General features: G+C 63.0%; 44 protein-coding genes, 1 tRNA gene and 2 rRNA genes (1 of these 47 only partly in view). 30 read left to right on the top strand and 17 right to left on the bottom strand.

What is annotated here, in order from left to right; all coding sequences use genetic code 11:
* From ACF3NP_RS04605 to istA, 5 genes are all read right to left on the bottom strand, one after another.
* Window positions 1–81: the 5' end (the start) of an MFS transporter gene (locus ACF3NP_RS04605; protein ID WP_202032078.1), read on the bottom strand. The gene continues 1089 nt to the left of window position 1, outside the view; 81 of the gene's 1170 nt are visible here — the first part of the coding sequence; the start codon lies at window positions 79–81; the stop codon falls past the left edge of the window.
* Between the two features lie 35 nt (window positions 82–116).
* A complete protein-coding gene (locus tag ACF3NP_RS04600; RefSeq protein ID WP_181888335.1) occupies window positions 117–572 on the bottom strand; it encodes a MarR family winged helix-turn-helix transcriptional regulator in 456 nt (151 codons plus the stop codon).
* 84 nt (window positions 573–656) lie between these two features.
* Complete coding sequence (locus ACF3NP_RS04595; protein ID WP_181888336.1) at window positions 657–929, bottom strand: hypothetical protein; 273 nt, start codon at window positions 927–929, stop codon at window positions 657–659.
* Window positions 930–1550: 621 nt separating this feature from the next.
* Window positions 1551–2318, bottom strand: a complete 768-nt coding sequence (locus ACF3NP_RS04590; RefSeq protein ID WP_392399007.1) for an ATP-binding protein — start codon at window positions 2316–2318, stop codon at window positions 1551–1553.
* A 3-nt stretch (window positions 2319–2321) separates the two neighbouring features.
* Window positions 2322–3962: an IS21 family transposase gene (istA, locus tag ACF3NP_RS04585; protein WP_392399006.1), complete on the bottom strand. Its 1641-nt coding sequence runs from the start codon at window positions 3960–3962 to the stop codon at window positions 2322–2324.
* A gap of 319 nt (window positions 3963–4281) precedes the next feature.
* On the opposite strand from istA, the gene ACF3NP_RS04580 reads away from it, so the two are divergent.
* Window positions 4282–4767, top strand: a complete 486-nt coding sequence (locus ACF3NP_RS04580; RefSeq protein ID WP_181888338.1) for a DUF4352 domain-containing protein — start codon at window positions 4282–4284, stop codon at window positions 4765–4767.
* A 118-nt stretch (window positions 4768–4885) separates the two neighbouring features.
* Here ACF3NP_RS04580 and ACF3NP_RS04575 read toward each other — a convergent pair whose 3' ends face one another.
* From ACF3NP_RS04575 to ACF3NP_RS04560, 4 genes are all read right to left on the bottom strand, one after another.
* Complete coding sequence (locus ACF3NP_RS04575) at window positions 4886–6127, bottom strand: hypothetical protein (protein WP_181888339.1); 1242 nt, start codon at window positions 6125–6127, stop codon at window positions 4886–4888.
* Between the two features lie 104 nt (window positions 6128–6231).
* Window positions 6232–8820: a DEAD/DEAH box helicase gene (locus ACF3NP_RS04570; RefSeq protein ID WP_392399005.1), complete on the bottom strand. Its 2589-nt coding sequence runs from the start codon at window positions 8818–8820 to the stop codon at window positions 6232–6234.
* A 2-nt stretch (window positions 8821–8822) separates the two neighbouring features.
* Window positions 8823–10838 (bottom strand): DNA methyltransferase, encoded by a 2016-nt coding sequence (locus ACF3NP_RS04565; RefSeq protein WP_181888341.1) that lies wholly within the window; start codon window positions 10836–10838, stop codon window positions 8823–8825.
* Between the two features lie 251 nt (window positions 10839–11089).
* Window positions 11090–11163: transfer RNA gene (locus ACF3NP_RS04560), tRNA-Leu, on the bottom strand.
* 152 nt (window positions 11164–11315) lie between these two features.
* Between ACF3NP_RS04560 and polA the strand changes: the two genes are divergently transcribed.
* The gene (gene polA / locus ACF3NP_RS04555; protein ID WP_392399131.1) at window positions 11316–13919 is read left to right on the top strand and encodes a DNA polymerase I; all 2604 of its coding nucleotides are present in this window, start codon (window positions 11316–11318) and stop codon (window positions 13917–13919) included.
* Window positions 13920–14331: 412 nt separating this feature from the next.
* Here polA and ACF3NP_RS04550 read toward each other — a convergent pair whose 3' ends face one another.
* On the bottom strand, window positions 14332–15564 hold the full coding sequence (locus ACF3NP_RS04550) for a YkvI family membrane protein (RefSeq protein ID WP_239357264.1): 1233 nt from the start codon (window positions 15562–15564) through the stop codon (window positions 14332–14334).
* A 304-nt stretch (window positions 15565–15868) separates the two neighbouring features.
* Between ACF3NP_RS04550 and rpsA the strand changes: the two genes are divergently transcribed.
* The 6 genes from rpsA (at window position 15869) to ACF3NP_RS04520 (ending at window position 21593) form a co-directional block, all read left to right on the top strand.
* Window positions 15869–17332 carry a 30S ribosomal protein S1 gene (gene rpsA / locus ACF3NP_RS04545; RefSeq protein WP_181888344.1) on the top strand — a complete coding sequence of 488 codons (1464 nt, stop codon included), beginning with the start codon at window positions 15869–15871 and terminating at the stop codon, window positions 17330–17332.
* Window positions 17333–17441: 109 nt separating this feature from the next.
* Entirely contained in the window at window positions 17442–18035 is a 594-nt protein-coding gene (gene coaE / locus ACF3NP_RS04540; RefSeq protein ID WP_392399004.1) for a dephospho-CoA kinase, read from the top strand.
* A gap of 68 nt (window positions 18036–18103) precedes the next feature.
* A complete protein-coding gene (locus tag ACF3NP_RS04535) occupies window positions 18104–18454 on the top strand; it encodes a DUF4259 domain-containing protein (protein WP_269511731.1) in 351 nt (116 codons plus the stop codon).
* A gap of 66 nt (window positions 18455–18520) precedes the next feature.
* Window positions 18521–20620 (top strand): excinuclease ABC subunit UvrB, encoded by a 2100-nt coding sequence (uvrB, locus tag ACF3NP_RS04530; protein WP_311390483.1) that lies wholly within the window; start codon window positions 18521–18523, stop codon window positions 20618–20620.
* A 15-nt stretch (window positions 20621–20635) separates the two neighbouring features.
* Window positions 20636–21094, top strand: coding sequence for a universal stress protein (locus ACF3NP_RS04525; protein WP_181888348.1), 459 nt, complete (start codon window positions 20636–20638; stop codon window positions 21092–21094).
* A gap of 52 nt (window positions 21095–21146) precedes the next feature.
* On the top strand, window positions 21147–21593 hold the full coding sequence (locus tag ACF3NP_RS04520; protein WP_194990092.1) for a universal stress protein: 447 nt from the start codon (window positions 21147–21149) through the stop codon (window positions 21591–21593).
* Between the two features lie 9 nt (window positions 21594–21602).
* Here the strand turns inward: ACF3NP_RS04520 and ACF3NP_RS04515 are convergent, their stop codons facing one another.
* The 3 genes from ACF3NP_RS04515 to ACF3NP_RS04505 form a co-directional block, all read right to left on the bottom strand.
* Window positions 21603–23756 carry a HelD family protein gene (locus ACF3NP_RS04515; RefSeq protein WP_392399003.1) on the bottom strand — a complete coding sequence of 718 codons (2154 nt, stop codon included), beginning with the start codon at window positions 23754–23756 and terminating at the stop codon, window positions 21603–21605.
* Between the two features lie 67 nt (window positions 23757–23823).
* Window positions 23824–24864 (bottom strand): DoxX family protein, encoded by a 1041-nt coding sequence (locus tag ACF3NP_RS04510; protein WP_239357269.1) that lies wholly within the window; start codon window positions 24862–24864, stop codon window positions 23824–23826.
* Window positions 24865–24952: 88 nt separating this feature from the next.
* Window positions 24953–25546, bottom strand: a complete 594-nt coding sequence (locus tag ACF3NP_RS04505; RefSeq protein ID WP_392399002.1) for an MBL fold metallo-hydrolase — start codon at window positions 25544–25546, stop codon at window positions 24953–24955.
* An 85-nt stretch (window positions 25547–25631) separates the two neighbouring features.
* Between ACF3NP_RS04505 and uvrA the strand changes: the two genes are divergently transcribed.
* The 4 genes from uvrA (at window position 25632) to rplT (ending at window position 29978) form a co-directional block, all read left to right on the top strand.
* Entirely contained in the window at window positions 25632–28490 is a 2859-nt protein-coding gene (uvrA, locus tag ACF3NP_RS04500; RefSeq protein ID WP_392399001.1) for an excinuclease ABC subunit UvrA, read from the top strand.
* A gap of 250 nt (window positions 28491–28740) precedes the next feature.
* On the top strand, window positions 28741–29313 hold the full coding sequence (gene infC / locus ACF3NP_RS04495; RefSeq protein WP_239357276.1) for a translation initiation factor IF-3: 573 nt from the start codon (window positions 28741–28743) through the stop codon (window positions 29311–29313).
* Window positions 29314–29346: 33 nt separating this feature from the next.
* Entirely contained in the window at window positions 29347–29541 is a 195-nt protein-coding gene (rpmI, locus tag ACF3NP_RS04490; protein WP_034999913.1) for a 50S ribosomal protein L35, read from the top strand.
* 53 nt (window positions 29542–29594) lie between these two features.
* Window positions 29595–29978, top strand: a complete 384-nt coding sequence (rplT, locus tag ACF3NP_RS04485) for a 50S ribosomal protein L20 (protein ID WP_070473163.1) — start codon at window positions 29595–29597, stop codon at window positions 29976–29978.
* A gap of 139 nt (window positions 29979–30117) precedes the next feature.
* Here rplT and ACF3NP_RS04480 read toward each other — a convergent pair whose 3' ends face one another.
* The 4 genes from ACF3NP_RS04480 to ACF3NP_RS04465 all read right to left on the bottom strand — a co-directional run bounded on the left by ACF3NP_RS04480 (window position 30118) and on the right by ACF3NP_RS04465 (window position 33876).
* Window positions 30118–31560: a hypothetical protein gene (locus ACF3NP_RS04480; protein WP_392399000.1), complete on the bottom strand. Its 1443-nt coding sequence runs from the start codon at window positions 31558–31560 to the stop codon at window positions 30118–30120.
* 162 nt (window positions 31561–31722) lie between these two features.
* On the bottom strand, window positions 31723–32418 hold the full coding sequence (locus ACF3NP_RS04475; RefSeq protein WP_392398999.1) for a response regulator: 696 nt from the start codon (window positions 32416–32418) through the stop codon (window positions 31723–31725).
* Between the two features lie 10 nt (window positions 32419–32428).
* Complete coding sequence (locus ACF3NP_RS04470; protein WP_269952376.1) at window positions 32429–32596, bottom strand: hypothetical protein; 168 nt, start codon at window positions 32594–32596, stop codon at window positions 32429–32431.
* 134 nt (window positions 32597–32730) lie between these two features.
* Complete coding sequence (locus ACF3NP_RS04465) at window positions 32731–33876, bottom strand: sensor histidine kinase (protein ID WP_392398998.1); 1146 nt, start codon at window positions 33874–33876, stop codon at window positions 32731–32733.
* Window positions 33877–33913: 37 nt separating this feature from the next.
* On the opposite strand from ACF3NP_RS04465, the gene ACF3NP_RS04460 reads away from it, so the two are divergent.
* The 18 genes from ACF3NP_RS04460 (at window position 33914) to ACF3NP_RS04375 (ending at window position 57625) form a co-directional block, all read left to right on the top strand.
* Window positions 33914–34726, top strand: coding sequence for a TrmH family RNA methyltransferase (locus tag ACF3NP_RS04460; protein ID WP_392398997.1), 813 nt, complete (start codon window positions 33914–33916; stop codon window positions 34724–34726).
* 167 nt (window positions 34727–34893) lie between these two features.
* On the top strand, window positions 34894–35931 hold the full coding sequence (gene pheS / locus ACF3NP_RS04455; RefSeq protein ID WP_392399130.1) for a phenylalanine--tRNA ligase subunit alpha: 1038 nt from the start codon (window positions 34894–34896) through the stop codon (window positions 35929–35931).
* 15 nt (window positions 35932–35946) lie between these two features.
* The gene (pheT, locus tag ACF3NP_RS04450) at window positions 35947–38454 is read left to right on the top strand and encodes a phenylalanine--tRNA ligase subunit beta (protein ID WP_392398996.1); all 2508 of its coding nucleotides are present in this window, start codon (window positions 35947–35949) and stop codon (window positions 38452–38454) included.
* Window positions 38455–38508: 54 nt separating this feature from the next.
* Complete coding sequence (gene argC / locus ACF3NP_RS04445) at window positions 38509–39564, top strand: N-acetyl-gamma-glutamyl-phosphate reductase (RefSeq protein WP_392398995.1); 1056 nt, start codon at window positions 38509–38511, stop codon at window positions 39562–39564.
* Between the two features lie 51 nt (window positions 39565–39615).
* On the top strand, window positions 39616–40776 hold the full coding sequence (gene argJ / locus ACF3NP_RS04440; RefSeq protein ID WP_392398994.1) for a bifunctional glutamate N-acetyltransferase/amino-acid acetyltransferase ArgJ: 1161 nt from the start codon (window positions 39616–39618) through the stop codon (window positions 40774–40776).
* Window positions 40777–40789: 13 nt separating this feature from the next.
* Window positions 40790–41725, top strand: coding sequence for an acetylglutamate kinase (argB, locus tag ACF3NP_RS04435; protein WP_392398993.1), 936 nt, complete (start codon window positions 40790–40792; stop codon window positions 41723–41725).
* Complete coding sequence (locus tag ACF3NP_RS04430; RefSeq protein WP_392398992.1) at window positions 41722–42900, top strand: acetylornithine transaminase; 1179 nt, start codon at window positions 41722–41724, stop codon at window positions 42898–42900. The genes argB and ACF3NP_RS04430 overlap by 4 nt, the downstream gene beginning before the upstream one ends.
* Window positions 42901–42904: 4 nt before the next feature.
* On the top strand, window positions 42905–43846 hold the full coding sequence (gene argF / locus ACF3NP_RS04425) for an ornithine carbamoyltransferase (protein ID WP_392398991.1): 942 nt from the start codon (window positions 42905–42907) through the stop codon (window positions 43844–43846).
* Window positions 43843–44340, top strand: a complete 498-nt coding sequence (locus ACF3NP_RS04420; RefSeq protein ID WP_181888364.1) for an arginine repressor — start codon at window positions 43843–43845, stop codon at window positions 44338–44340. Before argF ends, ACF3NP_RS04420 begins: the two co-directional genes overlap by 4 nt.
* Window positions 44341–44420: 80 nt before the next feature.
* The gene (locus ACF3NP_RS04415) at window positions 44421–45635 is read left to right on the top strand and encodes an argininosuccinate synthase (RefSeq protein ID WP_239306820.1); all 1215 of its coding nucleotides are present in this window, start codon (window positions 44421–44423) and stop codon (window positions 45633–45635) included.
* Between the two features lie 2 nt (window positions 45636–45637).
* On the top strand, window positions 45638–47074 hold the full coding sequence (gene argH, locus ACF3NP_RS04410) for an argininosuccinate lyase (protein ID WP_392398990.1): 1437 nt from the start codon (window positions 45638–45640) through the stop codon (window positions 47072–47074).
* Between the two features lie 49 nt (window positions 47075–47123).
* Complete coding sequence (locus ACF3NP_RS04405) at window positions 47124–48320, top strand: hypothetical protein (RefSeq protein ID WP_392398989.1); 1197 nt, start codon at window positions 47124–47126, stop codon at window positions 48318–48320.
* Window positions 48317–49912, top strand: coding sequence for a vWA domain-containing protein (locus tag ACF3NP_RS04400; protein ID WP_338026571.1), 1596 nt, complete (start codon window positions 48317–48319; stop codon window positions 49910–49912). The genes ACF3NP_RS04405 and ACF3NP_RS04400 overlap by 4 nt, the downstream gene beginning before the upstream one ends.
* Window positions 49899–50549, top strand: coding sequence for a hypothetical protein (locus tag ACF3NP_RS04395; protein ID WP_181888368.1), 651 nt, complete (start codon window positions 49899–49901; stop codon window positions 50547–50549). The genes ACF3NP_RS04400 and ACF3NP_RS04395 overlap by 14 nt, the downstream gene beginning before the upstream one ends.
* Complete coding sequence (locus ACF3NP_RS04390) at window positions 50546–50725, top strand: Trm112 family protein (RefSeq protein ID WP_181888369.1); 180 nt, start codon at window positions 50546–50548, stop codon at window positions 50723–50725. Before ACF3NP_RS04395 ends, ACF3NP_RS04390 begins: the two co-directional genes overlap by 4 nt.
* Before the next feature lie 12 nt (window positions 50726–50737).
* Entirely contained in the window at window positions 50738–52000 is a 1263-nt protein-coding gene (gene tyrS, locus ACF3NP_RS04385) for a tyrosine--tRNA ligase (RefSeq protein ID WP_181888370.1), read from the top strand.
* A 619-nt stretch (window positions 52001–52619) separates the two neighbouring features.
* A 16S ribosomal RNA gene (locus tag ACF3NP_RS04380) occupies window positions 52620–54136 on the top strand.
* A 400-nt stretch (window positions 54137–54536) separates the two neighbouring features.
* Window positions 54537–57625 (top strand): 23S ribosomal RNA (locus tag ACF3NP_RS04375).
* Together the 16S and 23S rRNA genes form the textbook arrangement of a ribosomal RNA operon.
* The last annotated feature ends 46 nt before the right edge of the window (window positions 57626–57671 follow it).

Here is a 57671-nt window from a genome sequence, read left to right as displayed (position 1 = left end):
GATCGGGTCCACCAGCCCGATGCCCATGAACGAGACGGCGCAAGCGAAGGCTAGGGCCCATACCGCTACGGGCTGTTTCAAAATGGAATGGTTTTCCGGTGTGTGCGGCGAGTCTGTCACTCGCGACCTCCTTTACGTTGTTTCAACTCTGCGGTCAGCTCCGGCAGAAGCTCCGCCGCGCGCTTGAGCGTCGCGACGTCCTCCGGCTTCAACGGCTCGAACACAGGGGCCACCGCCTCGGCTGCTGCTGCCCTGTAGCTGCGTAGCACCTCGCGGCCGGCATCGGTGATGGTCAGCGCTGTTGCGCGGGCATCGTCGTCGGCGGTGTGTCTGGCGGCGTAACCGTCGTTCACAAGCCGCTTCATGGCCTGGCTCATGGAGGGCTGGCGGATGCCTTCCCGTGCTGCAAGCTCTCCAATCCGGAGCCCCGGCTCGCGCTCGAGTGCTGCAAGCGCGCGCATGGAGACGTTTGAAAGCTCCATGCCGGATGCCTGGTACGCGGCGCGTGTGAAATGGCTTCCGGCCGCGATGAGTTCTACAGCGAGCGCGGGGAGGTCCTCGTTGGAGTGCATAGGAGAACTATATAGGTTGCCTATGTATAGCAAAACCCCGCAGGTCAACAAGGCGTGCGGGGTGTGCTCGTGGCGGGGGAGGGGCTAGTCCTCGGCCTCTGCGTCGAGGCGGGCCTGGTCGCGCTGGCGGCGCTTCTTGCTGAATTCATGGCTGGTCACTCCGGCCACCACAGCGCCCACGACGGCACCGACGATTGCGCCGGTAGCGCCCGCGCTGTCAAAGCTGCCCGAGGGGTCGAAGCCGCCAGTGGCGATGAGTCCCACCAGCCAGACTGCACACAATGCGAAGTAGGTGATGAGTACGCCACGGGGAGTATCACGCAGGCGGATGACTGGTGTGGCGACGTAGTTGCGCATCTACTGCGAGCTCGCCGCACTGCTAATGAGCGGGATTAAAAGCACGATGGCCGACCACAGTGCCTGACGGCTAGGCAGCACCCACGCGAGGATCGCGCCGACAAGATGAGGCACCGGTTTTATTACCAAGTCGATTTCATGATCTGGCGCAGGACAGTCGTGTGGGGCTGCCACCGCAGCATTCGTGGAATAAGAGGTTGCCCTGGTGGTGATGAGAAAACGAGGCAACGCGCGCGACGGTGCCTCGTGAAAATCTAGTGGGACTCAGAGGGGCTTCGAAATTGAAAACTCGCTGTCACCGCGGGAACCAGTCGCGCCACCAAAATGCCCCGCCAACAGCATTTATGTCGGTCACGGGGTGTTACAGGGGGTTTCGGAAAACTCCTTGACCACCACTGATGTGGCCCGGTTCCATCCTTAGTTCCACGGGCTTGCGTATTCAGTTCCAAATTCATCCTAGCCAGCGCCCGAAAGTAGCCTATACGCAGCGGGAACCGAAGCGGCTCCCGCTTTGAAAAACCGCCCTGTTTAGACCACGTGTTTAGTAACGGTGTGGTGAGTATCGGGTAACGCCCGGGTGAGTATCGAGTAACACCCGGGCGTTTTGGGGTTTCGGCGGGGTTATGGGGCCAGTCGCATGTTGGTGCCTTCGAGTGTGATGATTTCGGCGCCGGCGACGAGTCGGTTGAGGATGGATTCGGCGATGACGGCATCGGGGATGGATTTGTACCACTCGTCGGGTGTGAACTGGGATGTCACGATGGTGGATCCGCGGGGTTCGCGCTCTGCGAGGATGTTGAGCAGTTGGTGTGCGGTGACGGCATCGATTGGGGTGGTCAGGAAGTCGTCGAGGACTAACACGTCTGTGTGGTGGAGGTCTTCGAGGAATGTGATGCGGGCTGGGTCGTCGTGTTTGAGCACGGCGAGGTGGTTGGCAAGTGTGTCGGTGCGGAAAAAGCGCGCGGAGTAGTCGTTTCGGCACGCCGCGGTAAGCAGTGCTTGGGCGAGGTAGGTTTTGCCGACGGAGGATTTGCCCAGGATGACAATGTTTTGTGCGCTTTGGCACCATTGGCAGTGAGCGAGTCGGGTGATTTGCTCTTTGTTGATGGTGCGGCCGGGCGTGTAGGTGATGTCTTCGATACAAGCATCGGGATTTGGCGATCGGGATGCTTTGAGCAGTTTGTTGACTCGCCTCTCACGCTTGGCCGCTACCTCTTTGTCGAGTGCGTAGAGCACCTTGTCGGAAAAGCTCCAATCGTCGAAGGCGGGATCGGCGGCGATGTCGATGACGCTTTGTCCGAAGGCGGTCATGCGCAGGTCGGTAAAGATCGGCAGGACTGATTCGTCGAGGAAGCGGGCAGATGCTGATGCTGGTTGTGGGTGGGGCATGGGTTATGCAGATCCCTTCTTGGTGAGGTTTTCGAGGCTGAACTGGGCAGCACCACCGAGGTAGGCGCCGCGGGTGTCACGCGCTGTCGGCGCAGGCGCACCGCCAGCGGGTCTGCCGGTTGGTTGATCGGTTGGCAGGTCAGTGCCTGTAGGCCGTGTGGAGGTGTCTTTGCGCACGGCGGCCATCATGTTTTTCACCGCGGTATACGACACAGCACGCCTGGCGCCGTCGGTGGACACCAACCGCCTGCAGGCTTCTTCGAGGATTGGCTTGTTGGTGTGTTTGCCCATGCTGAGCACGTTGCGGCACGCTTGGTACGCCTGGGCAGGGATCGCTTTGGCTTCGATGATCTCGGCAATCACCTGGCGGGTGGCCGGCCCGATCTTGGCGGCTTCGCGCAGGAAGTACTCGCTTGTCCATAACCCACGGGTGTCACCTATGTTCGCCGGGATGTGGTCGGTGTCGGTGACATACACCCCGCGGGCACGCGCGAGTTGGTGTCTGGCCACACGCTGCCCGGCGTCGAAGACGGCGAGACTGTCACCGGTGATACGCACATCCACGGTGCGGCCCACCAGCTGGTTGGGCACCGAGTAATGCGCGTTGTGCACTCTGATGTGGAAATTAGGCGCGACTTTGGCGCGTTTCCATTCGGTACGCTGCCACGGTGTTTCAGGCAGCGCGGTGAGCACGTCGCGTTCGAACTGATCAAACAATGCGCGCCTGCTCGTCGCATTGCCGCGAAACGGCGTGGCAGCGTTGATCCCATCGACTAGGACGGTAATTTTTGCGTTGAGCTCGTCTATTCCGGCGCACTGGTGGCCATCGAGTGCGTGGATAACGTTCTGGGTGACAATCTTGACTGCAGCTTCAACGCTGGCCTTATCCTTGGGACGTTTCGCCCGAGCCGGCAACGCGGCGGTGTTGTAGTGCTCCAAAAACTCCTCGTAGGTGGAGTTGACCCGGCGATTCCTGTCCGCGGCACTGATCACATTCGAAGCCGTTGAGGCATTATCCGGCACGATGACCTCGGCAACCCCGCCGAAGTACTCGAACGCGCGGATATGGGCTGCAAGCCACGCGTCCTGGCGCTCATCCGCGCACGCGCAGGCGAACACCATGCCCGAATACGGCAGCGAGGCGACAAAGATGCTGACCTTCGAGCCTTGCCCGCCGGTGGGGTCAAACAACCGCATCTTCGTGCCTGCCCAGTCCACCTGCATCGTATGGCCTGGGGCATGGGTGATCCTGGCGGTCAGCCCGGCTGCATCAACGTGTTGAGCCACAAGTTGGCGAAACCGCTCGTAGCTGTAGTACCGCTGGCCTGTGCCCGCAGGCTGTGCGGTGTAGCGGCCCCACAGCACCTGCAGGGTCACTTTGTTGCGCCCGGTGCGCGCTTTGGCGACAGCGTCGAAATCGATCGGGACGAAACCCCCCTGAGCATGGCTGCGCCCGTCGACGAACCAGTCCGCCAGCTCATGATCCGCAACCCCACGAAGTTGCTCACGGGTTGTGATGTTGTGTTCCACCAGCGCATCGCGAGCCTTTTGCACGGTGGTGTGCGAGCACCGCGAACTCGAACAGATTTGACGGACAGACCAGCCTTTGAGCACTTGATCCATTACCGCCCGGTAGTCAGTCACAATCAGACTCCTCTGGTAACGCCGCGTGCCCTGAAGTCACGCGGTCACCAGAATCCTCCCCCGGACTGTTACTGGATGCTCACCAATGCGTTACTCGATACTCACCACGGTGTTACTAGATACGACCGCGCAACAAACCGCCCCTCCCACTGTTGCGAAAACCAGAGTGAGACACTGCGCCGGAGCGATTTAGCGAACCGTCTTGCGACCCGCTTGCTCTGACGGAGCAACACGCCTAGTCGCAGACCTCGATCCGCCCACCCCCTGCCACTCAACCCAGAGCTTTGACCCGCTTTCTGAGTGGGTAACGTTTGTTGGCATGAAGAAGACTATTTCCGCTCTCGCCGCGGTCTCCGCAATGTTTCTCGCGTCGTGCTCCGGTACGGAAACAGACTCGTCCCAGTCACAGGAGACAGCGCAAGCCGGTTACGAGGTCGGCGACTTTTTGCTTAACGTCGTAGACGTCGCCGACCCGTCAAGCGTCACGGAAGTCGAAATGCCGGACTACGAAGGTCGCAAGCAGGTTTCCGTTACGGCAGACGTGACGAACAACTCCGAGGAAGGGGTTGACCTGGCATGCAGTACAGACCTTGAGGTCCAGATCGCGTCCAACGGCTCCGCGTGGGGCAACGTCGGCTACCTGGAGCGCGTACCCGACAACCCGCAGTGCGGTGACTTAATCGCCCCCGGCGAGACGAAGCAGATGACTTGGGTGTCGCTCATGCCTGAAGAAGCTCAGCCGACGGACTTGTTTGTCCAACTCGCTTCCGACCCAAATTTCTTCGAGGAAGTTCCGCTTCGGTAGCCGGGTCAGCGGGCGCTGCGGGGTTCCGAGTAATTCTGGACCTAGCTCACAATCAGCCAATTCCTGGCCAGATCTCGTGATCCTTACTTTCTAGTTCAACCGGATCTTTGTCTAGTAGTCACCTGGTCCGTTTGGCGAGCGCGCGCTGTGTGTCAGCAAGGTAGACGAGTTGATTGTTTTGTACCATCTCGTGGCGACTTTTTGAAGCGTTCTTCCACCCTGCATAAGCGCCAGTTATCGCCGCCACCGAGGCGGTAACTGCTGCTGCGAGGGGATTCGATAAGTCAGGCAAGCCCGCTTTTACCGCTAGATTGACAACTCTCTCGACATCTTCCGGCTGGACACCAGGAACGTAATCACCGGTTTGAGTCGCGACAAAGGTGACTCCGGGAATCGAGCCCCTTAACAGCCCGGACTTTGTTGCACGCCACGCACCTGAGAGCGAAGTGTCATCTAGCGCCTCGATAACCGTGCTTACGCGGGGTTCCACGTAGTCGTGCCAAAGATCGTCAAGTGCTTCATCGTCAACGTCTGAGCCACATCTCGGATGAAGCATCGCTTCCAATTCGACTACCGCAAGCCTGTATTCCTCCAGAGGAGCTCGAATAATCTTGCGGGCATCCAAAACATTTTCGATACTTGCGTTAGGAAATGCAGGCAGGAAAGAAATCATGGCGGTTCCGGTTTTCGTCCTTCGGATTCCCACCTGCTGGCGATTCGCTATCGGAAGGAACCGCTCTCTTTCAGCCGCAGATACTAGATTCCCCATGAGCGAGTCGAACATGATCGCACCGCCAGTCGCAACGAGTTGGCCTTGGACAACGCCAAGCATTTTGTCCACGTCGACTTCGTCTGGCCTAGTGATGACATCGGTCGCCCAGTCAGAATGAATCGTCAACGCACCGGCCGAGACGGCTTGTTCAAGTTGGTCACCACCGTGGTCCTTCCACATCTTTTCTTGCTGTTTTAAGAGCCTGTGGGCGTCCTCTCGGATGAACTTGTGGTGCCTCTCCGCTTCTCGCCTCTGTTTCCGATTCCCATTCTTACTCGCGTTTACGAAGTTTCTGAGCCAGTCGCGCTTTGCAACTCCCGTTTCGTCTAGCGTCATCTCCCGGTTATTACGCTCTGTCCAGAGAATGAACTCAGCGAGCTCGACTGGCGGCAAGCGTGTGGCATTGGCGTACCACTGAAGTTCACCTGCCGTCATCGAGTAGAGGTGAACATGGTCGCTGTATAGCAGTGCGCTTGAGGTGAGAGACACGTCTTCGGTTACGCCACCCGGTTCAAGCAAGTAGGCTTCCTGCGGGCCGGAAAGGATTGTGAGCTCGCTTCTCTTCGAATTGGTTCGACTCCCTCTCATTAATTCGTTTCCCTTCGTCGTGGCTATTCAGATTCACCTGATGTGGATAGGCAGATGCAATCTCGGCAATCTCACCCAGTTACCGACCCGAACCCCGCGCTGTCTCACGCCCCGGGATTCGACTTCCGCTTCAGGTCTTCCCACGACTCAGACGCTCGAATATCGGACTCGTAGGCAATGACGTAGCCCCACTTCTGACCGACGAAGTCCTCTTCGCCGAGCAGTTCCCGGACGAGCACTCGGGCCGCGGCTCGTTTCGCTTGTACCGTTTCGTCGTCTCGGCCCTTGTCGGACTTGCCCTCGATAATCCACATCGTGCCGTCGGAGTCCTGGGCGACGAAGTCGGGGTAGTAGGTGTCTCGAGTGGTGTACATGATCGACGCACCGTCAGTGGAGTAAAGGCGTTTCCACCATACGATGTCCGAGGTGTAGTTCAGTAGCAGCGCGAGCAGGTACTCTCCGCCCCACGAGTCGAAACTCGCTGCGGGGAACAGTCCGCGGTTCCAGCCGTCGTAGAACTCGCGGGGCTTGAACTTCGCCTGCTGGTCTTTAGAGAGTTGCTGGAGCACCTCTTTGCCAAACGGCAAGGTCACGACCTCGTCAATTGGCAGTTCGACCGGAACGATGGTCGTTTCGGTTTGCAGGCTGCTGGCGTGCTGTCGTGCCTTGTCGTTTACAAGTGCGACGAGCTCGTCTACTGCGGACTGCTTCGCTTTCTCCGTCCAGTGGTCGATACCGGCGTTCGCCATGAAGGTCGGAAGGACGTATTGCACAAGTGTGATCGCGTTCTTTTTGTCCTGGGTAACAACCCCAAGACCGAATACTCGGCGGGTAAGTTCGCCAATGACGGCGTCTTCCGCTACGGGAGCCGATTCGACTTCCGCGTCGGTGGTGCGTTTCGTGTCGAGCTTGGACTTTCGCACCACGATTTCTTCGCGCGTGAGTGCTTCTTTGGAGTCGGCGACGCGGCGGGCTGCCCGGATAATGTTCTCCTCGTCGATGTGGGTGAGAAGGAACGGCGTGGTTGATTTCGCCATGACCGTGGACGGAAACAGGAAGGTCTTTCCTGCGAAGTGTTCGTTGACCCTGATTTCCGTTGCCGGGATGTAGCCGGCGCGCTGCATGGTCTCGTTGTCACCGACTCGTCGGAATGAGACCCCTCCGGCATTACCACCAGTGACCTGGGTAGTTTCGCCGGTCTTGGTGCCGATGTCGCTCGGGCCGTCCGTCGCTTCGGCTGTCGGAGTGTCAGGCCACGCGGTTGAGCCTGAGCCCGAACTCGTTTCAGCCTCGGATGAAAGACCGTTCGGGTTTGGCTGTACCTGTCCTTCGCCCTGGCGGAAGCTTTCTTCAACGTCCATGCCGGAGATAGCGCCCTGGGCGGCATCTCCGAGACCGAAAGAACGGAGCACGTCCTCGTCCTTGAGGAGGGACTTGAACGACTTGTGGCTCAAAATGTCGAGTTGGTCCAGCTCGGCTACGCCAGTACGCGCCCCGAAGGGAAGGCGCAGGCCGCGGCCCATGGTCTGCTGGGTGAGAATGTCCGACGACATAGCGCGCAGCGCACACATCACCGCGACTCGTTTGGTGTCCCAGCCTTCTTTGAGACGGTCAACGGAAACAATGGCTCGCACCGTCGAGGCAGGGCTATCGAGTTCGTCTAATCGGCGCAGCGTGACCGCGTCATTGTGTTTGTTGTCGAACTGGAGCACCGCGTCAGGGTCGCCGAAATAGCCTGGCCCCTGGAGGATCTTGGTGACTTCTCCGGCATGCGCGACGCTTTCGCAAACGACGAACAGCAGAGGCTTCGTCCGCTTTTTCTCGCCTGCTTCTCCGGGGAAGTTCGCTTGGCCGTACGCCTCGTAGGCAGCCTCTTTGTTCCGCAACAGTGAGACCGCGTCGAGCAGTTGCCTTTCCTCGGCTGAGTCCTTGGGGTAGCCGTTCTCGCGGTAGATCAGCATCGGCGACTTCACGTAGCCGTCTTCAATCGCGCTATACAGCGGGTAGTGGAAGATGACGTGGTCCGTATCGGATGCCGAAGCGGTAAGCCCAATCGTGGCAGCGGGACGGAGATCCTTCAGCGCCTGGTTAAACGCCTTAGCCGAGGTGCCAAACAGGTGAGACTCGTCTGCGATAACCACGAGGTCGTCGAGGTTGACCAGGTAATCGTAGAGCGAGCCGGACTCTTCCTGGTGGTCGCGAATCTTGCGGCGCATACCGTCTTTGGTGTCTGCGCCTGCGTTTGCGATTTTCGGCTCGATAAGTTGCGACACGTTAAAGACGTAGACCATCGGACCGTCTGCGGCATTGCGGAAAAGCTCAGACTGGCCGGCACGCCACGCGCCGTAATTGCCAGGCGAAACCACCTGGGGAGCAGAGGAGAAGCCGTCAACGTAGCGACGCGACCCCTGGGTGAAGTTTTGGACAGTCTTGTTTTCCAATACCGTCGAGGGTGGGACGACCACCATGACGTTTTTCACCCCGAAGCGCGAGAGGTACTCAATGAGCGCGGCCATGAGGTAGGTCTTGCCCGCACCTGTGGCCATGTGCAAGACCATCGGCTCTAGCGGGTTAAAGTCGCCCCTGAGGTGGTAGATGAGCTTGCGCAGCGCACGCTTATTGGGGTCTCGTAGCTGGAACTCTGTCGCAATGCTGTCGATGAGTCCTTGGTCAAGTGCGATTGGAAGTGCCATGTCTACTTGCCCTCCTGCGTTGCCGTTGCCGAGTAGGTGAAGATGTCGTTCGGAATGTGGACAATCTGGCACGGCTTGCCCGTTGTCCTCGCGAACTGCCTGATTCCCGGTTCGAGCTCCGTTGCGGCGAGCGTGACACCTTCGCCCTCATTCAGATGGGCGAGAAGATCTTCGGCCTTGTCTTGATCGAGTCGGCCTTCGACTACTTTGAGAAACATCGAGCCTCGTTTGCCGTTGAAATGACGGTTGTCCGGGGTGAGCGAGAAGTTGAGGTTCGCTGCGACAGAGTTGACGAGCGCCGCACCGGTTGCCGCTTCGGTAAGCGTGACGAGACCCAATTCGGGGACGTAGTCGAAACACTGCGGTGCAAGGTGGGCGACAGCAAAACCGCCACCGCCGCGCCAGTTGACGACGCCTTTCTGGTTTTTAGTCTTCGTTGCAGTTTTGAGCGCCTTGACTACCGATTCGGTTTTCAATTCGGGATTCGCTGCGAGCACCTTGTTAAGAGCACTGTTGAACTTCTGGGCGTCTTCTGGCGAAAGACCGTCGGGAAGGCCTTCCTCGGTCGCGTCGACGCGCTCTGGCTTCTGAATGCTGATTCCGCCCTGGTCTTCGTTATTGATGACCTTCTCAAGGCGGGGGCGAGTGAAGCGGTTGAAGGTGTCCTCCACGAGTTCGCATGTCACCCAGCGGCGACCCATCTTCTGGGCTACCGCAGCGGTGGTTCCCGAACCGGCGAACACGTCGAGGACGACGTCTCCGGGATCGGTTGCGATGTGGATGATGCGCTCTAGGAGCCGCTCTGGTTTGGGGGTGGAGAACGCCGAAGTTCCCGGGAAGAGTGCTCGAATTTCCTTAGCCGCGGTGTCTGTATGCCCGACTTCACTGTAGGGCAGTAAGTTCGTAGCAAGCCGTCCTGAGTCTACGTCGGTTAGGTAGGTCTTCCGGCCAAACCCACCAGTACCACCTCTGGTTGGGTAAAACTGGGGCCAGTTCCCCTCCTCGTAACGTTTCTGAGCATGAACTTTGTTTCTGCTCCAATCTCGCATAACTAGTGGTGGGACGTCGGTTCTCGCCTCGACGCTAGAACCTGCGACGCGTTGCTGATTTTCGAGTTCTTTGTCAGTGATTTCTCCGCGTTCGTAGGGACCCCAACCAGAGAAGATTTCAAGCATTTTCTCTTGCGAGAATGGCCAGCATCGACCTGTGGAGGGGTAGGTCATTTCGCCTGTGATGGGGTGCTGGATGCCGTAAATCATTCCGAGATGGGTTACCGCACCCGGAGCCGATGAGTCCGCGTTCTTCCATGCCCCTCGGGTATCATTGTCCGGGTTCTTATATCGGGCGTCCATCTCCTCCGTCCGCGGCAAACGGTTCGGAAAAAACCCACCCGACTTGGAATAAACCAGGATGGTGTCAGTGACTGCGGGAATGCCCTTCGAATCGTTTCTGGGCGAGTAGGTCTTTTCCCAAACCACCTCTGCCACAAAGTTTCCACTTCCAAACACTTCGTCCATAAGCACCCGCATCCGGTGGTTTTCCACGTCATCGAGGTGGACCCAAATCGACCCGTCATCGCTAAGAAGCTTGCGTAGGTGAACCAGACGGTCACGCATCATGGTGAGCCAGACAGAGTGTTCGAGGTTGTCCTCGTAATTGGCGAAGGTTTGTGCGGTGTTAAAAGGAGGGTCGATGTAAATGCACTTCACCTTGCCGAGGTACTTCTCTCGCAACTCCGGCACGTGAGCAAGAGCTTCAAGCACGTCGCCGGACTCACCGAGGACCAGCAAATTGTCCTCGGTCGGCTCTAGGTCTGCCCGCTCCGAGTATCGAGTGTCCTCGTCCTTCGGCGACTGCTTGCCGGTGACCACTTCGTCAACAACGAGTGCCCGAGTCTCGCAGTACCGCGGGTCTTTCGGGTCAACCCACTCGTATGCGTAGCGTCCCTCTTCGCTGGGGATGAGCGCCTTGTCCTTGTTGAACCAGGTCAATTCGAGTAATTGCTTCGCGCCGGCCACCGTTTCGCTGCCTCGTTTCGTTTGTCGGGGCGTTCAAATAATTCGCACTTTATGGTAGCCGGGGCGGCGACAGGCACGGAAGAAAATACGTCCCGAGACGAACATATTTTTGGATCGCGAGTGGGGTGGGTGCGTCACCGATCGAAACGGTGTACCGGATTATTTCGGCTAAGCGGTCCAAGGCGACTCGTCGCCCCGTTAATTTTGAGCGAGGGCTCCGGAAAAAGTTTCCGAAACCCTCGAGAAAAGCGTGCCCCAGGTGAGACTCGAACTCACACTGGACGGGTTTTGAATCCGTTGCCTCTGCCAATTGGGCTACTGGGGCATCGGGCGAAAGTTTATCCCAGTGCAGCCTCCGCCACGAAATCACCTCGCTAGTGGGCGAGCCGGGCCATGTCGGGCTGCCCGCTAGACTGGCCAACCGTGAGCGATACACCCGAGAACACGAAGCGACTGTTGCTTATTGACGGCCACTCGATGGCCTTCCGCGCTTTCTACGCGCTGCCCGCGGAGAACTTCTCCACGTCGGGTGGCCAGCACACGAATGCGGTCTACGGGTTTTTATCCATGTTCGCCAACATCCTGGCGGACGAGAAGCCGACGCACGCCGCCGTCGCCTTCGACGTGGGCCGGAAGACCTTCCGCACGGAGCGTTTCCCGGAGTACAAGGCGCAGCGTGAGGCCGCGCCGCCGGAGTTCAAAGGCCAGGTGCCGATCATCGAGGACGTGCTGGGCGACCTCGGCATCACCACCTTGAGTAAGGAGAACTTCGAAGCGGACGACATCGTCGCCACGCTGGTCACCCAGGCGCGCGCTGAAGGCGACTTCGAGGTTGTGCTGGTCAGCGGCGACCGCGACTACATCCAGCTTGTGGACGGCACAACGACCCTGATGTATCCCACCCGCGGAGTGTCCACCATGACCCGGTTTACGCCCGAGGAAGTGGAGAACAAGTACGGGCTCACCCCTGCGCAGTACCCGGACTTCGCGGCGCTGCGCGGCGACCCGTCGGACAACCTGCCCAGCGTGCCGAAAGTGGGGGAGAAGACCGCCACGAAGTGGATCTCGCAGTACGGCAGTCTCGAGGGACTCATCGACAACGCCGACGAGCTCAAGGGCGTGGCCGCGAACAACTTCCGCGAGCGCATCGACCAGGTCCGGCTCAACCGCGAGCTCACGCAGATGGTCACCGACGTCGAGCTGCCGGTCGCCCCGAACGATCTGGAGCTCAAGCCGGCGGACGTCACCCAGGTTGCGGCGCGCTTCGACGACCTCGAGTTCGGCGTGAACCTGCGCGAGCGCGTCCTCGCTGCCGTGCCTACCGACGGCGCGGCGCCCGTACAAGAAACCGTCGAACTCGAAGACGTCACCATCGACGACGAGCCGCTGGACACCTGGCTTAAGCCTCGTCACGCCGACGGCCTTGCCGTCTACGTCTCGGGCAACGCTACTCCCGGGCAGGGTGATGTGGTGGCGCTGGCGATCGTCGATAAGCAAAGGCATGGCATATCCAAGCTCGCCGCTGATTTGAGCGCCGAGGAGGACGCTGCGCTCAAGCAGTGGTTGGAGTCGGACGCGCCGAAGTTCATGCACGAGGCGAAGGCGGCGTACCACATGCTGCGCGGCCGGGGCATCGAACTTGCCGGCATCGCGCACGACACCGCGATTGCCGCGTACCTGCTGCGCCCGGGCCAGCGCACGTATGCGTTGGAGGATATTTACCAGCGCCATCTGCAGCGCCAGCTCAACGTCGGCTCGGACCAGATGAGTCTGCTCGGCGACACCGCGGACGTCGACGCCGCCGCGGCGATCCTGGAGCTGTCCGCGGAGCTGACCAAGGAGCTGCGCGAGATAGATTCCTACGAGCTCTACGCAGACCTGGAGTTGCCGCTGGTCACCGTGCTCGCGGAGATGGAGCACACCGGCATCGCGGTGGACCTGGACGTGCTGGAAAACCAGCGCAAGGAGCTCACGCTCAAAGTGGAGCAGGTTGAGGAGGAGGCGCGTGCGCTTGTGGACGAGCCTTCGCTGAACCTGTCTTCCCCCAAGCAGCTGTCCGCAGTGCTCTTCGACAAACTCGAGCTGCCGAAGACGAAGAAGACCAAGACCGGGTACTCGACGGCCGCGGGCGAGATCGAAGCGCTGGCGGAGAAGAACCCGCACCCGTTTTTGGACCACCTGTTGGCGCACCGCGAGCACCAGAAGCTCAAGTCCACCATCGAGGGGCTGATTAAGACGGTGCAGCCGGACGGTCGCATCCACACCACGTTCAACCAGACCGTGGCGTCGACAGGCCGCTTAAGCTCCGCGGAGCCGAACCTGCAGAATATCCCGGTGCGCACAGAGGCCGGCCGCGCGATCCGCTCCGCGTTCGTGGTGGGCGAGGGCTACGAGTGCCTGCTTACGGCCGACTACTCGCAGATTGAGATGCGCGTGATGGCGCACCTGAGCCAGGACGAGGGCCTGATCGAGGCGTACAGGGCGGGGGAGGACCTGCACAACTTTGTCGGCTCGCGCGTGTTCGACGTGCCCATCGACCAGGTCACCCCGGAACTGCGCCGCCGCGTCAAGGCCATGTCCTACGGCCTGGTCTACGGGTTGTCGGCGTATGGGTTGTCCAACCAGCTGTCCATCTCCGCCGGCGAGGCGAAGGACATCATGGCCAGCTACTTCGAGCGCTTCGGCGGCGTGAAGCGCTACCTGGATGAGGTGGTGGAGCAGGCGCGTCGCGACGGCTACACGTCCACCGTTTTCGGCCGCCGCCGCTACCTGCCGGAGCTCAACAGCGACAACCGCGTGGCGCGCGAAAACGCCGAGCGCGCTGCATTGAACGCGCCGATCCAGGGTACGGCCGCGGACATCATCAAGGTGGCCATGCTGCGTGTGGACGCCGCGCTGGAAGGCAAAAAGTCCCGCGTGCTGCTCCAAGTCCACGACGAGCTGGTCGTGGAGATTGCCCCGGACGAGTTGGACGAGGTGCGCGAAATTGTGGAGCGGGAGATGGACGGCGCCATCGAGCTGCTCGTCCCGTTGGAGGTCTCCGCCGGCACTGGCGCCAACTGGGACGCCGCCGCGCACTAAGGAAGCGGTGGCGCCAACACGAAGGCGGGTAGGAACGATATCGATTCCTACCCGCCTCGCGCACGGCACCCCACCCACGGCCGTGATCCCCCGTGGAGCCTCCCCCAGCAGCTCCGAGTGCGTATTCAGTTGTGGACCTCCCCTTGGGGGGAAGGGGCCGCCGGGGATGGCCTTGACCGGGCTGGGGCTTAGATTTCACCCCTGGCCAGGTCGTCCCCCGAAAGCCAAGTGCGACCTTACCGAGGGGTAAGGAAACGCTCAACGGTCCCACAGGATAACTTCAGGATCGAACACTGCGTTAACTGGATCACAGGATAGTTGGACGGCTGGCCAGCAATTTAAGGTGGCGGGTTACGTGCAGTTCACTTGCGCGTAACGGAGTGTTTCGCCCCCGATGTGTACCCCCGGTGTGCTAGAGCAGGTCGTTGAGGGACCGGCGCTTGTTGTCGTCCTCGGACGACTCAACTTCTTCTTGGACCGCGTCCTTGAACTCGTCCTCCTCCAGGTTGGATTCGGCGGCGAGATCCTCGACTTCCTGGCCGTCTCCGGCCTCAACTGCGTCCGCGCGGCGTTCGCCCTCGTCTTTCAGCTCGTCGCGGTGGCGCAGGTAGGTCACCGTCATCACCGCCATGACGAACAGGCCGAGGTAGCCCAGAATCGGGTACAGGCTGTTCACCAACGGCTGGAAACCCGCGAAGGAGAGCCCGAACCCGACGACACAGGCGATGGCGTAGGTGGGGTAAAAGCGCTCCGGGTGCTTGCTGGTCAGGCGCTTCGCCAACGCGTAGAACATGCCTAGGCAGGTGTTGAAGACCATGAGGAAGATGACCCAGGTCATGATGAAGCCGAGCACCGGGTCGACGTTGTCGATCACGGCGAGCAGCGGCATGTCCGCGCCGTTAACGGACTCCACCTGAATCAATAGCGACGCCACCAGCAGCGCGAGCATGACCGCGTAGATCACGCCGCCGAGGATCCCGCCATACCGCGTGCTCTTCGTGTCGAACTCGTCGCCGGCCATCACCAACGCCATCGACACGCCGCACAACGCGTTCAAGCCGGTGTGGTTAAGCGCGCCCAGCCACCAGTACGGAGTGCCGTCGGCGCGGGCAACCTCCTGCTGGGCGTAGTTGCCCACCTCGCTCCAATTCACGTCCACCTGGGTGAACGAGTAGATGCTGCCAATCAGCACGAACACCACCAGCAGCGGGGTGGCCCAGCCGATGACGGAGGAGACCTTGTCCACGTCGAACCGGCCGACGACCAGCATGAGCGCGAGCATGGCCACGGCCCCGATCCAGATGGGCCACCCGAACGACTGCTTCAGGTTCGACCCAGCGCCGGCGAACATGACGAACCCGACGGAGAACATGCACGCCACCGCGGACCAATCCATGATGAACGCCGCGGGCTTGGAAGTGACGTTGTAGAAGACCTCGTTGTGCTCGCGCGCCAAAAAGTACGAGCCGAAGGTCATGAACGCCGTCGCGGCGAACAGCATGGTCACACTGGCCAGTATCACCCCGAAGAACCCGTTGGTGCCGTAGGCGACAAAGTACTGCAGCGCCTCCATGCCGGAGGCGAAACCGGCACCGACGACAATGCCGACAAATGATGCAGCGACTGCGAGGCTGCGTTTCCACATAAACGATTGCTCCCAAAACCGTTGGTATCTATCAGACTCCGCTTATGCTAGCGGTCGGGGCCAACCGGATGGACGTCGGAAAGCACCTGCGAATCATTTGCTCTAGCTGGGCAAAGTGTCTACACTCGTGCGGGCGTGTCTACGCGCGGGCGATGGCACCCACCGTAATAGGAGGGTGAGGTGGCCGTCGCAGCGTGAGATCGGCGCACGCGAGCCTATAGCACCCAAGCTGCAGGTTTACGTGGCCGAGAGAGACGCTTCTGTCCAAACACGATCTCCTATTTTTTCGGAGCACATAGAACTTATGCGCACTTCCAACGCACCCCAGGTAGCCATCAACGACATCGGTGGCCCTGAGGAATTCCTCGCCGCAGTCGACGCGACCATCAAGTACTTCAACGATGGCGACATCGTCACCGGCACCGTGGTCAAGGTCGACCACGACGAGGTCCTGCTCGACATCGGCTACAAGACCGAGGGCATCATCCTCACCCGCGAGCTGTCCATCAAGCACGACGTCGACCCGGAAGACGTGGTCGAGGTCGGCGATGAGATCGACGCACTTGTCCTGACCAAGGAGGACAAGGAAGGCCGCCTGATGCTGTCCAAGAAGCGTGCTCAGTACGAGCGCGCTTGGGGCACCATCGAGGAGCTGCAGGCCAACGACCAGCCGGTTACCGGCACCGTCATCGAGGTCGTCAAGGGCGGCCTCATCCTCGACATCGGGCTGCGCGGCTTCCTGCCGGCATCCCTGGTCGAGATGCGTCGCGTCCGCGACCTGGATCCGTACATCGGCCAGGAGCTCGAGGCGAAGATCATTGAGCTGGACAAGCACCGCAACAACGTGGTCCTGTCCCGCCGCGCTTACCTGGAGGAGACCCAGTCCGCGGTCCGCTCTGACTTCCTGCACCAGCTGCAGAAGGGCCAGGTCCGCAAGGGCGTCGTGTCCTCCATCGTCAACTTCGGTGCGTTCGTCGATCTCGGCGGCGTCGACGGCCTGGTGCACGTCTCCGAGCTGTCCTGGAAGCACATCGACCACCCGTCCGAGGTTGTCGCAGTGGGTGACGAGGTCACCGTCGAGGTGCTCGACGTCGATCTCGACCGCGAGCGTGTCTCCCTGTCGCTGAAGGCGACCCAGGAGGATCCGTGGCGCGTCTTCGCCCGCACCCACGCTGTGGGTCAGATCGTCCCGGGCAAGGTCACCAAGCTTGTCCCGTTCGGTGCGTTCGTCCGCGTCGAGGAGGGCATCGAGGGCCTCGTCCACATCTCCGAGCTGGCTCAGCGCCACGTGGAGGTCCCGGACCAGGTTGTCAACGTCGGCGAAGAGGTCATGGTCAAGGTCATCGACATCGACCTGGACCGTCGCCGCATCTCCCTGTCCCTCAAGCAGGCTGACGAGGACTACGTCGAGGAGTTCGATCCGTCCCGCTACGGCATGGCCGACTCCTACGACGAGCAGGGCAACTACATCTTCCCGGAGGGCTTCGACCCGGAGACCAACGAGTGGATGGAAGGCTACGACGAGGCTCGTCAGGCATGGGAGGCACGCTACGCCGAGGCAGAGCGTCGCCACCAGGCCCACACCGCCCAGATCGAGCGTCACCGCGCCGCTGCCGCCGAGGCCGCGGAGCAGGAGGGCGATCAGGCCAACTACTCCTCCGAGTCTGCAGCTGCAGCTCCGGCAGCTGACCAGGCTGAGGAGAACATCGGCTCGCTGGCCTCCGACGAGCAGCTCGCGGCTCTGCGCGACAAGCTCGCTGGCAACTAAGCACTCGCAGGCTCGTGCTTAGGAAAAACTCGTAAGCACGCTGCTTAGCGACGGCGCCCCGTCCCCGACCAATCTGTCGAGGGCGGGGCGTTTTGCTATCTTCGGGCCCATGAAGAAAGTGGGCCTGACAGGCGGCATCGGCAGCGGAAAATCCACAGTGGCGCGGATGCTTGGCAGCGCCGGCTTCGCCGTGGTCGACGCCGACCAAATCGCACGCGAAATCATGGAACCCAGCTCACCGGTGTTAGACGAGGTCGCGGCAGAGTTCGGTGCGGACCTCATCGGCGATGATGGTGCGCTCAACCGGGGGGAGCTCGCGCGGCGCGCCTTCGACACCACGGAGGACACAAAGCGCCTCAACGCGATCACCCATCCAGCCATCCGCGCCGAATCCGAGCGCCGCTTCGCCGCCGCGGAAGAGGCGGGGGAGCAGGCCGTCATCTACGACATGCCGTTGCTCGTGGACCTCGGGCTGCACAAGGACATGGACCTCACCGTTGTCGTGGATGTGGACAAGGAGGAGAGGGTCCGGAGGCTCGTCGATACGCGAGGGCTCGACGAGGCCGACGCGCGGGCGCGCATGGCGCAACAGATCGACGACGCCGCGCGGCTTTCGGCGGCAGACGTCGTGATCGACAACAACGGACCGCTCGAGGCGCTGGAACCGCAGGTGGCGGCGCTTGCCGAAAGAATCAAAGGTTAGTGAACTGTACTGGCGAAATTTACCGGTGTGACACGTTTCATTTACCTTGCTGCCTTAACTTTCGGTGCATGGGAACGTGGAACACGGGGCCGTTCGACAACGACTCCGCAAATGATGCCGTGGCAGCGCTGGTCAACGGCACGTTCCGCATGGACCAGTTCCGCTTCGAATGCGGTTTGGGCTCACTGGGAACGGGGGAAGCGGAATCCGTGATCGCGCTCGCCGCAGTGATCAACGGCCATCTGCCGGAGGGGCTCGAGGGCAGGATCGACTATCCGTTCACCATGGACGACAGGCAGTGGATCCGCCGCCGCGCTCAGGCGGTGATGCGCCCGGGCGGTTCCGCGCTGTATTCCATGTGGGAGGAAGCCGGCGAGCTGCAGGAGTGGCTGGAAACCTCCCGCAAGTACGCCGCCTAGGCGCTCGCGGCATTGCTTATCGACGAGCAATGCCTCGCCGACGCTCTTGGCGATACACTGGCCGCTATGGCTTTTGCTGCTGAACATCCCGTCCTCGCGCAGTCTGAGTTTCGCCCTGTGGGCGAGATTGAGCGGCGCGAGAAACCCTTCGAGGTCGTCTCCGAGTTCGAACCCTCCGGCGACCAGCCAACGGCGATTGCGCAGCTGGACGAGCGTTTGAACCGCGGCGAGCGCGACGTCGTGCTCATGGGCGCGACCGGCACCGGTAAGTCCGCCACCGCCGCGTGGCTGATTGAGAAGCAGCAGCGTCCCACGCTGGTCATGGCGCCGAACAAGACGCTGGCCGCGCAGCTGGCCAACGAGCTGCGCCAGCTGCTGCCCAACAACGCGGTGGAGTACTTCGTGTCGTACTACGACTACTACCAACCGGAGGCCTACATCGCGCAGACCGACACCTACATTGAGAAGGACTCGTCCATCAACGACGACGTGGAGCGCTTGCGCCACTCCGCCACCTCCGCGCTTTTGAGCCGCCGCGACGTGGTCGTGGTGTCTTCGGTGTCCTGCATCTACGGCTTGGGCACCCCGCAGTCCTACCTGGACCGATCGATTGTGCTGCGCGTGGGCGAGGAAGTGGAGCGCGACCGTTTCCTGCGCCTTTTGGTGGACGTGCAGTACGAGCGCAACGACATCGACTTCAAGCGCGGCACCTTCCGCGTCAAGGGCGACACCGTGGACATCATCCCGGCCTACGAAGAGGTGGCCGTGCGTGTGGAGTTCTTCGGCGACGAGGTGGACTCGCTGTACTACATCCACCCGCTGACCGGCGACGTGATCAGCCAGGAAGACGAGGTGCGCATCTTCCCGGCCACCCACTACGTGGCCACGGACGAGCGCATGGAAAAGGCCATCGAGGCCATCAAGGAGGAGCTCGCGGACAGGCTCGAGGAGCTGGAGAATAAGGGCAAGCTGCTCGAGGCTCAGCGTCTGCGCATGCGCACCGAGTACGACCTGGAGATGATCCAGCAGGTCGGGTTCTGTTCCGGCATCGAGAACTACTCGCGGCACATGGACGGCCGCCCGGCGGGGTCTGCGCCGGCGACGTTGATCGACTACTTCCCGGAGGACTTCCTCACCATCATCGACGAGTCCCACGTCACCGTGCCCCAGATCGGCGGCATGTTCGAGGGCGACATGTCGCGCAAGCGCAACCTGGTGGAGTTCGGCTTCCGCCTGCCGTCCGCAGTGGACAACCGCCCGCTGACGTTTGACGAGTTCGAGGCCCGCGTCGGACAGACTGTGTACATGTCCGCCACCCCCGGCGACTACGAGCTCGAGGCTGCCCAGGGCGAGTTTGTGGAGCAAGTGATCCGCCCGACCGGCCTGGTGGACCCGAAGGTCACCGTCAAGCCCACCAAGGGCCAGATCGACGACCTGATCGACGAGATCCGCACCCGCACCGACAAGGACGAGCGCGTCCTGGTGACCACGCTTACCAAGCGCATGGCCGAGGACCTCACGGACTACCTGCTGGATAACGGCATCAAGGTGCGCTACCTGCACTCGGACATCGACACCCTGCAGCGCGTGGAACTGCTGCGCCAGCTGCGACTCGGCGAGTACGACGTGCTCGTGGGCATCAACCTGCTGCGCGAGGGCCTGGACCTTCCCGAGGTCTCCCTGGTTGCCATCCTGGACGCGGACAAGGAGGGCTTCTTGCGCTCGACCAAGTCGCTTATCCAGACCATCGGCCGCGCCGCACGTAACGTCTCCGGCGAGGTGATCATGTACGCCGACCAGGTCACCGAATCCATGCAGGAGGCCATCGACGAAACCGAGCGCCGCCGCGAAAAGCAGATCGCCTACAACGAAGAGCACGGCATCGACCCGCAGCCGCTGCGCAAGGCTATCGCGGACATTTTGGACCAGGTGTACGAGAACGCGGACGCGGATGCGTCGGCAAGCTTGAGCTCCGATGCGGCCGTCGCCGAGCGCCCCGATGTGTCCACCATGGCCTCGGACGAGGTGCAAAAGCTTATCGACGACCTCACGGTCCAAATGCGCGACGCCGCCGGGGAACTGAAGTTTGAGCTCGCCGGCAGACTCAGAGACGAGATTGCAGATCTCAAGCGGGAGCTGCGTGGTATTAAAGACACAGGCAATTAGCGAAAGGAACCTGCTTTGCACACCTACAAGTCGATCGCTGTCGGCACCGACGGCTCCGCCACTTCCATGGTCGCAGTGCGCGCGGCGGCCAGCCTCGCCCGCGTCTACGGTGCCGAGCTGACCATTATCTGCGCCCACTACACCGCGTCCGGCTCGATGCTGAACTCCACCAACGCGGAGCTGTCCCGCGTGGACATCGTCACCGCCACCAACGCGCGCGAGATTCTGCGCAAGGCGGACGAGATTGCCAAGGAGGAGCAGGCCGGCAAGGTCAACCTGGTGTCCAAGGGCGGCCAGCCCGCCAACGTGCTTGTGGAAGCCGTCGGCGAATACGGCGTTGACCTGCTCGTGGTGGGGAACAAGGGCATGCGCTCCATGGCCGGGCGCATCTTCGGCAACATCCCCGGCAACGTGGCCAAGAAGGCGCCCGTGGATGTCATGCTCGTGGATACCCGGGCAGAGGGACACGACTAAAACAACCGGGGGTAGACTGGCTCTGCCCCAAACGCTTTGAAAGGTGATCATCATGGCCGATACCCCGTACAAGACCATCGTCGTTGGCTCCGACGGCTCCAAGTCCTCGCTTCTCGCTGTTGAGCGTGCCGCGAAGATTGCAGCCGCGTTCGGTTCCACCCTCGTCATCGGCACCGCCTACTACGAGAACGAGGAGGAAGCCGCGAAGACCCTCCGCCAGGATTCCGTGACCATCCTCGGCGACCAGAAAGCGCTGGAGAACCTCGAGGGTGCTGCAGACCACGCTCGCGCCGCGGGTGCGCCGGATGTGCAGACCGCGACCCGCCCGGGCACCCCGGTGCAGGCGCTGATGGCCATCGTCAACGACAACAAGGCAGATCTGCTCGTGGTGGGCAACCGCGGCATCAACTCCCTGACTGGCCGCCTGCTGGGCTCCGTGCCGGCGGACGTTGCGCGTCAGTCCGACTGCGATGTCATGATCGTTCACACGGTGAACTAACGCTGTGAACTAATCGCCGACCACTGTCAGCGTCTGCGTGGCGCGGGTGACGGCGACGTAGAGGTCTTGCCACCCCTGTGGCGAGGCCTCTTTAATTTTGCTCGGCTCCACCACCACGACGTTGTCGAACTCCAGGCCCTTCATCTCCCCGACGTTGTCCGCGTCGATGACAGCGGTTAGGCCGTCGCGCTTCTCGACGAGGCTAAAGTCCTCCACGAACTGCACCGGCACGCCGGATTCGCGGATCGCCTCCGGGACGGTGGCCTCTGGGTCGATCTCAGCCAAAATCTTGGCAGCATAATCCGCGATCTCCTTCGGCGTGCGGTAGTTCACCGTCAGCTCGTGCAGGCGGAAACGGTTGCCCACAAAAGGCTCCAGCGCGTTGGTCCAGTCGTCGACGCCGGCGGGGGAGGACGTCTGGGCAGTGTCGCCCACGAGCGTCATCCACCGCGACGGGCAGCGGCGAAACACCATGCGCCACTCCATGGGGGACAGCTCCTGCGCTTCGTCGACAATGACGTGACCGTACGCCCACGTCTGGTCCGCGCGTGCGCGCTGCGCGGTGGAGCGGGTGTCCGTCTCCCGCTGGCGGCTCGCGAGCGTCTCCGCGTCGATGACGTCGGCTGCGGAGAGGATCTCTGCCTCGAACTGGTCGTCGTCGTTGTCCGTGGACTCGGACGAGGACAGCACGTCGAGCGCGCCCTCAGCTTCGGCGACGAGCTCGCGCCATTCCTCTTCTTCCTTCCGGCGCTGCTCCTCGGGGTCGACGGTGCCGATGAGCACGGCCAGCTCGTCCACAAGCGCGGTGTCCGCGTGGCTGAACGGGGAGCCGGGCGCGCGGTACAGGGCGTCGCGGGTGTAGTCGTCGTAGTCGTGGGCGACCTCGGCGATTGCGTCCTTGTCGGTCAGCAGCGCATCCAGCACCTCCACGGGGTCTAGCTCCGGAAAGTGCGCGTCGATGAGTTGCTCTACCTGGGGGTCGTCCGCGAGGTCGTCGTGAAGCTGGTCCACATCCGCGTCCGAGAGCAGGTTCGCCCCGCCGAGCGGGTCCTCGCCGATGCGCTTCGCCAGCGCCTCCGCCAGCAGCTGCGTCAAGTGCTCCGCGAAGTAGGCGCGCGCCTGGTTATGCGGGCGGCGTGAACGACGCGCCCTCGTGCGCGCGGCCTTGACCATCTGCGGGGTGGCATCTACCGGCACCGAATCGAAGGTGAGGCGCACAGGCGCATCCGGCAGCGTCTCGTAGGACTGCACGGCGCGCTTGAGGATGGTCACCATCTCTTCCGAGCCCTTCACCTCGCGCGCGGCGACGCTGTCTTGGCCTGTGGGGGTAAAACCAGGCACGAGCTGGTCGGCGGTAGACAGCACCACGCCAGTTTCACCCAGCTCCGGCAGCACGCGGGAGATGTACTCGAGGAACGTGGCGTTCGGGCCGAGCACCAGCACGCCGGTGCGGGTGAGCTGCTCGCGGCACGTGTACAGCAAGTATGCGATGCGGTGCAGCGCCACCGCCGTCTTGCCGGTGCCCGGCCCACCCTGGACCACCATGACGCCGCGGGTGGCGTCGCGGATGATTTCGTCCTGCTCGCGTTGGATGGTTTCCACGATAGAGCGCATGTGGCCGGTGCGGGCCTCGTTCATCGCGCGGCGCAGCGCCGCCTCGGATCCGACACCGGCATGTGAGGTCTCCGCACCGTCGCCGGAGAGCACCTCGTCGTCCACCGCCGTGACGGTGCGTCCGCGCATGCGGATATTCCGGCGCGTTTCCACGCCCTCCGGGTGCGCCGTGGTTGCCAGGTAGAACGGGCGGGCGAGGGGAGCGCGCCAGTCCAGCAGGAGGGTGCGGTAGTTGTCCTCCCGGTCGTCGATGCCCATGCGGCCGATGTAGCGCCGCTCCAAATCGGGCCGCCCCGGCACCGGGTTCTCCGGGTCGTCGTCGGCGACGTCGATGCGGCCGAAGACCAAACCGGTCTCCGCGACGTTGAGCGCGTCCAGCTTCGCGTTGAGCCCGTGGTACTCCGTTTCGCGGCGCACTAGGGCATCCGAGTCCGGATTGTCCGGGTCCACGTCGCGCTGCACCTCTTCCAGGCGCGCTTGAGCCCGCGCCACCTCGCTATCCAGGTGCGCGAAGAGCTGATCCACGTACGTCTGTTCTGTTTCCTGCATCCCCACAACAAACGGCCCCGGGGCTGGGAATATTCCCAGCCCCGGGGCCGCTAAGTAGTCCGAGTGGCTACGCGAACTTCTTCTGCGCCTTCTTCACCAGCTTCTGCGCCTTCTTCTCGGCCTTCTTGGCCTTGCGCTTCCACTTGAGCTTGGTGATCCAGTTCGGGTCAGTGTCCAACTTGTCCCAAGCGTCCTGCAGGGAGTCGATCGCGTTCTGCGCCTTGTCCTGGGCCTTGGCGGAAGCCTTGTTTACCTTGCGCTTCGCCTTGAACTTATCCAGGGCGGACGGCTGCAGGTCGTCCAGCTGGCCCTGCAGATCGCCGACGACGCTGTTGACCTTGCGCTTCGCCTTGAACTGCTGGATCTTGGACGGCTTGATATCGCCGTATGCGTCCTCGGCCTTGTCGGAGGCCTTCTCGGCAGCGTCGTCCAGCCAGTCGCCTGCGTCGGAGAGGAAGCTGGACGCCTGCTTCTTTGCGTCGCCCAGCCAGTCGTTCGCAGCGTCGCTGGCCTTGTTGGCCTTCTTCTTCCAGTCGCCCTTGTTGTCGTCGACGTAATCGGTGACCTGCTCGGTCGCGTCGGAGAACCAGTCGGACGCCTTGTCCCAAGCCTTCTCGGTCTCCGACTTGGTCGGCAGCGCCTGCTTGACGTTCTTCTGCGCGGCCTGGGCAGCGTGCTGTGCGCGCCACTTCAGGTCCGGCTTGCCGTTGTTGTCCACGGTGGCCAGCAGGACACCGCCGGCGAGGCCGAGGTCCGTCAGGGCGCCGGTGCGGCGGCGTGCCTTCTCGTCGTCGTCCTCTGCCTCCCAGAACGCGTGGCGGCCCACAACGGTCGGCAGCGCGGTGGCGGCCAGCAGGGTGGCGGACAGGCGCGGGAACTTGCCGATAGCGAAGGACGCGCCAGCGCCGGCCTTGGTCGCGCCGACGATCTGCGCGGCGGTCTCCGGGCTCTTCGGCAGGAAGCCGCGGTACTCGCGCGGGGTGAGCGCGCGCAGCTTCTTCAACACGCTGTCCGCGCTGTCCTTGTGGCCAGCCGGGTTCAGCAGGGTCTCGACACCGTCGATCACGTAGACCGAAGCCAGCATCGGGCGTGCGATTTTCCGGATCATACTTTTACCCAATCCTTACTTTTTTGTAGCTGAATGTGCTCCCGCCGAGTGTAGCGATTTTGCGCCACCGCGGTGGTGGGTTTTTCGGTTACCAGCGACGATCCCACCAGTCGTCCAGGTGCGGGCGCTCCTCGCCGAGCGTGGTGGGTTTGCCGTGGCCCGGCCAAACGACGGCCTCGTCCGGGTAGACGTCGAAGACCTTCTCCTTCACGTCGTTGAAGAGGCGGACAAAGTCTCCCTCGGACTGGGTTTTGCCCAAACCGCCGGGAAACAGCGAGTCGCCGACGAACAGGTTGACCGTGCCGTCAATCTCCGCAGTCAGGCAGGCGCCGCCCGGGGTGTGGCCGCGCAGGATGGTCACGGGGAGCGTGTGGCCGGCGAACTCGATCGTGTCGCCGTCATTGAGCTCCACATCGGCCAGCGCCGGGATCGCCGGGGCATCCAAGAACGGCGCGTAGTGCTTCGCGCCGGTGGCCTCGAGCACTTCCTTGAGCGCCCGGGTGTGGTCGTAGTGCCGGTGCGTGGTCAGCACCGCGGTGATCTTCACGCCGGCGTCGTCGGCCATGGCCAGGAGTTCAGGGGCGTGCGAAGCTGCGTCGATAAGCAACCCCTGCCCCTCGCTGCAGAGGAGATAGCAGTTGTTGTCCATGTCGGAAACGGAAACGTGGCGAAGTGAAAGCATGTGCCCCAGGCTAGCCAGGAATGTTTCATCCCATCGGCGCGTTGGTAGCGTCTTGGGAGTACTAATCGACGAAAGCGAGAGTGACGTGGCCGAAAAGCTGACAGTGCGCGGCGCGCGCGAGCACAACCTCAAAGGCGTGGACATTGAGCTGCCCCGCGACAACATGGCAGTGTTTACCGGCCTGTCCGGCTCTGGCAAGTCCTCGCTCGCCTTCGACACCATCTTCGCCGAAGGCCAGCGCCGCTACGTGGAATCGCTGTCCTCCTATGCCCGCATGTTCCTGGGGCAGATGGACAAGCCGGACGTGGACTACATCGACGGGTTGAGCCCGGCGGTGTCCATCGACCAGAAGTCCACCAACCGCAACCCGCGCTCCACCGTGGGCACCATCACGGAGATCTACGACTACCTGCGTCTGCTGTACTCGCGCGCAGGCACCCCGCACTGCCCGGTGTGCGACGCGGTGATTAAGCGGCAAACCCCGCAGCAGATCGTGGACCGCGTGCTCGAGCTGGAGGAGCGCACCAAGTTCCAGGTGCTCGCGCCGATCGTGCGCAAGCGTAAAGGCGAGTTCCAGGACCTCTTCGCCGACCTGTCCTCGCAGGGCTACTCGCGCGTGAACGTGGACGGGGAGACCTACCAGCTCTCGGACCCGCCGAAGCTGGAAAAGCAGGTCAAGCACAACATCGACGTGGTGGTGGACCGCCTCACCGTCAAGGCCAGCCAGAAGCAGCGCCTGACGGACTCCGTGGAGACTGCGCTCAAGCTTGCAGACGGCCTCGTCGGCTTCGACTTTGTGGACCTGGACGCCGACGACCCGGAGCGCGTGCAGATCTTCTCCGAGAAGATGGCCTGCCCGAACGGCCACAAGCTCAACGTGGAGGAGTACGAGCCGCGCGCGTTCTCCTTCAACTCGCCGTTCGGCGCCTGCCCGGCCTGCGACGGCCTGGGCGTGCGCAAAGAGATCGACGTGGACCTGGTCATCCCGGACCCGGACGCGCCCGCGGTGGATGCGTTCCAGCCGTGGAATTCCAGCCCGAACAAGAAGTACTTCACCAAACTCATTGAGGCGCTGGCGAAAGAGGAGAAATTCGACGCCAACGCGCCGCTGAGCTCGCTGACCAAGACGCAGCGCAAGCACCTGATCCACGGCTCGTCCACGAAAGTCAACGTGCGCTACAAGAACCGCTACGGGCGCCAGCGCTCCTACACGGCGGCCTACGAGGGCATCGTGGGCTACCTGGAGCGCAAGCTGGAGCAGACTGAGTCTGAAACGCAGAAGGAACGCCTGCTCGCGTACACCCGCGAGGTGCCGTGCCCGACGTGTGACGGTGCGCGCCTGAAGCCGGAGATCCTGGCTGTGCGCCTGGCGTCGACCACGCACGGGGAGCAGTCCATCGCGGGATTGACACAGCTGTCCATCGAGGAAGCCTCCGAGTACCTGGACAACCTGGTGCTGGGCTACCGCGAGGAAATGATCGCCGGCGCGGTGCTGCGCGAGATCCAGGCGCGCCTGCACTTCCTGTTGGACGTGGGGCTGAACTACCTCACCCTCGCCCGCTCCGCCGGCACCCTGTCCGGCGGCGAGGCGCAGCGCATCCGCCTGGCCACCCAGATCGGCTCCGGCCTGGCCGGCGTGCTCTACGTGCTGGACGAGCCGTCTATCGGCCTGCATCAGCGCGACAACCAGCGCCTGATCACCACTCTGAAGAAACTGCGCGACCTGGGCAACACCCTGGTCGTGGTGGAGCACGACGAGGACACCATCCGGGAGGCGGACTGGCTCATCGACATCGGCCCGCGCGCCGGCGAGTACGGCGGGGAAGTGGTCTACCAGGGCAAGCCGGAGGGCATCCTCAAGGCCAAAGACTCGATCACGGGCGACTACCTGGCTGGCCGCAAGGTGATCGAGGTGCCGGAGCACCGGAGGGACGTCGATAAGCAACGGCAACTGAAGGTCATCGGCGCGCGCGAGAACAACCTGGACAACGTCAGCGTAAACATCCCGCTCGGCGTGCTGGTGGCCGTGACCGGCGTGTCCGGCTCCGGCAAGTCCACGCTGGTGAACCAGATTCTGGCCAAGACGCTGCAGAACCAGCTCAACGGCGCGCGCCAGGTGCCCGGCCGGGTGAAGAAGGTCGAGGGGCTCGAGTACCTGGACAAGCTCGTGCAGGTGGACCAGAGCCCGATCGGGCGCACACCGCGCTCCAACCCGGCGACCTACACCGGCGTGTTCGACAAGATCCGCAACCTGTTCGCCGAGACCCAGGAGGCGAAGGTGCGCGGCTACAAGGCCGGCCGCTTCTCCTTCAACGTCAAGGGCGGGCGCTGCGAGGCCTGCCACGGCGACGGCACCATCAAGATCGAGATGAACTTCCTGCCGGACGTGTACGTGCCGTGCGAGGTGTGCGAAGGCGCGCGCTACAACCGCGAAACGCTCGAGGTGCGCTACAAGGGCAAGAACATCGCCGAGGTGCTGGAGATGCCCATCTCCGAGGCCGCCGAGTTCTTCGAGCCGATCACCTCCATCCACCGCTACCTGCAAACGCTTGTGGACGTCGGTTTGGGCTACGTTCGCCTCGGCCAGAGCGCGACCACGCTGTCCGGCGGCGAGGCGCAGCGCGTCAAGCTCGCCGCGGAGCTGCAGAAGCGCTCCAACGGCCGCACGATCTACATCCTGGACGAGCCGACGACCGGCCTGCACTTCGAGGACATCCGCAAACTCATGCTGGTGCTCAACGGCCTGGTGGAGAAGGGCAACACCGTGCTGGTCATCGAGCACAACCTCGACGTGATCAAGTCCGCCGACTGGATCGTGGACATGGGCCCCGAGGGCGGCTCCGGCGGCGGCACGGTGGTCGCACAGGGCACACCGGAGGACGTCGCAAAGGTGCCCGGTTCCTTCACCGGACAGTTCCTGCAGGACATTTTGGCGAACGCCTAGGCGGGTCCTCGGCGCGCCGATTTGGTTTGTGCAGGCATGAGCATGTATATTGCTGCCTACACCGCCCAGCGCGCCCGTGTCATGCGGGTGCGGGGGCCGCAAGAGGAGTGAATCCCACCCCAAGCCGCTCACGAAAGTGAGTTGGATACGGGTCAAACGGTGCGCGAAAGACTGGTGTCTTTTCGTGTGTCATGGACGAACTCCCGCCACCCGTCAGGGTGAGCGGGTTTTTCGCGTGGGATGAGTCCGATTGCGGTTCAAGTGCGGCACGCATTGTTTCTTTACGTCTCTAGGAGTTCTCATCAGCGCTGAAGCTCGGATCAATGAACGAATCCGCGTCCCTGAAGTTCGCCTCGTCGGCCCGTCCGGCGAGCAGGTGGGCATCGTCCGCACGGACGACGCCCGCAAGCTGGCGTACGAGGCGGACCTCGACCTGGTTGAGGTAGCCCCGAAGGCCAAGCCGCCCGTGGCCAAGATCATGGACTACGGCAAGTTCAAGTACGAGCAGGATCAGAAGGCCCGCGAGGCCCGCAAGAACCAGCAGCAGACCGTGGTCAAGGAACAGAAGTTCCGCCCCAAGATTGATGAGCACGACTACCAGACCAAGAAGGGCAATGTTGAGCGCTTCCTGGAGAAGGGCAACAAGGTCAAGGTCACCATCATGTTCCGCGGCCGCGAGCAGGCCCGCCCCGAGCTGGGCTACCGCCTGCTGGAGCGTCTGGCTGAGGACATCGGGGAGCTCGGCGTTGTCGAGTCCCGTCCGAAGCAGGACGGCCGAAACATGACGATGGTCTTCGGACCGGCTCGCAAGGGCAAAAAGTAGTTCCAACAATCGACACTCTGAAGGGCTTTCACCATGAAGCAGAAGACCCACAAGGGCACCGCAAAGCGCATCAAGGTCAACGGCAAGGGCAAGCTGCGCCGCGAGCAGGCTGGTAAGCGCCACCTGAACGAGAAGCTCTCGTCGAAGCGCCGCCGCAAGCTGTCCGGCTCCACCGACGTCGCTAAGGCTGACGTCAAGCGCGCAAAGCGCCTCCTCGGCATGTCCTAAGCACTGCCCGATCAATCAACCGATTACGAGAAAAAGAAAAGGAAGTTTGACTCATGGCACGTGTGAAGCGTTCAGTCAATGCTAAGAAGAAGCGCCGCGCAATCCTCAAGTCCGCGAAGGGCTACCGTGGCCAGCGCTCCCGCCTGTACCGCAAGGCGAAGGAGCAGTGGCTGCACTCCCAGACCTACGCGTACCGCGACCGCCGCAAGCGCAAGGGTGAGTTCCGCAAGCTGTGGATCCAGCGCATCAACGCCGCTGCCCGCATGAACGACATCACCTACAACCGCCTCATCCACGGCCTGAAGCTGGCTGAGGTCGAGGTCGACCGCAAGATCCTGGCCGAGCTGGCTGTCAGCGACTTCGCTGCCTTCTCCGCTCTGTGCGAGGTTGCGAAGAACGCGCTGCCGGAGGACGTCAACGCTCCGAAGGCTGCGTAAAGCACTTTCGCTTAACGACGAAGCTCCCGCCCATCCCCGAACAGTCGGGGGAGGCGCGGGAGCTTTTTCGTGTGCGACACGCAAAAGGGAGCGCGCCCACCGCTGGGGTGGGCGCGCTAATCGCTGTGGCGAGGCTGGTTTAGAAGATGCCCTCGTTCTCGCGGCCGAAGTCGTCGAGCGTGACGTCGCGGGAGTCGACGTCCTGGTCGTTGTACTCAGAGTCGTCGCCGTCCAGACGGCCAGTCTGGGAAACAGTGATGTAGTTGGTCAGACGGCCTTCCTTGGTGTTGCCGTCGCCGAAGGAGAAGGAGACAAGGTCAGCTTCCTCACCCGGGTTGATCGGGTTGGACAGGGTGACCTCGAAGATGCGAGCCTGCTCGTCCTCGTCCCAGCCCAGGTCGCGGGCGTAGCCGCCCTCGCGGGTGGTGGTGGTGATCAGACGGTCAACGTTTTCCGGGCCGTCCTCGGTGCGGACTGCGACGCGGAAGGTCACTGCCGGGAACTCGCCCCAGTAGCGCTCGTTGCCGACGTTCTTCACGCGCAGAGCGGTGGAGCCGGCGAAGCCCTTCGCCTTCGCGGAGGACACGGTGAAGTACGGCTCGAGGTCCAGGTCGTGGTCGGCCTTCTCGTCGCCCTTGTTGGACTCGTCGGTGGATTCTTTCTTTTTGTCGGACGCGGCATCGACCTTGATGGCGCCCTCGGCCTTGTCGGACTCTTCCTTGGCCGCCTTTTCGTTCTCGGCTGCGAGGTTGACGTCCTTGTTGCTGACGTCGGCGGTTTTGTTATCGTCGACCTTTTCCACGTCGTCGATGTTGTCGCCCTTGTTCAGGGCGTCAACGTCCTGGTCGTACTCAGCGTTCGGCTCGTCCTTGACCTCGGTGGTCTGTGCGCCCTTGTTCGGCGCCCAGGAATCGGCCGGGGTGTCGAAGTTCTTCACGCGGACCTCGTTCTTCACCGGCATGTTTGCGACCCACGCGGTCGGGGTCGCCCAGGTGCCGTTCGGGCGGCAACGTTGCTGGGTGCCGGTCATAGTGACGGTGCGGAAGCCGTAGGTTGCCTCACCGGTGTTGCCTGCCGGCACATCGTATGGGCCGACGGTCTGGCCGACGTTCCAGGACAGCTCAGCGGAGACGTCCCAGCCGAGCGCCTTCGCCACGGAGTAGCCGATGTTGCCCTCGATGCCGTCCTTGGAGCCGGAGCCGCCCAGGTTCAGCGTCTCAGTCTTGGAGCCGTTGACGGAAGCGGAGACAGTCTGGGTGCGGGAGAGGTCCTGCTGCAGCGGGATTGCCTCGTCGGACAGGTTCGTGGTGGAGATGGTGCCCACCGGCAGGAAGTTGTCCTTCACCTTGTACACGACGGTGCGGTAGTCCTCGGTGGAGTTGCACACCGGGCGCGGGTTGAGCACGTTGGCCTTCAAGTGGTCGGAGCCGCGGTAGGTGTGGACGATCGGGAGTTTGTCGTTGTTCGCCGGGGTCTCGGGAGCGGACTCCTCGAGGGTGGTCGCGTTCGCGGGAGCGATGGCAGCGCCGGCCATCAGAGTGCCGAGAAGCGCGGTAGTGATGCGTCGGGTCTTACGGGTCATACGTTGTCCTTTCCTGTGAAGCTACCGCCAGCGTCGCTAGCAGTCGGGGTGATTGCTTACAGGGGTCAACGTAAGGACGTTGCTGTCGCATGACAAGGAAATTTTGGGGTCTCGGCACCTTCGTGTCCGATGCCGATACTTTCGTTCAGAACCGGGGAGGGGCTAGTGCACCTGCGGCCCGCGGCCGTTGAGGACAGTGACGACAAGGTCGAGGCGGGACGAGACCCCGTATGCCGAGAGCAGCTTCGAGACCATCTTCTTCACGGTGGACTCGGAGTAGTTCAGGTGCTTCGCGATGTCGGCGTTGCTCAAGCCGTCGCAAAGCAGCTCAAGGACTTTCTGCTCGGTCTCGGAAACGCCCGCAGGCACGTTGACCGCGGCCTTTGGGCGCTCGGGAGCAGGTTGCGGAGCTTGTGCGTCGCGCTGGGAGAGGTGGGGGAGCAGCTTGTTCATTGCAGCAGGCGAAATTACGGTGCCGCCTGCAACTGCTTGCCGCACCGAAAGGATGATTTCCTCGCGCGGCTGGCTCTTCAAAATGTAGCCGCGACCCCCGTGGTCGAGGATGTCGAGCATCGCAGTGTCGTTGTCCAAGGAACTGATCGCCAAAAAGGCCGGGGCGGACCCGCGGGCAGTGAGCTTGCGCAGCAGCTCCGCGCCACCCATGTGCTGCATGTAGACATCGGAGAGCACCACATCCACGTCTAGTTCGGGGATGCGCTCGAGCGCTTCGGATCCGTCCGAAGCGGTTTCGACGACGGTGATCCCTTCGGCGCTGTCGAGGTAGCTTTTCAGCACCTCGCGGACGAGCGGATCGTCGTCGACGAGGAAAACCCGGATTGGGTGGTCGGGTGTGGTCATCTCGGTGCGATTAGCACCACAGGCGGCCGAGCATGCCACCGCACTCGAAGGTGTCGCCGATGGCGCCAGCTGCGTAGGGGGTTGCCACAGTCTGTGCTTCTGCAGATGCTGCAGGTGCGACGGCGATGAGGCTGGTTGCAACCAAGGCGGAGGCGGTGAGGCGAGCAAACTTGCGCATTTGCTTGTCCTTTCGTGAACTAAAGCTGTAAATCGCTACATCGAATTATGAGTGCTTACGGTAACAGTGCGCAATTATTTCGGGCGCTTAGGGGAGAAGTCGGTACGAAAGTACCCTCCGGGTTCAGCGCTGATCTACCTTCGTTCCTTCGGCACGGTGAGGTGGTAGCGGAATGCCTCGCCTTGGTAGCCGGCGTCGAGAGTGGCACCGTCCTCAGCCAAAAGGGAAGAGACCTCACCAAGACCGACGCCGGTGCTCATCTCAACTGCCTGGTCTTGTGGGGCGCCAAAGTTCTGCACCAGGATCTGCACGTCATTGTCGTCTTCGACCGCGGCGACAATCACTGGACGGTTCTTATCTGCGTACTTGATCACGTTGGTTTGGATCTCACGGAACGCATTCGGAGCGTGACGAAGTGCGATCGAGTTCAACCCCTCGCCATGCATGCCACTTTCCGTGACCGTGTAGCCGTGGCTGCGCAATGTGTCCGAAAAGGACCGCAAGCATTCGTCCAATGTGGGTGTGCTCATGGTTTTGTCTCCGCTGAACTCCGCGGGATCGTCGGAACGCATAAAACGGATGAGCTGGCGGACTTCTTGCATCGACCGCCTGGCGTCCTCTGCGATGAGCTTTGCCGCGTTAGCAGTTTGCTTATCACCGGACATTGCCAAGGCCTCACTTCGGAGCACAACTGAGGTGAGGGAAGACGCCACGGATCCGTGCAAGGCCTTCACAGTACGTTCCCGTTCACGCTCGAGCTCTGCCTTCAGCTTCTCGGCTTGACGTTCTCGTGTAATAAGGAAGGCGCGAAAAATCCAGCCCACTGCCCACGCAACAAGGAGTAGCACGAACAGAAAGGTTGCTGTTTCAAACGAAATGGGGAAGTAGACGCCGGAGGGAAAGTCTGTTTGTGCGAGATACCAGAGATAGGCCAGCAGCGGCAGACTTAATCTGGCGGGAACACGCAACCCCACGACAGCGGCAATTGCGAACATGCCGATGACGATGACAGCGCTCCGATACTCCGGTGCAACATTGGAAAACTGCAGCAGGAATCCGTATCCCAACCCAGCGGTGACCGGGGCGAAGAAAGCGGCGACAATGAGAAATACTGCGTAGAGCGCAACCGCGAACCGGGACCACTCAACGGCAATCGGCGCCCCGCGCAGAGCCACTAGGCCCAGCGCATAAAGCAGGGCGGCGAGCGCAAAACCAATACGCCAAGGGCGCGCCGCCGGTGAAAGAAGGCGGGCGCGCACGAGCTCCGGAAACGTAGGCACGGCAAACAGCGTAGCGCCCGCAACGTAGTCTGTAGCTATGCCATTGGATTTCCAGCAGCCGTTCACAGAGCGCACTCCGCGTGTGGTTAATGCGGGGAAGTTGAAGAGGGCGCAAGCTCGTCGTAAAGCAAAGGCCTTCCTGGCGGAAGGCGAGAACGCTGTGGAGGCCGCCGTGGCCACGGGGGCGGCGACGGACCTCTTCGCTACCGAGGCCGCAGCCGAGCGCTTCGAGGAGATCGTGCGGGCGGCGGGTTACATGGACGTGTACACGCACGCGATCACGGAAAAGGCTGCGGACTCGCTCGCGGACGCGGTGACGTCCACCGGCATTTTTGCGGTGTGCCGCCCGGTGCTGTGGACGGTGCCCAAAATTTTGAAGGGCCGGCCGAAGCTGGTGGCGGTGTGCGTGGAAACCAACGACCCCGGCAATGCCGGCACGATCATCCGTATTGCGGACGCCGTGGGCGCGGACGCTGTGATTTTCGCCGGCGACACCGTGGACCCGGAGGCTCCTAAGGTGGTGCGCTCGACCGCGGGCTCACTGTTCCACATCCCGGTGGCGCGCGACCGCGATGTCCGCCGCGTGATTAATCAGCTCGAAGACGCCGGGCTGTCCACCTTCGCCACCACAATGAACGGCGAGGTGAACCTCGCGCAGCCAGGGGAGACGCTCGCGCAGCCGACCGCTTGGCTGTTCGGCAACGAGGCGCATGGGCTTGGCGACGACATCCTGTCGGCCGCCGACCACCGCGTTTCCATCCCTATCCAGGGCAGTGCGGAGTCGTTGAACTTGGCCACAGCGGCGAGTATCTGCCTGTGGGAGTCGTCGAAGGCGCTCGCTGAGGACTAGCTTTATCGGCTGGGTTTGCAGCGCTCGCCCTCGCGCGGTCGCTGTGTCGGCCGATAGGTAAAGTGGTGGACGCTTTTGAACCGACGCTGCTGCGGTCTGTATAAACAGCGCAGCGCACTTGTAGAAAGGTGCGGGTGAACACGAGCGTGGCCGACAACGCAAACCCAATTCCGGAGATTGAACTGACCGAGGACGCCCTGAATAGGGCAGCGGACGAGGCGATCGCTGCTTTTGAGGCGGCCGAGGACCTCGCTGCGCTGGAAGATGCGCACCGTGCGCACCTAGGGGAGAAGGCCCCGATCCCGCAGGCCCGCCGCGCGCTCGGGACGCTGCCGAAGGATCAGCGCAAGGATGCCGGTCGGTTCGTGAACATGGCCCGAGGCCGCGCAGAGAAGGCATACGCCCAGCTGCGCGTGCAGCGCGAAGCGGAGCACCGCGAGAAGCAGCTGCGCGAGGAGAAGGTGGACGTCACCCTGCCCACCTCCCGCAGGCAGGCTGGTGCGATGCACCCAATTACCACGCTGTCCGAGCACATTGCGGATATCTTTATCGGCATGGGCTGGGAGGTCGCGGAAGGCCCGGAGGTGGAGGCGGAGTACTTCAACTTCGACGCGTTGAACTTCATCCCGGACCACCCGGCCCGCACGCTGCAGGACACCTTCTACATCGGTGAAGAGGGCTCCAAGCAGGTCATGCGCACCCACACTTCGCCGGTGCAGGTGCGCACGATGCTCGAGCGCGACGTGCCCATCTACATCGCGTGTCCGGGCCGTGTGTTCCGCACCGACGAGCTGGACGCCACCCACACCCCGGTGTTCCACCAGGTGGAGGGCTTGGCCGTGGACAAGGGCCTGACTATGGCGCACCTGCGCGGCACCCTCGACCACCTGGCCAAGGTGCTGTTCGGCCCTGAGACGAAGACCCGCATGCGCACCAACTACTTCCCGTTCACCGAGCCGTCCGCTGAGGTGGACGTGTGGTTCCCCAACAAGAAGGGCGGCGCGGGCTGGATCGAGTGGGGCGGCTGCGGCATGGTCAACCCGAACGTGCTGCGTGCCGTAGGCATCGACCCGGAGGTCTACTCCGGCTTCGCGTTCGGCATGGGCCTGGAGCGCACCCTGCAGTTCCGCAATGGTCTGTCGGACATGCGCGACATGGTCGAAGGCGACGTCCGTTTCACCATCCCGTTCGGCGTGCAGGCGTAAAGGAGACTCTCGATAATGCTCATTTCCAAAAACTGGATCGTCCGCCTGCTGCAGAACGCAGGTAACAAGGATTTCAACCCCACCGACGAGGAGCTCGACGCGGGCTTCGTGCGCGTCGGCTTCGAAACTGAGGGCTACGCGCCGCTTCCGGAGGTCACCGGCCCGCTGGTCATCGGCCGCGTGGAGGAGATTGAGGAGCTGACCGGCTTTAAGAAGCCGATCCGTTACTGCCAGGTGAATGTCGGCCAGGCCAACGGCACCGGTGAGCCGCAGGGCATCATCTGCGGCGCCCGCAACTTCAAGCAGGGCGACTTGGTCGTCGTCTCGCTGCCGGGCGCGGTGCTGCCGGGCGGATTCGAGATCTCCGCGCGCGAGACCTACGACCACATCTCCGCAGGCATGATGGCCTCCGCGGCCGAGCTCGGGCTCGCCGCGAAAAGCGAGGGCATCATTACGCTTCACGACGGCTCCGCCACCCCCGGTCAGGACGCCCGCGAGATTCTGGGCTCGGACGACACCGTCTTCGATGTCAACGTCACTCCGGACCGCGGCTACGCCCTGTCCGCCCGCGGCCTGACCCGCGAGATCGCCTCCGCCTTCGACCTGGAGTTCTCCGACGTGGCGCAGGATCCGGCAATCGCTGGCATCGACATTGCTGGCGTGCCGGCTCCGTCTGGCGAGACCATTGCGGTTTCCGTGGAGGAGTCCACCAAGGCCAAGCGGTTCGGCGTGCGCACTGTCGAAGGCATCGATCCGAACGCGACCGCACCGTTTTGGATGCAGCGCGAGCTTATGCTCGCCGGCGTGCGCTCGGTCAACGCCGCGACGGACGTGACCAACTACGTCATGCTGCTGACCGGCCAGCCGATGCACGCCTTCGACGCCGACAAGATCTCCGGTGGCCTGCGCGTGCATAACGCCACCGACGGCGAGAAGTTTGAAACGCTCGACCACGTCGAGCGCACGCTGACCGCAGAAGATGTGGTGATCAGCGACGACAACGGCATTCAGTCCCTTGCCGGCGTCATGGGCGGCACCACCTCCGAGATCTCGGACGAGACGGTCAACGTCCACTTCGAGGCCGCGACCTGGGACCCGCTGACCGTGGCTCGGACCGCGCGCCGGCTGAAGCTGAGCTCGGAAGCCTCGCGACGCTTCGAGCGCGGCGTGGACCCGCAGCTCGTGGAAAACGCTCTCGACATCGCTTGCGCGCTGCTGGTGGACATCGCCGGTGGCACGATTCATGCGGGCAGGACGCTGGTCGGTGACGTCGAAAAGCGTGAGGCGATTGCGATGCGCGCGACGCGCCCGGCTGAGCTGATCGGTGTGGATTACGCACGCGAGACCGTGGTGCGCCGCCTGGAAGAGGTCGGCTGCGAGGTCGCTGGCGACGGCGAGGAGCTTGACGTCACCCCGCCGACTTGGCGCACCGACATCACCGTGCCGGTGGAGCTGGTCGAGGAGGTCGTGCGTCTGGAGGGCCTGGACGCCATCCCGTCGATCCTGCCCACGCCCCGTGGCGGCCGCGGTTTGAGCCCGCTGCAGCGCCGCCGCCGTGCGGTGACCCACGCGCTGGCGTACTCCGGCTACGCGGAGATCATCCCCACGCCGTTTATCGCCAACAACACCTTCGACGCCTGGGGCCTCGACGCGGACGATCCGCGCCGCAACACCGTCAAGGTGCAGAACCCGCTCGATGCGGACTACGGCATCCTGGGCACCACGCTGCTGCCGCCGATGCTGGAGGCCGCAGGCCGAAACGTCGCGCGCGGCCGCGGTGATGTGGCCATCTACTCTGTGGCGCAGACCTCGGAAAAGCGCGCGGACGTCTCGCCGCTGCCGGACGTTTCCGAGCGACCGGCGGACGAGGTTGTGGCAGAGCTCGTCGAGTCGCTGCCACAGCAGCACCTCCACGCCGCGACGGTGGCGCTGGGCAACACGGAGCTGGAAGGCCCGTGGGGCAAGGGCCGGGTCTACGAATGGTCGGACGCCGTCGAGGCCGCACAGCTCGTTGCTCGTGTGTGCGGCGTCGACCTGGATGTAGAGGCTGCGGAGTACCTGCCGTGGCACCCGGGCCGCTGCGCGGCGCTCAAGGTTGACGGCGAGGTCGTCGGCCACGCCGGCGAGCTGCACCCGCAGATCCTGGAGAAGCTGAACCTGCCGGCGCGCACCTGCGCGATGGAGATCGATCTGACCGCCATCCCGCTGGCAGAGCGCCTGCCTGCGCCTCGCCTGTCCGCGTTCCCGCTGCTCAACCAGGACATCGCGTTGGTCGTCGACGAGGCTGTGGCGGCCGAGGACGTGCGTCGCGCAGTCGAAGAGGGCGCGGGCGAGCTCGTCGAAGCAGTCACGCTTTTCGACGTCTACCGTTCCGACAACCTCGGCGACGGCAAGAAGTCGCTCGCGTTCGGCTTGGCGTTCCGCGCCCCAGACCGCACGCTGACCGAGGAAGAAGCCTCCGAGGCTCGCCTGAAGGCAGCCGAGTTGGCCAAGGAGCGCTTCGGCGCAGAAATGCGCGGCTAAATATATTTGCGTGAATAACTTCCACGCAACTGCATAACTGTTACACTTGCGACCATGTCAGAAGGCAAGGTTGTCAAAGTAGCGGTCGCGGGGGCCACGGGCTATGCGGGCGGTGAAATTCTCCGCCTGCTGCTGGGCCACCCGGCGTATCTCGCGGGTGAGCTGGAGATCGGCGCGCTGACCGGCGCGTCCAACGCCGGCGAGAGCGTCGGCGAGCTCATGCCGCACCTGCCGGAGCTGGCCGACCGGGTTATCGAAGAGACCACCGTCGAGGTGCTCTCCGGCCACGACGTGGTCTTTCTCGGCCTGCCGCACGGACACTCCGCGGCCATCGGCGCCACGCTCGGCGAGGACGTGACCGTCATCGACTGCGCCGCCGACTTCCGCCTGCGCGACGCCGAAGCGTGGCGCGCCTACTACGGCTCGGAGCACGCGGGAGCGTGGCCCTACGGGCTGCCGGAGTTACCGGGGCACCGGGAGGACGTCGCAAAGGCAACGCGCATCGCTGTTCCCGGATGCTTTCCCACGGGTGCCACGCTCGCCGCATGGCCGGCGGTGCAGGCGGGCCTGGTCGAGCTGGATCTGACGGTGGTGGCCATTACCGGCGTGTCCGGGGCCGGCAAGAAGCCCAAGGTGGACATGCTCGGCGCGGAAACGATGGGCTCGCTGAAGGCCTACAGCGTCGCCGGCGCACACAGGCACACACCGGAGATTGCGCAGAACCTCGAGGAAGTCGCGGACAGCCAGGTCACCGTGAGCTTCACACCGGTGCTTGCGCCGCTGCCGCGCGGCATCCTCACCACCGTCACCGCGCCGCTGGCACATGGCGCGGACGCGGAGACGGTGCGCGCTGCATACGATAACGCCTACGCCGAGGAACCGTTCGTGCACCTGCTGCCTGCCGGCCAGCAGCCGCAGACGCAGCACGTGGTCGGCTCCAACATGTGCCACGTCCAGATTGAAGTGGATCAGGCAGCAGACAAAGTTGTGGCCACCAGCGCCATCGACAACCTGACCAAGGGCACCGGGGGAGCGGCGGTGCAGTGCATGAACCTTGCGCTCGGGTTCGAGGAGGGGGCGGGTCTGTCGCGAGCCGCGGTGGCTCCGTAACCGCCGACGAGACACCCCTTACCTCTTTTCCCTGAAAGGACCCCCTCCATCATGAGCACTCTTGGAGTCACCGCACCGCAAGGCTTCTCCGCCGCCGCCACCAGCGCGGGCCTGAGAGCATCCGGAAACCCGGACATGGCCGTCGTGGTCAACGACGGCCCCGAATACACCGCGGCCGCGGTTTTCACGCGAAACAAGGTTTTCGCCGCGCCTGTGAAGGTCAGCCGCGCGGCGGTGGCCGCCGGCGAACTGAAGGCTGTGGTCTTCAATTCCGGCAACGCCAACGCCTGCACTGGCGAGCAGGGGCTGCATGACGCGCAAACTATGCAGCGACTTACGGCCGAAGGTGTGGGCGCAGAGCCCGCTCAGGTGGCCGTCTGCTCCACCGGCATCATCGGCGATCTGCTGCCGATGGAGAAGGTGGAAGGCGGCATCGCGGCCGTCGTCAATCAGCTCGGCGACCACGGCGCGGACGCCGCCGAAGCCATCCGCACTACCGATACCGTCGCCAAAGAAGTGTTGGTCAAGGGCGACGGCTGGACTCTCGGCGGCATGGGCAAAGGTGCCGGCATGATGGCGCCGTCGCTGGCGACGATGCTGGTGTGCCTGACCACCGACGCGAAGGTGGAGGCCCAGGCGCTGCAGACTGCGCTGGAGCGTGCCACGGCAACCACCTTCAACACCCTGGACATCGACGGTTCCACCTCCACCAACGACACCGTCATCGCGATGGCCAACGGCGCGAGTGGGGTATCCCCGGACCAGGACGAGCTGGACGCCGCGGTGTACGAGGCCTGCGCGCAGCTGGCGGCGATGATGCAGTCCGACGCCGAGGGCGTGACCAAGCGCGTGAGCATCACCGTCGAAGGCGCCGCGGACGACGAGCAGGCGCTTCACGCCGCGCGCACCATCGGCCGCGACAGCCTGGTCAAAACGGCGATGTTCGGCTCCGACCCGAACTGGGGCCGCGTGCTCGCCGCCGTCGGCATGGCGGACGCGGAGATGGACGCGGACAACATCTCGGTGACCTTCAACGGACACACCGTCTGCGAATACTCCGGTGCAGTGCCCGGCGCGCGGGACGTGGATCTGAGCGGGTCGGACATCGCGGTGGTGGTGGATCTGGGCACTGGCGGTGAGGGCCGCGCGACGGTGCGCACGACGGACCTGTCGCACGCCTACGTTGAGATCAACTCGGCCTACACCAGCTAGGGGAGTGCGCGAGATGATGCCGAATCTGACCAATGAGCAGCGCGCCACTGTGCTTGCGGAGGCGCTGCCGTGGTTGCAGCACTACCGCGACAAGATCGTGGTGGTCAAGTACGGCGGCAACGCCATGATCGACGAGGACTTGAAGGCCGCGTTCGCCGCTGACATGGTGTTTTTGCGCACCGTGGGCGCGAAGCCCGTGGTGGTGCACGGCGGCGGGCCGCAGATCACCCAGATGCTCGGCCGCTTGGGGCTGGACGGCGGGGAGTTCATCGGCGGGTTCCGCGTGACCACCCCGGAGATCCTGGACGTGGTGCGCATGGTGCTCTTCGGCCAGGTGGGCCGGGACCTGCTGGGCAAGATCAACTCGCACGGGCCCTACGCTGTGGGCACCTCGGGCGAGGACGCAGGGCTGTTCACCGCTAAGCAGCGCGAGGTGGTCGTCGACGGCCAGCTGCAGGACATCGGCCTGGTGGGCACGATCACGGACGTGAACCCGGAGGCGGTGATGGACATCATCGAGGCCGGCCGGATCCCGGTGGTCTCCGGCATCGCACCAGGGGCAAACGGCGAGGTGTACAACATCAACGCCGACGAGGCCGCCGGTGCGCTCGCCGCGGCGATCGGCGCCGAGCGCCTGGTGGTGCTCACCAACGTCGAGGGGCTCTACACGGACTGGCCGAACAAGGACTCGCTGCTGTCCAAGATCGAGGCGGGCGAGCTGGCCAAGATGCTGCCCGGCTTAGACACCGGCATGATCCCGAAGATGGAGGCCTGCCTCACCGCAGTCCAGGGCGGGGTGAAGGCAGCGCACGTGATCGACGGACGCGTGGCCCACTCCGTGCTGCTGGAGCTACTGACGATGGGTGGCGTTGGCACCATGGTGCTGCCGGACGACTACGACCGCGCGCACTACCCGGACGGAACGATCTTTAGAAAGGATGACGCATGAGCGAGTTTTCTTCGCGCTGGACTTCCGCGCTTTTAGACACCTACCCCGCGCCGCCGGTGGAGCTTGTTTCCGGCGAGGGCTCCACGGTCACGGACGCGGACGGCAACACCTACATCGACATGCTCGCCGGCATCGCCGTCAACGCGCTCGGCCACGCGCACCCGGCCGTCGTCGAGGCGGTGAGCGCGCAGGTGGCGACGCTTGGCCACGTGTCCAATCTCTTCGGCTCCCAGCCGGTGGTTGAGGTCGCCGAGGCGCTGCGCGCCCGGGTCGGCGACGAGACCGCGCGGGTGTTTTTCTGCAACTCCGGCGCCGAGGCCAACGAGGCCGCCTTCAAGCTCGCGCGCCTGACCGGCCGCCGCCGCATCCTCGCAGCTGAGCGCGGCTTCCACGGCCGCACCATGGGCTCGCTCGCGCTGACGGGCCAACCGGACAAGCGCGCGCCGTTCGAACCCATGCCGGCAGGCGTCGAGTTCTTCCCATACGGCGACATCGAGGCGCTCGAGACCCTGGTGCAGCAGGACCCGGGCAACACCGCCGCGATCATCCTGGAGCCCATCCAGGGCGAAACGGGGGTCATCCCCGCGCCGGAGGGCTTCATCAAAGCGGTGCGGGAACTTTGCGACGCCCACGGCATCCTGCTCATCACCGACGAGGTCCAAACCGGCGTCGGACGCACCGGCGACTTCTTCGCCTTCCAGCACGAAGGCATCCTGCCGGACGTGATCACCATGGCCAAGGGGCTGGGCGGGGGACTGCCCATCGGCGCGACCATCGCCCGCGGCAAGGCGGCGGAGCTGTTTACCCCGGGCTCGCACGGCACCACCTTCGGCGGCAACCCCGTCGCCTGCGCCGCCGCGGGGGCCGTGCTTGGGGCCATCGACGAGGATTTCCTCGCCGAGGTGCGCCGCAAGGGGCAATTGCTTATCGACGCAGCTTCGCAGATCCCCGGTGTCACCCAGGTCCGCGGGCGCGGACTGATGCTCGGGGTGGTGCTGGATGAGGCGGTGGCGAAGCTCGTCGTCAAGCATGGGCTCGACCAAGGCCTGATTGTGAACGCACCGGGCGACGACGTCATCCGCCTCACGCCGCCGCTGGTGATCACCGATGATGAGATTGAAGAAGCGATGAAGCGCCTCGCCGGCGCGATTGAAGCAGCGAAAGAACGGAGCTAAACCGATGGTCAGACACTTCCTGGCAGACGACGACCTCACACCGAAAGAGCAGGCCGAGGTGCTCGCGCTCGCCGCGGAGCTGAAGCGCGACCCCTTCTCGCGCCGCCCGCTGGAGGGGCCGAAATCCGTCGCCGTGCTGTTCGACAAAACCTCCACCCGCACCCGCTACTCCTTCGACGCCGGCATCGCGCAGCTCGGCGGGCACGCGATTGTCACCGAAAGTGGCAACTCGCAGATGGGCACGAAAGAGAACTACCAGGACACCGGCGCGGTGCTGTCGCGCTTCGTGGAAGCGATTGTGTGGCGCACCTACGCACACGATAACCTGCGGGAAATGGCGGAAACGGCCACCGTGCCGATCATCAACGCGCTTTCCGACGACCTGCACCCGTGCCAGATCCTCGCCGACCTGCAGACCGTGGTGGAGAACTTCTGCCCGGATGAGGGCCCGGCTGGGCTGAGGGGGCTCAAGGCCGTTTACCTGGGCGACGGCGACAACAACATGGCCAACTCCTACCTCATCGGGTTCGCCACCGCCGGGGTGGACATCACCGTCATCGCCCCGGACGGCTTCCAGCCGCGCGAGGAGTTCGTCGCACGCGCCAGACGCCGCGCCGAGGAAACCGGGGCGAAAGTCGCCGTGACCTCGGATATCGCGGCTGCGGAGGGCGCCAACGTGGTCATCACGGACACGTGGGTGTCCATGGGCATGGAGGAAGACGGCAAGGACCGCCGCACGCCGTTTTTGCCGTACCAGGTGGATGCTGCCCTGATGTCGCGCGCGGCGGAGGATGCAATATTCTTGCATTGCCTTCCCGCGTACCGCGGGAGCGAAGTCGCCGCGGACGTCATCGACGGGCCGCAATCGCGCGTCTTTGATGAAGCGGAAAACCGCCTGCACGCCCAAAAGGCGCTGCTGGCCTGGCTTTTGGAGCACCAAGTATGACCCAACCTGTATCCCGCACTGCGCGGCAGGCGAGAATCCTCGAGCTGCTCGAATCAACCCGCGTGTCCTCCCAGGTGCAGCTGTCCGAGCTGCTGCTGGACGAGGGCATCGACATCACCCAAGCCACCCTCTCGCGCGACCTCGACGAGCTCGGCGCGAAGAAGGTGCGCCCCCGCGCAGGCGGGCGCGCCTACTACACCGTGGGCGGCGAGGCAGATTCGCTCGAAGCGGCGCACTCCGGCCCGCGCGAGAAGCTGCGCCGCATGATCGAGGAGCTGGTGGTCTCCGTGGACTACTCCGGGCAGCTGGCCGTGGTGCGCACGCCGCCCGGGGCGGCCCAGTACTTGGCCAGCTACATCGACCGCGTGGGTCTGGACCAGGTGGTCGGTTCCATCGCCGGCGACGACACGGTGTTCGTGCTCGCCCGCGAACCGATCAGCGGCAAGGAGCTGGCGCAGCAGCTGTTCGGGCTGAAGGAAAACGTCGGCGAATAGACATCGTTGCGCCGATCGCATAATTTTACATACACTGAATAATTCTGAATCGTCCTGGAATTCGAAGGAGATCTTTCACCATGACTAACCGCGTTGTGCTCGCGTACTCGGGCGGCCTTGACACCTCTGTCGCCATCCCTTACCTCGCTGAAATGACCGGCGGCGAGGTCATCGCCGTCTCCCTGGACCTGGGCCAGGGCGGCGAGGACATGGAGTCCGTGCGCCAGCGCGCGCTGGACTGCGGCGCTGTGGAGTCCATTGTGGTGGACGCCAAGGACGAGTTCGCCGAGGAGTACTGCCTGCCCACCATCAAGGCCAACGGCATGTACCAGGGCGAGTACCCGCTGGTTTCCGCCATCTCCCGCCCGCTGATTGTCAAGCACCTGGTGCAGGCTGGCCACAAGTTCGGCGGCACCCACGTCGCCCACGGCTGCACCGGCAAGGGCAACGACCAGGTCCGCTTCGAGGTCGGCTTCCTCAACCAGGACCCGGACCTGGAGATCATCGCCCCGGCACGCGACTACGCGTGGACCCGCGACAAGGCCATCGAGTACGCCGAGGGCAAGGACCTGCCCATCGAGCAGTCTGCGGCATCGCCGTTTTCCATCGACCAGAACGTCTGGGGCCGCGCGGTTGAGACCGGCTTTTTGGAGGACCTGTGGAACCCGCCGACAAAGGACCTCTACGCCTACACCGAGGACCCGGCACTGGGCAACGCCCCGGACGAGGTGATCATCTCCTTCGAGGCCGGTAAGCCGGTGGCTATCGACGGCCGCAAGGTCACCGTCCTCGAGGCCATCGAGGAGATGAACCGCCGCGCCGGCGCCCAGGGCATCGGCCGCCTGGACATGGTGGAGGACCGCCTGGTGGGCATCAAGTCCCGCGAGGTCTACGAGGCTCCGGGCGCAGTGGCCCTGATCACCGCGCACAAGGCGCTTGAGGACGTCACCGTCGAGCGCGAGCTGGCCCGCTACAAGCGCCTCATCGACGCCCGCTGGTCCGAGGAGGTCTACGACGGTCTCTGGTTCGGCCCGCTGAAGCGCTCCCTGGACGCGTTCATCGAGTCCACCCAGGAGCACGTCACCGGCGATATCCGCATGGTGCTGCACGCCGGCACCGCCACCGTCAACGGCCGCCGCTCCAACCACTCCCTGTACGACTTCAACCTGGCCACCTACGACACCGGCGACAGCTTCGACCAGACCCTGGCCAAGGGCTTTGTGCGCCTGCACGGCCTGTCCTCCCAGATCGCCAACAAGCGCGATAGGGCGGCTGCCGCCTCCCAGGAGAAGTAGGGATGGAACAGCACAAGACCAACGAGGGCGCGCTGTGGGGCGGCCGCTTCTCCGGCGGCCCTTCGGAGGCGATGTTCGCCCTGTCCGTCTCCACGCACTTCGACTGGGTGCTCGCGCCTTACGACGTGCTCGCCTCCAAGGCGCACGCGAAGGTGCTCAACAGGGCGGGTTTGCTTAGCGACGAAGACCTCACGGTGATGCTCGACGGCCTCGACAAGCTCGGCCGCGATGTCGCCGACGGCACGTTCGGCCCGCTGCCCACCGATGAGGACGTGCACGGCGCGATGGAGCGCGGCCTGATCGACCGCGTCGGCCCCGAGGTTGGCGGCCGCCTGCGCGCGGGCCGGTCCCGCAACGACCAGGTCGCGGCGATGTTCCGCATGTGGCTGCGCGACGCACTCCGCGGCGTGGCCCAGGACGTCTCTGACCTGATCGACGCGATTGTCCAGCAGGCCGAGGCCCACCCGGACGCGATCATGCCGGGCAAGACCCACTTCCAGGCCGCGCAGCCGATCCTGCTCGCGCACTCTCTTCTGGCGCACGCCCAGTCGCTGCTGCGCGACCTGGAGCGCATCCAGGACGCGGACAAGCGCCTGGCCGTTTCGCCGTACGGCTCCGGTGCGCTGGCGGGCTCCTCGCTGCACCTGGACCCGGAGGCGATCGCCGATGAGCTCGGGTTCGAATCCGCCACGGACAACTCGCTCGACGGCACCGCCTCGCGCGATTTCGCCGCCGAGTCGGCGTACGTGCTGGCGCAGATCGCCATCGATGTCTCCCGCTTCGCCGAAGAAATCATCGCCTGGTCTACGCCGGAGTTCGGCTACGTCACGCTGCACGACGCGTGGTCCACGGGCTCGTCGATCATGCCGCAGAAGAAGAACCCGGACGTGCCGGAGCTCGCCCGCGGCAAGGCTGGACGCTTGATTGGCAACCTCACCGGGCTTCTGGCCACGCTGAAGGCCATGCCGCTGGCGTACAACCGTGACCTTCAGGAGGACAAGGAGCCCCTGGTGGACTCGGTGACCCAGCTGTCGATTCTCCTGCCGGCGTTCACCGGCCTGGTGTCCACGCTTTCGTTCCACGAGGACCGCATGCGCGAGCTCGCCCCGGCAGGCTTCACGCTGGCGACGGATCTGGCTGAGTGGATGGTGCGCCAGGGGGTGCCGTTCCGCGAGGCCCACGAGGCGTCCGGTGCCTGTGTGCGCATCGCGGAGTCCCGCGGCGTGGATTTGGTCGACCTTACGGACGAGGAACTGCAAAACGTCGATAAGCGCTTGCTCCCTGAGGTCCGCGAAGTGCTCACCGTCGACGGCGCGGTGGCCTCCCGCGACACCCGCGGCGGCACCGCCCGCCCGCGCGTGGAGGAGCAACGCGAGCGCGTGCGCGAGGCGAACAAGGCCGCGCGCGAGTGGGCGACAACGCCGGTGCGCGCGCAGTAGTTCGTCGATTGCGGCGCGCATGTCGGCCCGGCCATTTAGCATGTGAGCTATGAGTGTGCCGAGTAGCCATGACGCCAAGCCCCGGGGACGGAAAGTCTCCGTAGTGCTTGGCGTCATTTTAGTTGGGGTGGTTATCGCCGCCGTCGCGCTGGGACGGGGGCTGCTGCCCTTCGGCGGCGGCGACAGCGACGAAGGCGGCGGGGGAGCGGCCGGCGGTTCCGGCGGGTCCGGCGGCAAGCTGACGCAGCTGCACGGCGTGATCGGCTCGGAAAAGCGGGCCTACTTCGAAGACCCCGACGTGGTGGCCCGGCTGGAGGAGCTGGGGTATCGCGTCAGCGTCACCACCGCCGGCTCGCGCCAAATCGCCACCACGACGGGCATCGCGGAGCAGGACTTCGTCTTCCCGTCCTCGGCGCCGGCGACGCAGAAGGTGCGCGAGCAGGGCAGCGGCTACTCCGTGGACTTCCCGTTCTTCACGCCGATGGCGGTGGCGAGCTGGAAGCCGATCGCTGACCTCCTCGTGGCAGAAGGTGTGGTCAGCGAGGAAAACGGCACCTACACCCTGGACGTGAACAAGTACATGGACTTGGCCCGATCCGGAAAGCGCTGGCGGGACCTGGGCGAGGCGTACCCGTCGCCACGCAATGTGCAGATCCGCTCCACGGACATCCGCACCTCCAACTCCGCGGCGATGTACCTGTCGCTTCTGGCGTGGGAGGTGGCCGAGCGCGACCCCGAGCGCAGGGACGACGTCGGCTTCCTCATCGACGAGATTGCCCCGTTTTTCACCGCGCAAGGGTATAGCGAAGCGTCCTCCTCGGGTCCGTTCACGGATTATCTGAGCCAAGGCATTGGTGCCGCGCCGATGGTGATGGTCTACGAGGCGCAGTTCTTGGGCGAGCAGATGCGGCCGAACTCGCGCATCCGGGACGACATGGTGCTGCTGCACTTGAGCCCCACCGTGCTCGCGAATCACGGCATCGTCGGAGTCTCGGCCGGCGGCAAGGAGCTCGGGCGCCTGCTGTCGAATGATCCGCAACTGCAGCAGCTCGCCGCCCGCCACGGTTTCCGGCCCGCTAACTCCGGCAGCTTGGCCGACGAGCTCGCAGACCGCGGCCTCGACGCCCCATCCGACTACGTCAATTCCATCGACCCACCCTCCTACGACAGGCTCGAGCAGCTCATCGACGGAGTGGGACAACGCTACGCCGGAGCGCCAGCGCCGGTGAAGGAGGACGACCAGTGAAACGCCTACTCGCGGCCATCGCCGCCTTGATGTCGCTCATGCTCGCCTCGTGCGTCTCGCTCGGCGGCGATACCTCTGGCTCCGGCTCGGGTGCAGGCTCCAGGTCTGGATCTGGCGCACCGGCGGACCTGACCATCGTCGCCGCGACCGAACTGAAGGATCTGCAGGGGTTGGTCGACCAGGCGGCGAAGGAGCTCGGCTTCTCCATCGACCTGCAGTTCCCCGGCGGCACCCTCGACAACTCGCAGACGCTCAAGCGCGGCGATTTCGACGGGGAAGTGGACGCCACCTGGTTCGCCACCAACCGCTACGTCAACCTCATCGGCGCCTCCGACAAGTTGGACAGCGAGACGAAGATCGCCACCAGCCCCGTCGCATTCGGCGTGTGGGAGGACAGCGCCAAGCGCCTCGGCTGGGACACCACGCAGCCCACGTGGGCTGAGTTCGCCCAGGCCGCGGAGGCCGGCGAATTCAGCTTTGGCATGACCAATCCGCAGGCGTCCAACTCCGGGTTTTCCGCACTGGTAGCCGTGGCCACCGCGCTGGCGGACACCGGCGACGCGATCGCACCGGCCGATCTGGAGCGCGTCGGCCCGCGCCTCGAGCAGCTTTTCCAGGCACAATCCATGGTCTCCGGGTCCTCCGGGTGGCTGGCAGAGGCGTTCGCCAACGACCCCGAGCGTGCAGATGCAATCGTCAACTACGAGTCCACGCTCCACCAGATGCGTCAGCAGGGCCAGCCAATCGAGGTCGTGGTCCCGGCCGACGGCGTGATCTCCGCGGATTACCCCCTGTCCGCGCTTTCGCAGCCGGCGAATGCGGACGCGCGGGAGCGCGTCGAGAAGCTTGCGAATTGGCTCCTGGAGCACCAGCCCGACATCGCCGACACCTTCCGCAGGCCGGTGACGCAGGTGGACAACCTGCCCGCGGAGATCGCGGACCAGCAGGTCATCGAGCTGCCGTTCCCCGCGAACGAAGGCGTGGTGAACGAGCTCCTGTACGCCTACGACAACTCCTACCGCCAGCCCGGCACCACCACGTTTGTGCTGGACACCTCGGGTTCGATGGAGGGCCAACGCATCGCGTCGCTGAAAGACATCATGCATTCGCTTATCGACGGCTCCGCTTCCACCCTCACCGGCGACGTCTCCCTTCGCGACCGGGAGAACGTCACGCTGCAGTCCTTCGACAGCAGGCCGAACGACCCCGTGACGGCGCGGTTCTCCCACGAGGACCCGGCGGCGGCCGCGGAGCTGACCAACTACGTGGATGGGCTCAGTGCCAGCGGCTCCACGGCGATGTACCAGACGCTGCTTGAAGCACTGCGCGAGACGGATCCGGCCGGCGGTATCCCGTCGATAGTCCTGCTCAGCGACGGCCAAGACACCGTCGGGCCCCGCTTTTCCAAGTTCAAGGAGGAATACGAGCAGCTGCCGGCCGCACAGCGGTCCGTGCCGGTGTTTGTGATCCTCTACGGCGACGCTAGCGAGTCGGAGATGCGTGAACTGGCGGAGCTGACCGGCGGCGAAGTGTTCGACGCGCTCGGCGGCGACCTCGCGGCGGCGTTTAAGGAGATCCGTGGCTTCCAATAATGTTTCAGGCAACGCGTTCGCCCGCTACTTCGCGTCGCCGAAGAACCAGGTCGGGCTGGTGCTTGCCATCCTGGTGGTTGTTCTGCACCTGGTGGTGGGTATCGGTGTCTACTGGCCGGTGGCGGCGCTGGCGGCCTACGGGGCGGGCGCGGCGCTGACCCCCGCGCGCACACCCAAGGAGCTGCCCGTGGCGCCGGCGGAGCCCACCCCGGTGGTGCTGGAGCGGTCGCTGCAGGAGACCTCCAGGCGTTTGGGTGGCGCCCGCCCGCCGCGCCAGGTGATGGCCCAGGCACGTGCGCTCGAAGACACTGTCCGGTTTGTGCTCTCCGAGTGGGAGCATTTGGAACCTACCCCGGAGCACCGCCAGACGATTTGGAATGTGGTGAAGGTGTACTACCCGGAGGTCGTCGATACGTATCTCGATGCCCCGCAGTACCGCGACGCCTCCGCAGTGCGGGTGGTCGTGGACTCGCTGACCACGCTCACCCGCGCCGCAGGACGGGTGCGGCAGGGCATCTTGGACGACAACCTGCGGGCGATGGACTCCCAAGCGCAGTTCCTGCGGGAGGAGCTCGGGGAGTTGCCCGGACTCGACGACAGCTACCGCGGCGGCGACGGGTACGATCCGAAACCATGAGTCTGGATCCGAAGCTTCTCAGCGTCCTCGCGTGCCCCAAGGACAAGGGCCCGCTGGAGTACAACCAGGAAAAGCAGCTCCTGGTCAACGAACGCCTCGGAATTGCCTATCGCATCGACGACGGCATCCCGGTTTTGCTCATCGACGAAGCAGAGCCCTACACCCCCGCGAACTAGAAGAAAGCGACCATGACTTCCACCAACATCATTGATGAGCTGACCTGGCGAGGGCTGATCAACCAGTCCACCGACCTAGACAACCTGCGCGAAGCCGCGCAAGCGCCGATCACCCTGTACTGCGGCTTCGACCCGACCGGCCCGTCGCTGCACGCCGGCCACCTCGTGCCGCTTCTGATGCTGCGCCGCTTCCAGGAGGCCGGCCACACACCGATCGTGCTGGCCGGCGGCGCCACCGGCATGATAGGCGATCCGCGCGACGTAGGGGAGCGGTCCATGAACTCCGCGGACACCGTGAAGGATTGGGCGGAGCGCATCTCCGGCCAGCTCAAGCGCTTCGTGCACTTCGACGGCGACAACGCCGCGAAGCTGGTCAACAACAACGACTGGACCAAAGACCTCAGCGCGATCGAGTTCCTGCGCGACATCGGCAAGCACTTCTCCCTGTCCACCATGCTGGGCCGCGAGACGGTGAAGCGTCGCCTGGAAAACGACGGCATTTCTTACACCGAGTTCTCCTACATGTTGCTGCAGGCCAACGACTTTGTGCAGCTGCGCCGCGCGCACGACTGCATCCTGCAGATCGGCGGCGGTGACCAGTGGGGCAACCTTGTGGCCGGCGTGGACCTGAACCGCCGCATCGACGGCGCGCAGACCCACGCGCTGACCGTTCCGCTGGTCACCGATTCCGAGGGCAAAAAGTTTGGCAAGTCCACCGGCGGCGGGTCCCTGTGGCTCGACCCGGAGATGACCAGCCCGTACACCTGGTACCAGTACTTCGTGAACACCGCGGACGCCGACGTGATCCGCTACCTGCGGTGGTTCACCTTCCTGGACCAGGAGGAGCTCGCCCGCCTAGAGGTCGAGGTGGAGGAGCGTCCGTTCAAGCGCGAAGCGCAGCGTCGACTTGCCCAGGAAATGACCGACCTGGTCCACGGCGTAGAGGCGCGCGAGGCCGTCGAGCTCGCATCCCAGGCGCTGTTCGGCCGCGCCGAGCTTGCGGATCTGGACGAGGCGACCCTCGCCGCGTCGGTCTCCGAGACCGACGTCTTCGAGTTCTCCGGCGAGACCACCATCGTGGATCTGCTTGTCGGCGCAGGTCTCGCGGATTCCAAGGGTGCCGCCCGCCGTTCCATCAAGGAGGGCGGCGCGTACGTGAACAACGTCCGCATCGAGGACGAGTCGTGGGCACCCACCGACAACGACTTCCTCCACGGATCCTGGCTGGTGCTTCGCCGCGGCAAGAAGAACTTCGCGGGAGCGAAGCGCGTCTAGCAATCTGCTTTACGACGAGCTAACGCCCAGGCCCGGATTTACCATCTGGCCTGGGCGTTTTGTGTTGTATCTAGCTTCGTGGTTATATATCCATCCGTTGCTTCTGAGCGGTTCGGCCGCTTGGAGGGAATGGTTTAAGTGAATAGGGGTTACGTTCTGGTTAACCGGGGTTTAACGTGAGTTTGACTTTTGGTTGGTTGGTTGTGTAGCTTCTGACGAAGCCGCTTTTTCCGGCTGGGGCCGTGTTTGGTTCTGGTTGGTGGGTGTGCTGGTGTTGTTTGAGAACTCGATAGTGTGCCAATGTACTTTTGTTGCGTGGGTGTGTTTGCCTGCCTTTTTGTGCACTGTGTGGTGTGTGCCCTGTTGTGGGTGTGTGCCGGTGGTGGCGTGGTTGAATTCCAATGATGGATCGCGTCATCTGTTTGGTTCAGTGTGCGTGGGGTGTGGTTGAACATGTTTCACGTATATTTTTGGCCAGCCTCCTTTTTGCCCCGACGGGTTGGGGGTTGGTTGTTGAACCTTTGTAATTTTTGGATTTTGCCAGTCCAGCACTTTGTGTTGGTTGGTTTGTTTTTGGTTGGGTTTGGGCTTTTCACGGCCTGTTTCTGCTGAAACTGTTTTTGTGGAGAGTTTGATCCTGGCTCAGGATGAACGCTGGCGGCGTGCTTAACACATGCAAGTCGAACGGAAAGGCTCCTGCTTGCAGGGGTACTCGAGTGGCGAACGGGTGAGTAACACGTGGGTGATCTGCCCTGCACTTCGGGATAAGCCTGGGAAACTGGGTCTAATACCGGATAGGACGATGGTTTGGATGCCATTGTGGAAAGTTTTTCGGTGTGGGATGAGCTCGCGGCCTATCAGCTTGTTGGTGGGGTAATGGCCTACCAAGGCGTCGACGGGTAGCCGGCCTGAGAGGGTGTACGGCCACATTGGGACTGAGATACGGCCCAGACTCCTACGGGAGGCAGCAGTGGGGAATATTGCACAATGGGCGCAAGCCTGATGCAGCGACGCCGCGTGGGGGATGACGGCCTTCGGGTTGTAAACTCCTTTCGCTAGGGACGAAGCGTTATGTGACGGTACCTGGAGAAGAAGCACCGGCTAACTACGTGCCAGCAGCCGCGGTAATACGTAGGGTGCGAGCGTTGTCCGGAATTACTGGGCGTAAAGAGCTCGTAGGTGGTTTGTCGCGTCGTTTGTGTAAGCCCGCAGCTTAACTGCGGGACTGCAGGCGATACGGGCATAACTTGAGTGCTGTAGGGGAGACTGGAATTCCTGGTGTAGCGGTGGAATGCGCAGATATCAGGAGGAACACCGATGGCGAAGGCAGGTCTCTGGGCAGTAACTGACGCTGAGGAGCGAAAGCATGGGTAGCGAACAGGATTAGATACCCTGGTAGTCCATGCCGTAAACGGTGGGCGCTAGGTGTGAGTCCCTTCCACGGGGTTCGTGCCGTAGCTAACGCATTAAGCGCCCCGCCTGGGGAGTACGGCCGCAAGGCTAAAACTCAAAGGAATTGACGGGGGCCCGCACAAGCGGCGGAGCATGTGGATTAATTCGATGCAACGCGAAGAACCTTACCTGGGCTTGACATACACCAGATCGCCGTAGAGATACGGTTTCCCTTTGTGGTTGGTGTACAGGTGGTGCATGGTTGTCGTCAGCTCGTGTCGTGAGATGTTGGGTTAAGTCCCGCAACGAGCGCAACCCTTGTCTTATGTTGCCAGCACGTTATGGTGGGGACTCGTGAGAGACTGCCGGGGTTAACTCGGAGGAAGGTGGGGATGACGTCAAATCATCATGCCCCTTATGTCCAGGGCTTCACACATGCTACAATGGTCGGTACAACGCGTCTGCAAGCCTGTGAGGGTGAGCTAATCGCTGTAAAGCCGGTCGTAGTTCGGATTGGGGTCTGCAACTCGACCCCATGAAGTCGGAGTCGCTAGTAATCGCAGATCAGCAACGCTGCGGTGAATACGTTCCCGGGCCTTGTACACACCGCCCGTCACGTCATGAAAGTTGGTAACACCCGAAGCCAGTGGCCTGTCATGGGAGCTGTCGAAGGTGGGATCGGCGATTGGGACGAAGTCGTAACAAGGTAGCCGTACCGGAAGGTGCGGCTGGATCACCTCCTTTCTAAGGAGCTTTATTTTGTGTGCCCGCAGTTGTGGGTCATTGGTTGTGTGGTTGAGTCGCCGAGTGTGCGACTGCCACGGAAGTATTTTGCCGGGTGGAGACACACCTTCAAGGTCATGGTGGCATCGTCTGGATGGTGGTGCGTCTGGCCTGTGAAGGGTTGTGCTCACATGGTGTTGGTTGGTGGTCACACCGGTTTGCGTGACAAAAGAGTATGCGTTGGTGCACTGTTGGGTGTCTGGGGCAGCACAAGGTTGTTCCTGTTGGGCCCTCATGTCGGCTGGCTGCTTGGTTGTGGTTGGTTGTGTGTGGGGGTTGTGTTGTGTGAGAACTGTATAGTGGACGCGAGTATCTTTCTTTTTTGTGTTTTGGTGTTTGTACCTTGATTGTTTGTGTGTCCGTGTGTTTTGTTACGGGCGTATGGTGGATGCCTTGGCATGCTGAGCCGATGAAGGACGTGTGAGGCTGCGTTATGCCTCGGGGAGTTGCCAACAAAGCGTTGATCCGAGGATGTCCGAATGGGGAAACCCAGCACCAGTTGTGTGGTGTTACCCGCAGGTGAATACATAGTCTGTGTGGGGGTTGACGCGGGGAAGTGAAACATCTCAGTACCCGTAGGAGAAGAAAACAATTGTGATTCCGTGTGTAGTGGCGAGCGATAGCGGATGAGGCTAAACCGTGTGCGTGTGATACCTGGCAGGGGTTGCGTGTGCGGTGTTGTGGGGCGCAAATGGTGCAGGCTGTCAACTGCACGCGCAATGCGCACATATCAGCGGAAGCATCTGGGATGGTGCGCCGGAGTAGGTGAAAAGTCCTGTACGTGAAGGTGTGTGTGGTTGTGTGGTTTGTGTTTTTCCCCGAGTAGCAGCGGGCTCGTGGAATCTGCTGTGAATCTGCCGGGACCACCCGGTAAGCCTAAATACTCAGTGTGACCGATAGTGAATTAAGTACCGTGAGGGAATGGTGAAAAGTACCCCGGGAGGGGAGTGAAAGAGTTCCTGAAACCATGCGCTTACAATCCGTCAGAGCACTTTTTTGTGTGTGATGGCGTGCCTTTTGAAGAATGAGCCTGCGAGTCAGCGGCATGTCGCGAGGTTAACCCGATTGTGGGGTAGTCGTAGCGAAAGCGAATCCGAATAGGGTGTTTTTAGTGGCATGTCCTGGACCCGAAGCGGGGTGATCTACCCATGGCCAGTGTGAAGCAGCTGTAAGAGGTTGTGGAGGCGCGAACCCACTTAGGTTGAAAACTGAGGGGATGAGCTGTGGGTAGGGGTGAAAGGCCAATCAAACTCCGTGATAGCTGGTTCTCCCCGAAATGCATTTAGGTGCAGCGTGATGTGAGCTTGCCGGAGGTAGAGCTACTGGTTGGTTGAGCGGGACTATCATCTTAGCGACGTCAGCCAAACTCCGAATACCGGTTTCAAGTGGTGCATTGCAGTGAGACTGTGGGGGATAAGCTTCATAGTCGAGAGGGAAACAGCCCAGATCGCCGGTTAAGGCCCCTAAGGGTGTGCTAAGTGGAAAAGGATGTGGGATCGCGAAGACAGCCAGGAGGTTGGCTTAGAAGCAGCCATCCTTGAAAGAGTGCGTAATAGCTCACTGGTCGAGTGGTTCCGCGCCGACAATGTAGTGGGGCTCAAGCACACCGCCGAAGCCGCGGCAACAGTTTTACTGTTGGGTAGGGGAGCGTCGTGTGTGGGGTGAAGCCGTATCGGAAGGAGCGGTGGACTGCATGCGAGTGAGAATGCAGGCATGAGTAACGAATGGCAAGTGAGAATCTTGCCCGCCGGATGACTAAGGGTTCCTGGGTCAAGTTCGTCTTCCCAGGGTGAGTCGGGTCCTAAGGCGAGGCCGACAGGCGTAGTCGATGGTCAACGGGTTGATATTCCCGTACCCGTATATGCGCGCCCAGTATCGAAGCGGTGATACTAACCACCCTGACCCGCCGACCGTTGCCATCCTTCGGGATGGTTGGTTGGTGGTGATGCGTGGGGCCTGATCCGTTGTAGGTCAGTGATGGGGTGACGCAGTGAGGTAGCCGAGCCGCTGATTGGATTGCGGTGCAAGCGTGTGGCACGACACCACGGTAAATCCTGGTGTTTTTTGTGTGAGGCGTGATGCGTAGCCCATAGTTGGGTGATGTTGGTGATCCTGGACTGCCGAGAAAAGCCTCTAGCGATGTGCGTATACGGCCCGTACCCATAACCGACACAGGTGGTCAGGTAGAAAATACTCAGGCGAGCGGGTGAACTGTGGTTAAGGAACTCGGCAAAATGCCCCCGTAACTTCGGGAGAAGGGGGACCCACACTGGTTACCGGTCATACGATTGTGTTGCTGGTGTGGGTCGCAGAGAAGAGAGGGGAGCGACTGTTTATCAAAAACACAGGTCCGTGCGAAGACGGTTAAGTTGATGTATACGGACTGACGCCTGCCCGGTGCTGGAAGGTTAAGAGGACCTGTTAGACCTTTGTGGTCGAAGCGGAGAATTTAAGCCCCAGTAAACGGCGGTGGTAACTATAACCATCCTAAGGTAGCGAAATTCCTTGTCGGGTAAGTTCCGACCTGCACGAATGGCGTAACGACTCCCCTGCTGTCTCAACCACAGGCCCGGTGAAATTGCAGTACGAGTAAAGATGCTCGTTTCGCGCGGCAGGACGAAAAGACCCCGGGACCTTCACTATAGCTTGGTATTGGCATTCGGTGCGGTTTGTGTAGGATAGGTGGGAGACGTTGATGCATGCACGCTAGTGTGTGTGGAGTCGTTGTTGAAATACCACTCTGACCGTAGTGGATATCTAACCTTGGCCCATGATCTGGGTTGGGGACAGTGCCTGGTGGGTAGTTTAACTGGGGCGGTTGCCTCCCAAAATGTAACGGAGGCGCCCAAAGGTTCCCTCAGCCTGGTTGGCAATCAGGTGTTCAGAGTGTAAGTGCACAAGGGAGCTTGACTGCGAGACTGACTAGTCGAGCAGGGACGAAAGTCGGGACTAGTGATCCGGCACCTACTTGTGGATGTGGTGTCGCTCAACGGATAAAAGGTACCCCGGGGATAACAGGCTGATCTTCCCCAAGAGTCCATATCGACGGGATGGTTTGGCACCTCGATGTCGGCTCGTCGCATCCTGGGGCTGGAGTAGGTCCCAAGGGTTGGGCTGTTCGCCCATTAAAGCGGCACGCGAGCTGGGTTCAGAACGTCGTGAGACAGTTCGGTCTCTATCCGCCGCGCGCGTTGAAACTTGAAGAAGGCTGTCCCTAGTACGAGAGGACCGGGACGGACGTACCTCTAGTGTGCCAGTTGTTCCGCCAGGAGCACGGCTGGTTGGCTACGTACGGAAGGGATAACCGCTGAAAGCATCTAAGCGGGAAGCCTGTTTTAAGATGAGGTTTCATTTGAGGTTCCCAGAAGACGACTGGGTTGATAGGCCGGACCTGGAAGCACAGTAATGTGTGGAGGCGACCGGTACTAATACACCAATAAACACACGCATCGTCGCACACCAACCAAGGGTGTGAACACCGCGAAACGAACACAAA

It is taken from the genome of Corynebacterium lehmanniae (genome assembly GCF_043161975.1).
GTDB lineage: Bacteria > Actinomycetota > Actinomycetes > Mycobacteriales > Mycobacteriaceae > Corynebacterium > Corynebacterium lehmanniae.
Note: the sequence above shows the minus strand (reverse complement) of the source record. Positions and strands in the feature narration are given on the sequence as shown.

Bases quoted from the DNA above. Each gene is read 5' to 3' on its own strand.
- ACF3NP_RS04600 (WP_181888335.1), bottom strand. From the start codon at position 572: ATGCACTCCAACGAGGACCTCCCCGCGCTCGCTGTAGAACTCATCGCG.
- ACF3NP_RS04595 (WP_181888336.1), bottom strand. From the start codon at position 929: ATGCGCAACTACGTCGCCACACCAGTCATCCGCCTGCGTGATACTCCC.
- ACF3NP_RS04590 (WP_392399007.1), bottom strand. From the start codon at position 2,318: ATGCCCCACCCACAACCAGCATCAGCATCTGCCCGCTTCCTCGACGAA.
- ACF3NP_RS04580 (WP_181888338.1), top strand. From the start codon at position 4,282: ATGAAGAAGACTATTTCCGCTCTCGCCGCGGTCTCCGCAATGTTTCTC.
- ACF3NP_RS04575 (WP_181888339.1), bottom strand. From the start codon at position 6,127: ATGAGAGGGAGTCGAACCAATTCGAAGAGAAGCGAGCTCACAATCCTT.
- ACF3NP_RS04570 (WP_392399005.1), bottom strand. From the start codon at position 8,820: ATGGCACTTCCAATCGCACTTGACCAAGGACTCATCGACAGCATTGCG.
- polA (WP_392399131.1), top strand. From the start codon at position 11,316: ATGGCCTTCCGCGCTTTCTACGCGCTGCCCGCGGAGAACTTCTCCACG.
- ACF3NP_RS04550 (WP_239357264.1), bottom strand. From the start codon at position 15,564: ATGTGGAAACGCAGCCTCGCAGTCGCTGCATCATTTGTCGGCATTGTC.
- rpsA (WP_181888344.1), top strand. From the start codon at position 15,869: ATGCGCACTTCCAACGCACCCCAGGTAGCCATCAACGACATCGGTGGC.
- coaE (WP_392399004.1), top strand. From the start codon at position 17,442: ATGAAGAAAGTGGGCCTGACAGGCGGCATCGGCAGCGGAAAATCCACA.
- ACF3NP_RS04535 (WP_269511731.1), top strand. From the start codon at position 18,104: ATGGGAACGTGGAACACGGGGCCGTTCGACAACGACTCCGCAAATGAT.
- uvrB (WP_311390483.1), top strand. From the start codon at position 18,521: ATGGCTTTTGCTGCTGAACATCCCGTCCTCGCGCAGTCTGAGTTTCGC.
- ACF3NP_RS04520 (WP_194990092.1), top strand. From the start codon at position 21,147: ATGGCCGATACCCCGTACAAGACCATCGTCGTTGGCTCCGACGGCTCC.
- ACF3NP_RS04515 (WP_392399003.1), bottom strand. From the start codon at position 23,756: ATGCAGGAAACAGAACAGACGTACGTGGATCAGCTCTTCGCGCACCTG.
- ACF3NP_RS04510 (WP_239357269.1), bottom strand. From the start codon at position 24,864: ATGATCCGGAAAATCGCACGCCCGATGCTGGCTTCGGTCTACGTGATC.
- ACF3NP_RS04505 (WP_392399002.1), bottom strand. From the start codon at position 25,546: ATGCTTTCACTTCGCCACGTTTCCGTTTCCGACATGGACAACAACTGC.
- rpmI (WP_034999913.1), top strand. From the start codon at position 29,347: ATGAAGCAGAAGACCCACAAGGGCACCGCAAAGCGCATCAAGGTCAAC.
- rplT (WP_070473163.1), top strand. From the start codon at position 29,595: ATGGCACGTGTGAAGCGTTCAGTCAATGCTAAGAAGAAGCGCCGCGCA.
- ACF3NP_RS04480 (WP_392399000.1), bottom strand. From the start codon at position 31,560: ATGACCCGTAAGACCCGACGCATCACTACCGCGCTTCTCGGCACTCTG.
- ACF3NP_RS04475 (WP_392398999.1), bottom strand. From the start codon at position 32,418: ATGACCACACCCGACCACCCAATCCGGGTTTTCCTCGTCGACGACGAT.
- ACF3NP_RS04470 (WP_269952376.1), bottom strand. From the start codon at position 32,596: ATGCGCAAGTTTGCTCGCCTCACCGCCTCCGCCTTGGTTGCAACCAGC.
- ACF3NP_RS04460 (WP_392398997.1), top strand. From the start codon at position 33,914: ATGCCATTGGATTTCCAGCAGCCGTTCACAGAGCGCACTCCGCGTGTG.
- pheT (WP_392398996.1), top strand. From the start codon at position 35,947: ATGCTCATTTCCAAAAACTGGATCGTCCGCCTGCTGCAGAACGCAGGT.
- argC (WP_392398995.1), top strand. From the start codon at position 38,509: ATGTCAGAAGGCAAGGTTGTCAAAGTAGCGGTCGCGGGGGCCACGGGC.
- argJ (WP_392398994.1), top strand. From the start codon at position 39,616: ATGAGCACTCTTGGAGTCACCGCACCGCAAGGCTTCTCCGCCGCCGCC.
- argB (WP_392398993.1), top strand. From the start codon at position 40,790: ATGATGCCGAATCTGACCAATGAGCAGCGCGCCACTGTGCTTGCGGAG.
- ACF3NP_RS04430 (WP_392398992.1), top strand. From the start codon at position 41,722: ATGAGCGAGTTTTCTTCGCGCTGGACTTCCGCGCTTTTAGACACCTAC.
- argF (WP_392398991.1), top strand. From the start codon at position 42,905: ATGGTCAGACACTTCCTGGCAGACGACGACCTCACACCGAAAGAGCAG.
- ACF3NP_RS04420 (WP_181888364.1), top strand. From the start codon at position 43,843: ATGACCCAACCTGTATCCCGCACTGCGCGGCAGGCGAGAATCCTCGAG.
- ACF3NP_RS04415 (WP_239306820.1), top strand. From the start codon at position 44,421: ATGACTAACCGCGTTGTGCTCGCGTACTCGGGCGGCCTTGACACCTCT.
- argH (WP_392398990.1), top strand. From the start codon at position 45,638: ATGGAACAGCACAAGACCAACGAGGGCGCGCTGTGGGGCGGCCGCTTC.
- ACF3NP_RS04405 (WP_392398989.1), top strand. From the start codon at position 47,124: ATGAGTGTGCCGAGTAGCCATGACGCCAAGCCCCGGGGACGGAAAGTC.
- ACF3NP_RS04390 (WP_181888369.1), top strand. From the start codon at position 50,546: ATGAGTCTGGATCCGAAGCTTCTCAGCGTCCTCGCGTGCCCCAAGGAC.
- tyrS (WP_181888370.1), top strand. From the start codon at position 50,738: ATGACTTCCACCAACATCATTGATGAGCTGACCTGGCGAGGGCTGATC.